Source organism: Streptomyces sp. NPDC085931, assembly GCF_044540565.1.
Classification (GTDB): Bacteria; Actinomycetota; Actinomycetes; order Streptomycetales; family Streptomycetaceae; genus Streptomyces.
This window is the reverse complement of record NZ_JBITSK010000007.1, coordinates 164638-220392: the sequence shown is the minus strand read 5'-3', so window position 1 is coordinate 220392 and position 55755 is coordinate 164638. Positions and strand designations below refer to the sequence as shown.

Below are 55755 nucleotides of genomic sequence, written 5' to 3'. Positions count from 1 at the left end.
CGCGCAGCCGTGATCAATCCGAAACCAATTCCGGTCTTGACCGAGACCCATCAAGCAGGTCCGGGATTACGCTCCCGCTCATGGCCGACTCCACACCCCCCGCACCCCTTAGCGCGCCTCCCCCGCCCGACCGCCCCGTCTACGTCATCGGCGGCGGTCCCGGCGGACTCGCCGCCGCGTACGCGCTGCGGGCCCGGGGCATACGGGCCGTCGTCCTGGAGAAGTCCGACCGGGTCGGAGCGTCCTGGCGCCGCCACTACGACCGGCTGCACCTGCACACCACCCGCCGGCTCTCCGCGCTGCCCGGGCTGCCGATGCCGCGCCGGTTCGGGCGGTGGGTGTCCCGGGACAACGTGGTGCGCTACCTGGAGAAGTACGCCGAGCACCACCGCCTGGAGATCGTCACGGGCGTCGAGGTGTCCCGCGTGGAGCGCCTTCCCGACGGCACGGGCTGGCTGCTGCGCGCCACCGGCGGCCGGGAGCTGACCGGCGCCGCTGTGGTCGTCGCGACCGGCTTCAACCACACCCCGCGCGTGCCGGACTGGCCGGGCCGCGCCGCCTACCCCGGCGAGTTCCTGCACGCCTCGCGCTACCGCAACGGCGAGCCGTACGCCGGCCGGGACGTGCTCGTCGTCGGGGTCGGCAACACCGGTGCCGAGATAGCCGTTGACCTCGTCGAGAGCGGCGCCGCGCGGGTCCGGCTGGCCGTGCGCACCGTCCCGCACATCCTGCGCCGGTCGACGGCCGGCTGGGCGGCCCAGTACAGCGGCATCCTGGTGCGCCGGCTGCCGGTCGGCCTGGTCGACCGGATGAGCCGGGTCCAGGCGAGGGTGGCGATGCCCGACCTGTCGGCGCACGGGCTGCCGCGCCCGGACACCGGGCTGTACAGCAGGGTGCGGCAGGGGGCGATCCCGGTGCAGGACGTCGGGCTGATCGACGCCGTGCGCAAGGGCAGGGTGGAGATCGTCGCCGCCGTGGACGGCTTCGAGGCCGACGGCAGCATCGCCCTCGCGGACGGCACCCGGATCTCCCCGGACGTCGTGATCGCCGCCACGGGCTACGTCCGCGCCCTGGAGGACCTGGTCGGCCACCTCGGCGTGCTCGACGCCCGCGGCAGACCCGTCGTCCACAGCGCCCGCACCCCGCAGGACGCCCCCGGCCTGTACTTCACCGGTTTCACCAACCCGATCAGCGGCAACCTGCGCGAGATGGCGATCGACGCGGTGCGGATCGCGAAGGCCGTCGCCCGGGACGGCTCGGGGAGGGTGTCCCGGCTGCCGGGGTGACCGGCCGTGAAGTCCCCCGCTACCGCCAATTCCTGACGTTGCGTCAGTTGCGCTGACCCGTCGGGGCGTCGGTCGACGGCCGGCTCGGGGCACGGCGTGCTGCGGCTCCGCCGCGCCCCGACGGACCGGCCGCGGACCGGGCCCCTCAGCCCGCCACCGCCACCGCCGCACCCCCGGTCCGCCGCCGGATCACCAGCGCCATCAGCGCCGCCGCCGCGCACAGCGCACCCGACGCGTACCAGACCACGTCGTACGACCCGAAGGTGTCGCGGGCCACGCCGCCGAGGAAGGCGACGAGGGCCGCGCCCACCTGGTGGGAGGCGAGGACCCAGCCGAAGACGATCGCGCTGTCCTCGCCGTACTGTTCGCGGCACAGGGCCAGGGTCGGCGGGACGGTGGCGACCCAGTCGAGGCCGTAGAAGACGATGAAGAAGATCATCGGCGGGTGGACGCTCGGCGCCAGCAGCATCGGCAGGAACAGCAGCGACACGCCCCGCAGCGCGTAGTACACGGCCAGCAGGCGGCGCGGCTCGAAGCGGTCGGTGAACCAGCCGGAGGCGATCGTGCCGACGACGTCGAAGACGCCGATGACCGCCAGCAGCGAGGCCGCGGCCGTGATGGGCATGCCGTGGTCGTGCGCGGCGGGCACGAAGTGGGTCTGGACCAGGCCGTTCGTGGAGGCACCGCAGATCGCGAAGGTGCCGGCGAGCAGCCAGAACGGCCCGGTGCGCGCGGCCGAGAACAGGACCTTCAGGGTGCGCCGGGCGGCCCCGGGGACGGGCGCCGGCTTCGGCACGAACTCGGCCGCCCCGTAGGGCTTCTGGCCCAGATCGGCGGGATGGTCGTGCAGCAGCAGCCACACGAACGGCACCACCGCGAGGGCGGCGAGCGCGACGGTGACGGCGGCCGGGCGCCAGTCGTGCGTCTCCACGATCCAGGACAACAGCGGCAGGAAGATCAGCTGCCCGGAGGCCGAGGCGGCGGTGAGGATGCCGCTGACCAGGCCGCGCCGCTCGGTGAACCAGCGGTTGGTGACGGTCGCGGCGAAGGCCAGCGCCATGGAGCCCGAGCCGAGGCCGACCAGCAGCCCCCAGCACAGCATCAGCTGCCAGGCGGCCGTCATCCACACCGTGAGCCCGGAGCCGACCGCGATCACGGTCAGGGCGACGGCGACGACCCGGCGGATGCCGAAGCGGTCCATGAGCGCCGCGGCGAACGGGGCGGTCAGGCCGTACAGCGCGAGGTTGACGGAGACGGCCGCGCCGATCGTGCCCCGCGACCAACCGAAGTCCTGGTGCAGCGGATCGATGAGCAGACCCGGCACGGAACGGAAGGCGGCGGCGCCGATGATCGTCACGAAGGTGACGGCGGCGACGAACCACGCGCGGTGCACACGACGACGGCGGCTGGGCTCGGGCGGCTGCTCGACGGCCGCGGCTTCGGTTGTCTGGGTCACGCCATAGAGCTTCGGGCCGGGGCCGATCTCCAGCGAGTGGCCCGAAGGACAGCCTTCGTTAGGATCGGGCCATGACCTCGGCCACCGCTTCCGGGCCCGCGGGCGCCGGCCACCGCCCGCACCGCGTCGCCGTCCTCGCCCTCGACGGACTGCTCCCGTTCGAGCTGGGCATCCCGCACCGCATCTTCGGCCGCCCGAAGGACGACCGCGGACGGCCCCTGTACGAGGTCCTGACCTGCTCGGTCCGGCCGCCGGGCCCGGTGGAGACGGACGCCGACTTCGCCATCCACGTCCCGCACGGCCCGGAGCTCCTCGCCACCGCCGACACGGTGATCGTCCCGGCGTCCTACGAACTCGGCCCGGTCTACGAGGAGGGCGTGCTGACCGACGAGCTCGCCGCCGCCCTCGCCCACCTCAGGCCCGGCACCCGGCTGGCCTCCATCTGCACCGGTGTCTACGTCCTGGCCGCGGCCGGCCTGCTCGACGGCCGTCCGGCGACCACGCACTGGGCCCAGGCCGAGCATCTGCAGCGGCTCTTCCCGCGGGTCCGCGTCGACCCGGACGTGCTGTTCGTCGACGACGGCGACGTGCTCACCTCGGCGGGCGTCGCGGCCGGCATCGACCTGTGCCTGCACATGGTGCGCCGCGACCACGGCACCGCCGTCGCCACCGACGTGGCCCGCCGCACGGTCGTGCCGCCGCACCGCGCGGGCGGGCAGGCGCAGTACATCGCGCGGCCGGTGCCGGACCCGCAGCAGGCGTCCACCACCACGGCCCGCGCCTGGGCCCTGGGCCGCCTGCACGAGCCGATCCAGCTGCGCGACATGGCCGCCCAGGAGGCCATGTCGGTGCGTACGTTCACCCGCCGCTTCCGCGAGGAGACCGGCGTCAGTCCCGGCCAGTGGCTCACCCAGCAGCGGGTGGAGCGGGCCCGGCACCTGCTGGAGTCCACCGACCGCTCGGTCGACCAGGTGGCCCGGGAGGCGGGCTTCGGCACGGCCCAGTCGATGCGCCAGCACCTCCAGGCGGCACTCGGCGTCACGCCCTCCGCCTACCGGCGGACCTTCCGGTCCGGGGCCGAGCACCCGGAGGCCGGCCTCAGCAGGTGAGCCCCGCCCGGGCCACTCGCCCGGCCCGGGCGTCCGCCGCCTTGCCGAAGGGCGGGCTCGAAAAGTTGTCCACAGCCTGTGGAGAAGATCGGCCGGTGCGCCGTCCCGCCGCCGGCCGCCCCGGGCCGTTCACCGGGGCGACCGGATCCACGGTGAATCCGGTCGCCCCCCCCCGGGCCGGTGCCCCCCTCCCCCTGACGTGCGATGGCGGCGCCGCGCTGCTCGCCCCGAGCACGACAGCGCGCGCCGCCATCCGACTCCGGCGCTCCCGCCCCGGCTTCCATGGCCCTGACGGAAGCCGACGCCGAGTCACGACTCACACTCGCCGAGGGCCGCCGTCGCGCGGCCCTCGCCGTCCCCTCACGGCGAATCGCTGCCCACAAGCGTGAACATCCGGTCACGGCGCGTCAACACCGATTCGGCGATCTGCACCTTGTGCGGCTTTTGCCGCGGGCGCGCACGGAAGCACGTCCCGGCGCACCGCCGCATCTCCGCACGGAGGCGGCCGGCTCGGCATGCCCCCGTGCCCCGGGCCCGCCGCACGACCACGCGGCATGTGCCGCCGTGCACCGCGCGCGGGGGCGCGGGCCCTACACCGCCTCGTAGGCCGCGAGCCCTTCGAGGGCCGCGCCGCCGGCGCCGCCGTACGCCACCGCGCCGCCCCCGCACGACGCCGGGATCTCACGGGAGGCGGCGCACCGGTCCAGTTCGCACCAGATGCGCTTGCCGGTGGCGTCGATGCTCCAGCCCCAGCGGTCGGCGAGGCCGTCCACGAGGGCGAGGCCCCGGCCACCGGTCGCCTCGTCGCCCGCGCACCGGGGCACGGGGGCCCGGCCGCTGCGGTCGGCGACCTCCAGGCGGACCGTCGCCTCCTCCGTCACCACGGGCGGCAGACACAGCCGCAGCACGGCGGGGCGGCCGGTGTGCACCACGGCGTTGGTGACGAGCTCGGAGACGAGCAGGATCAGCGTCTCGGCGAGCGGTTCATCGGCCTGTATACCCGACCCGGCCAGGCGCGAGCGGGCCCACCGCCGGGCCCGCCCCACCTCTGCGGGGTCGGGCCGGATCTCCAGCTGCACTTGAAGCACCTGCACCGCTCACACCATCCGAACCGGCGGACACTTAGGCTCGCGCCTCACGAGGGCCACGATCGTAGCCATTTTCTGCATGGCCAGAACAACGGCCGGGTCAGGGATCACGGACCGTGAGTCCCTTGTGGGACAGCATGGTTGACGTACAGTCACCCCAACAAGCGCTTCGGGCATATTCCAGCGCGAAGGAGTACCCGTGCGGCATACTGTGCGACGCTCACCCGGGGCAGTCGAACAGGCCGCGCCACGGGGTCGCACTGCGCTCACAGCCACTCGCATCTCACACAAGGTACCGGAGCGTGCCGTCGACTCCGGGCCGTGACGAGACACTCCGAGGACACAAGCCGGTATCAACGCTCCGTGATCATGACGTGCCACGATCCGCGACATCCGCTCGGGCCCGTACGGCGATACCGCAGCCAGCAGGCCTGTCAGACCTCTCCGGCCGAGCGCCCGGCCGCCTCCATCCCCTCACTCTGCGTGACATCGCCGCCACGTCCGGTTCGAACCCGTGCCCGCCTCGGCCGCAGGCGGACCTCGGACTCCCAGGTGAAGCCCGTGCCGCCGTGCACCCGGAGTCCGGCCCCGGGCGCCGCGCACGCCGTCCTCGTCGGCGCGCAGCCGGGCGGCCGCGACGTCGGCCGGGCCGCCGGTGACCGCCGCCGCGCACACCTGAGCGCGGGCCGTTCCCGTGCGCGCCGGTCTCCCGGCGCACAGGTGTGCCCCGGCCTGCGGGGCGTCGGCGGGCCGTCCGAACTGCTCGTGCGCCCGGGCGTGTTGCCCCGCCGGCTCGCGGACGCGGCCGGCCCCGCCGAGTGGCCCGGCGGGCACGCGGTGCAGCGGGGTGAGCGGGGCGGGGGAAGCGCACAGGGCCGTCGACGCCGACGAGGCCGTGCTGACGGCTCGTCAGCTAACGCCGTCCGGCGCCGCATGCCCCTCGGGGACGCGGCCGTGATCGGGCTGTCCCGGCCCGGCGGCGGCGAATCGCGGTGCGTGGAGGGGCGCAACGGCCACTCCGGGCCGGGCCGTTGACGTTCGGCGCCGTGAGGGTGGTCCCGCGCGCCGAGGGCGTGCCGGTGCGCGAACTGCCGGAGCGCCTGGAGCTGGTGGACGCCCTTCCGCGGGGCGGGACCCTGCGGAAGGGGCTGACGTACAAGCTGGGCGAGCGCTACTCGGGCACGGTGAAGTAGCGGGCGAAGGCGGGCACGACGTCGGCCTCGCGGACCTTGCCGTCACCGTCCGCGTCGAGCGTGGCGGCGGCCGTGGCGACCATCTCCTCGGGGACGCCCAGGCACTTCAGGACGCGCCCGGCCTCCTCGACCGCCACGGCGCCGTCGCCGTCGGTGTCGGCGACGTCCAGGGCCGCGTGCAGGAAAGGGCGGGCGATCTCGGCGAACCGGTCGGGGTTGTCGCGCAGGCGCTTGACCGCGCCGTTGACGAACTCCTCGCGCGTGATGCGCTGGTCGCCGTCGCGGTCCGCCATCCCGGCCATGCCCTGCCAGAACGCCTCGGCGCCGCCGAACAGTGCCTGCCCCTTGTCGGAGCGGGCCGCGACGGCGAACTCCGTGAGCAGCGCCTTGGCCGCCCCGAAGAAGTCCTCGCGGTCGATGTAGCCGTTGCCGTCCTGGTCGAAGGTGGCGAACCGGGCGGCGATCCTGCGCTCGTACTCGCTGCTGACCATGTCTGTTTCGGGCCGCCTTACGTCAGGTGGGGTGCGTCTGGGTCGGAGCGTACGACGGAGGGAGGGGTTCGGGCGCGGGAAAACGTCACTTGTGCCAAGACCGGGGGAATTCCGGGACACCACCGTGCCGAACGGCGACACCCGTCCTGTCGTGCGGGTCGGGGACGTGTCGCGGGGGTGGCGAGGGTCAGGCGGAGAGGGGCTCGCCCTCGTCGCCCAGGGCCGCGTCCAGGTCGCCGTACACGTCGAACAGGCGGCGCACGCCCAGTGCGCCGAGGACCCGGTTGACGTGGGAGCCGTCGGCGGCGCCCCGGGCGGGCAGCACCAGGCGCAGCCGGCCCTGGCAGGAGCGGATCAGCCGGCGGGCGGCGATGAGCACGCCCACGCCGCTGGAGTCGCAGAAGAACACCTCGGACAGGTCCAGGACGAGACAGTGGTGCCCCTCGGCCACCACGTCGTGCACCCGCTGACGCAGCACCGGCGACGTCACCAGGTCCAGCTCGCCCGACACCCGGAGCACGGCCCACTCGCCCTGCTCGCCGCCGGTCACTTTGAAGGCCACCACCACGCCCCTCGCTCGCCAAAACGGAAGCAGTCCCTACGCTTCCTTGCAGCGCGGCTGCCCAGCGGCCGTTCCCTGAAACACGGCCCGAAAAACGGTTCCCTCGCAAAAGAGGCTTGTTTTAGTCGACTTCGATCCGCTTCGATCCTAATCAGTCACGTCTGATCGGAGAACGGATGGGTAGGTGCGACCCCAAAGGCATCCCGCGCGAGCGCCCGGCGCCCTCTACCACCTGCGGGCCTTCGGGGGGCGCACATTGCCACAAAGGGGCGTGCGCCACCGGACGTGCCGACTACATTCGAGGAGACGTGAGGCACAGGCTGGACAGGGCACGGGCGCGGAGCACGAGCAGGGGGTGAGGGGGCCGCATGGCGCACAGGGACGTACCGCCGCGCTGGGACCGCAAGATGCAGCAGCGGCTCGCCCGCGGGGAAGCCGCCGCCCTCGGTGAGCTCTACGACCGGTTCGCCTCGCTCGTGCACGGCCTCGCCCACCGCGTCCTCGGCGACGAGAGCGCGGCCGACCGCGTCACCCGCGAGGTCTTCGTCCACGTCTGGGAGCACCCCGACTCCTACGACCCCAGGGAAGGCCCGCTGCGGACCTGGGTCGCCGCGCTGACCCACCGGCTCGCGGTGCAGCGGCTGCGCGCCGCCGAGACGGCCGCCCTCGTCCGGGACGGCTCCGGCTCCCAGGAGGAGCTGGAGCACCGGGTGCGCAGCGCCGCCGTCGCCGCCCGCGCCGACTACATCGTCCAGTCCATGCCGGTCCCGCTGCGCTCGGCCCTGGAGCGTGCCTACTTCCAGCGCCGCGACTACCGCCAGGCCGCCGCCGACCTCGGCATCACCGAGGACGAGGCCCGCCGACGCCTGCGCCTGGGCCTGCAGTTGCTGTCCACCGCGCACGACACCGAGGCCCCCGGCGCCCCGCCCGGATTCGGGGGTGCGGTGTGAACGGGCCGGACCCTGACGAGGCGTACGACGACCACGAGGACGCCGGCGGCGGCCGCGCGGAGCCGGACGGCTCCCGGCAGGAGAACGACACCCGCGGAGAGAACGGCAGTCGGGATGAACAGGGTGCAGGCGGACCGGGCGGACCCGGGCAGGGCGACGCGCCGCACGCCGGCGGCGGGCGGCCGCCGCGGATACCCCTGCCCCGGACCTCCGTCGAGGACGGCGGGCCGCCCCTGCCCGCGCCACCACCACCGGAACGGCCCGTGTTCACGCATCCCCTGCTGAAGTCCCTGCTCGGCGCCTGGGCGCTGGCCGCCTGCTCGGCCGAGGAGGCCACGGCCGTCGAGGAGCACCTCGGATCGTGCGGCGGGTGCGCCGACGAGGCCCGGCGGCTGCGCGAGGCGGTCGGGCTGCTGCAGCGCCCCGAGAGCCTCGACCTCGACCCGGGTCTGCGCACGCGCGTCCTGCAGACGTGCCTGGAGCGGCGCCCGCCGCGCATCCCGGTGCCCGAGTGGGCCGCCGCGTACGACGCCGAGACCGCCCGACTGGACGCCCTGCTGCAGGACTTCGGCGACGCCGAGTGGCACGCGCCGGTACGGCTGCGCTGGTTCCGCGCCGACGAGGCGACCACGCGCCGGACCACCGTCGCCGGGGTGATCGCGCATCTGCTCAGCGTCGACGGGCTGGTGGCGGTCGCGCTCGGCCTGGACGACCCGCTGGGCGACGTCCCCTCCGCACGGCCGACCCCGGCGGAGCGCACCGAGGCCTACTGGCGCGCTTCCCACTTCCCGCCCACCCGCTCCGTACGCGCCCCCTGGCGGGAACAGAGCCACAGCCTGGTCCGCACGGTGTCCTTCACGGGCGGCGGCGCGGGCAAATTGCCGATTCCCTACGGCGACTTCGACCTGCCCCTGCACGACGCGATGCTCGACCGGGCCTTCGAGTGCTGGGTGCACGCCGAGGACATCGCGGACGCCGTCGACTACCCCTACGACCCGCCCGCACCGCGCCATCTGCACCGCATGATCGACCTGGCGGCCCGTATGCTCCCGGCGGTCCTGGCCCACCGCCGGCAGGCCGGTCTGGCCGCTCCCGCCCCGCACCGCCACCTGGTCGCGGCCGGCGAACCGGGCCGCAGCCTGCGCCTGGAGATCGAGGGCTCGGGCGGCGGTGAGTGGCTGATCCCGCTGGACTCCCCCGCGGCGAAGGGCTCCGCCGAGCACGAGGTGGCCCACGTGGCCCTGGACGGCGTCGAGTTCTGCCGTCTCGCGGCAGGCCACGTCCCGCCGCAGGAGGCGGCGGCCGGACAGGTCGGGGACCGGGAGGCGATCAGGGACGTCCTCTTCGCGGCGGCGTCCCTGAGCAGGATGTGAACCGCCCCTTTGTGCCTAGGCGAACACCACGGTCCGCCGCCCGTTCAGCAGGATCCGGCGCTCGGCGTGCCACTTCACGGCCCGCGCCAGCGCCTGGCACTCCACGTCCCGCCCGATCGCCACCAGCTGGTCCGGCGTCACGTCGTGCCCGACCCGCTCGACCTCCTGCTCGATGATCGGCCCCTCGTCCAGGTCGGCCGTCACATAGTGGGCGGTGGCCCCGATCAGCTTCACGCCCCGGGCGTGCGCCTGGTGGTACGGCTTCGCGCCCTTGAAGCTCGGCAGGAACGAATGGTGGATGTTGATGATCCGCCCGCTGAGCTGCTTGCACAGGTCGTCGGAGAGGACCTGCATGTAGCGGGCGAGCACGACCAGCTCCACGCCCTCCTCGCGCACGATCTCCAGCAGCCGCGCCTCGGCCTCGGGCTTGGTGTCCTTGGTCACCGGGATGTGGTGGAAGGGCACGTTGTACGAGCCCACCAGCTCGGCGAAGTCCGTGTGGTTGGACACCACGGCCGCGATCTCCACCGGCAGCGCCCCGATCCGCGCCCGGAACAGCAGGTCGTTCAGGCAGTGCCCGAACTTGCTGACCATCAGCAGGATGCGCATCTTCTCGTCGCCCCGGTTGATCTGCCAGTCCATCTGGAAGGAGTCACCGATCGCCGCGAAGCTGGCCCGCAGCTTCTCCACCGTCACCGGGGCGTCCGCCGAGAAGTGGACCCGCATGAAGAACAGTCCCGTGTCGTGGTCGCCGAACTGCTGGCTGTCCTCGATGTTGCAGCCGGTCATGAACAGATAGCTCGACACGGCGTGCACGATGCCCTTCCTGTCCGGGCAGGAGAGCGTGAGGACGTACTGGTCGGGCGGGACCGCGGCGCTGGTGGACTGCTCGTTCATGCAGGACAGGTTCCCACAAGGGGCGACGGCGCCGGCAATCGTCCCGCTAGGCGGACCTCGTCATGATCCGCAGCACCTCCAGGCTGCGCGGCGGGGTGTCCGGCTCCTCGCCGTCACTCGTGGCGAGGAGGACGTGCGCCTCCCGGGCGGCCCGGACCGCCTCCGGCCACGCCTCGTGCTCCAGGTACGCGGCGACCGGCGCGTCCGGCCCCACCTGGTGCATGATCCGCAGCACCCGCAGCACGGCGGTGTCGACGAGGGCCGCCTCCTGTGCGTCGCGGAAGATCGTGCCGACGTACTTCTCGGCGGACCAGTGGTCCAGCCAGGTGTCCTCGACCAGCCGGTACACCGCGTCGGTCACGTCGCCGTAGCCGTCCACGCCGGCCAGCCAGACCTCCCGCTGGAAGACGGGATCGGAGAGCATGTGCAGCGCCGAGCGCACGTTGCTGCGCCAGCGCCACCACGGCATGTCGTTGACAGGCATGCCGCCCATGGTGGATGAGCGACGGCCACGTCGGGAAGAGTTCTCCGAAGCTTGCACGGTCATCGATCGTACGTTCCCCTCCACATCGGTCACACGGACCCCCGTAATTCACCTGTACGTCACCGGTCGTCGACCGCGGGTCACTCATGGGTTAGCCGTGTGACGGAATCGTGCGGACCCATGACCGGCAGGCGACGCACCCGCAGCACATCCCTTTCCGGCCTCCTCACCCGTCACGCCAGAAGAGGCGTCCTCTCCGCGGGCGCGGCGGTCGCGTGCGCCTCGCTCCTGGCCGGCTGCGGGGTCGTGCCCGGTACCACGGGGGGTGCCGGGGACGAGCCCATCACCGTCATGACGTGGGCGCCCGAGAAGACCAGGGCCACCAACAAGCCCGGCATGCCGGCCTTCGCCCGCGCCTACGCCCGCTGGGTGAACGCCAACGGCGGGATCAACGGCCGCGAGCTGAAGGTGCTGACCTGCAACGACCACAACGACAGCGTGGCCGCCGCCAGGTGCGCGCGGACGGCCGCCAAGGAGAACGTGGTCGCGGTCGTCGGATCCTACAGCCAGCACGCCGACTCCTTCTTCCCGTCCCTGGAGGGCGCGGGCATCCCCTACATCGGCGGCTACGGCATCACCAACGCCGAGTTCACCAGCCCCCTGTCCTACCCGGTCAACGGCGGCCAGCCCGCGCTGCTCGCCGGGCTGGGCCGCGCGCTCGCCGACTGCGGGCCGGTGGCCCTGATCCGGCCCGACACCATCGCGGGCGACCAGCTGCCGCCGCTGCTGGATTCGGGTCTGAAGTCGGGCGGGCACGCGCCCGCGCGGGACCAGCGCGCACCGGAGGACGCCACCGAGTACGACGGCCAGGCCGAGCGGGCACTGCGCTCGACGACCACCGACCCGCGGGACGAGGGCTGTGTGGTGCCCGCGCTCGGGGACCGCAACGGCACGTTCATGGACTCCTTCCGCCGGGCCCGGGAGGACTATCCCGACGTGCGGACGGCCGCCGTGCTCGGCAGCGTCGACCAGACGGTGATCGACGCGACCGGTGGGGCGTCGGGGCCGTACGAGGGGTCGTACATCACCGGCTGGTACCCCGTGGCGAGCGATCCGCGCTGGGACGGGATGAAGCGGGTGATCAAGGAGGAGGCCTTCGGCGACAACCGCATCGACCCCGCGGACGCCGGTGTGCAGACCACGTGGATCGCCTACACCGTGTTCCACCGGGTCGTCGAGTCGCTCGGCGACGGCGAGGTGAGCGCCGACACCGTCGCGGAGGCCCTCGACGACGGCCTGGAGATCGACACGGGCGGGCTCACGCCGACCCTGCAGTGGCGGTTCCAGGACGAGCTGGCCTCCGTCGGCTTCCCGCGGCTGGTCAACGCGAACGTGACCCTGCAGGTGGTGCGCGAGGGACGGCTGGTGTCGGCGCGCAAGGGCTTCGTCGACACGACCCGGACCCTGCAGGACGCGGACGTGACGTACTAGGCCGTGTCCGTAAAGTCCCGCCTGCCCCGCGACGCCTGGCACGCACTCTCGCCGCACCGAGCGAAGCCCCAAGTACATCCGGTACGCGGGCCTCCGCCCGGCGCGCCGAGAGCACGCACCAGACGCCGCAGGGCCCGCCCTCCGGGCGGACGACGGGACTTTACGGACACGACCTAGGCGCGGGCCCGGCGGTGCCCGCCGGGCCGGCTCGGCCCGGCGGCCGTCACAGCTGCGTCGGCTGCCGTTCGGTCAGGCCGTAGGTCTTGGCGATGCTGTTCCACAGCGTGGCCGCCTTGGCCTTCTCGGCGCTCGCGACGCCGCTGGCCCGGTTGCCCGCCTGCGTCTGGCCGGTGACGCGGGCCTGGCCCTTCCTGCACCCCTTCTTGCCCGCGGTCTGGTCGGCCCAGGCCGCGTAGTGGTTGTCGGCGGAGGCGGAGGCCTGCCACGCCTTGGTGAGGGCGGTGGTGAGCTCGGCGTGCCCGGGCAGCCGGTCGACCTGGATGCCGTCGAGCCGGGTGACCAGCTGGGTGCGCTGCCTGGCCGCGTCGCGCAGGTCCTTGGCGGCCTGGGCGAGGTTGTCGCAGCCCTTGACGTCGGCCACCGCGTTGATGACCGCGCTGCGGCTGTCGCCGCTGTCGGCGAGCAGCTTGTCCAGCTCGACCGCCTGGGCGCGGGCCGGGTCGGCGGAGGGGGAGGCGGAGCCGTCCGTGGCCGGCGCGGAGGCGGCCACGGTCGTGTTGTCGTCGCCGCCGTCGTCACCGCCGCCCCCGGCGAGCAGCGCGCCCGCGCCGACGCCGAGGACGGCTATGCCGATGCCGACGGCGGCGATGACGGGCACGCGTGAACCGGTCCGGCCGCCGCGCGAGCGGCCCGCGGCGGGAGCGGCGTGGGAGGTCTGGGGGGCGCGGTGGGAGGGCTGGGAGCGGTGCTCCTCGACACGGGGCAGCTGCTGGGTGGCCCCGGCGGGGGCCTCGGCGGCCGGGTCGGTGCGGAAGAGGTGGCCGAACTCGGCGGGCGGCTGCTGGTCCGCGCCCCCGGGCACCGGCGCGATGTACTGCGTGGCCTCGGCGTCCGGGTTCGAGGCGGGCGGCAGCGGCCCGGCTCCCGACCCGGCGCGCGGTCCGGTCCCCAGGAACCGGGTCGCCTCGGGGTCCTCCCCGGCGGACGACTCGGGCGGCAGGGCCCCCGGTCCGACCGGGGGTATGTACTGCGTGGCCCCTTCGTCGGCGGCGGGGGGAACGGGCGGCAGGTACTGCGTGGCGGCGGCGGACCCGTCCGCGGCGACCGGCGGCAGGTACTGGGTCGCCCCCTCGTCCGGGGCCGCATGCCGCGGGCCGCTCGCGGGGCCGTGCCCGTGCCCACCGGCGGGAGAGCCGTAGGCGTCCGTGGCGGGGTGCAGCGGGGCCGACCCGGCGCCGTACGGGCCCTCCGGGGGCAGCGGGGCTCCGCCGCCCGGCGCGCCGTAGGCACCCGCCGGCGGCTGGTGCGCGTCGTAGGAGGCGTGCTGCGCCTGCTCGCCGTACGGGTGCGGCGGGCGGGTGCCCTCCTGCGGGAGCGCTCCCGGGTCCTGCGGACCGGGCGCGGACCGCCCCCCGTCCCAGGACTGCTGCGGGGGCGTGGGCCACTGCTGCTGCGGCGGCGCGGACTGCCAGGTTCGGCCCGGCTGCGGGGGCGTCTGCTGCTCGGGGCCCCAGGGCCGGTCCCAGGTCCGGCCCTCGGCCGGGGCCTGTCCCGTCGGGGCGGGGGCGGGCCGGCGCGTGGCGGCGTCGCCGGGTCCGCCGGTCATGCCCGGCAGCAGGGGTTCGCCACCGTCCGAGGGCAGCACGATGCCTTCGCGCGCGGGGCGCGCCGAGGGCTCCTCGCCCTGTCCACTCTGCGTCACCGGGACTCCTACTAATGGGGGACCTTGTGAATCGTCGGGTCACGCTACCGGGTCCCCTGAGCCCCGTGCCACGCAGCACAGGGCGCGACCGCCCGCCCTGTGAGCGCGGCGACAGCACCGGGTCGCGGCACGCCTCTCGCGTCACCTCCCGCCTGTCAAGCGGCCGTTCCCCGGATGTTCACGCCTGTGCCGAGCGGGTGTTCACGCCGCCGCCTGCAGGTCGAGCCGCGCGCCGAACTCCCGTACCACCGCCTCGTCCCGGTACGGCTCCAGCCGCTGCTGGAAGTCCTCCAGGTACTCGGCGCCCCGGTTGGACCGCAGGCCCTCCAGCAGTTCGACGGCCTTCATGCCGGTGCTGCACGCCTCCTCGATCTCGCGCTGCTGCACCTGCGCTGTGGCGAGCAACACATAGCCGATGGCCCGGCGGCGGGCCCGGCTGCGCGGATGCCCGGCCAGCGACTCCTGCGCGCACCGCGCCGCCGCCTCGGCCTGCCCGAGATCGCGGTGGCAGTGGGCCAACTCGTCGGCCAGGTACGCCTCGTCGAAGTGGGCGATCCACACCGGGTCGTCCCCGGTGGCCGGGTCGGCCGCCTCCAGGGCGCTCACCGCGCGCCCGGCCGCGAGCTGCGCGGCGCGCGCGTCGCCCAGCAGGGCGTGCCCGCGCGCCTCCGCGGCGTGGAACATGGACTCCGCGCGCGGCGTGACGCGCCCCCGCGCCCCCTCCTGCGCCGCCCGCGCCAACTGCGCGATCTCGCGCGGGTTCCCGAGCTGCGCGGCCAGGTGGCTCATGGAGGCCGCGAGGACGTAGCCGCCGTACCCGCGGTCCCCGGCCGCCTGGGCCAGCCGCAGGGCCTGGATGTAGTAGCGCTGGGCCAGCCCCGGCTGTCCCGTGTCGACGGCCATGTACCCGGCGAGTTCCGTCAGCCGCGCCACCGCGGCGAACAGGTCCCGCCCCACCGCCTCCCGGTACGACCCCGCCAGCAGCCCCGAGACCACGCTGTTGAGGTAGTGCACGACCACCGGGCGCACATGCCCGCTGCCGTACTGGTGGTCGAGGTCCACCAGCGCCTGTGTCATGGCCCGCACGGCCTCCACGTCGGACTGGCCGACCCGCGGCCCCGCCGAGCGCGACACCTGCGAGTCCGGCGCGGAGATCAGCCAGTCACGGCTGGGCTCGACCAGCGCCGACGCGGCGACGGAGGAGCCGGACAGGAAGTCCCGCCGCCCCACGTCGCTGCGCCACAGCTCGCAGACCTGCTCGATGGCCCCCAGCACCGTCGGCGAGAACTGGAGCCCCACCCCCGAGGCGAGGTTCTTGCCGTTGGCCATGCCGATCTCGTCGATCGTGACCGTACGGCCGAGTTTGCGGCCCAGCGCCTCGGCGATGATCGCCGGTGCCCTGCCCCGCGGTTGCTGCCCGCGCAGCCAGCGCGCCACGGACGTCTTGTCGTAGCGCAGGTCGAGTCCGTGCTCGGCTCCGCACATGTTGACCCGGCGGGCGAGGCCGGCGTTGGAGCAACCGGCTTCCTGGATGAGCGCCTGGAGCCGTTCGTTCGGCTGCCGGGCGACGAGCGGCCTTGCGGCCATGGCGTACCCCCTGTGGCTGCGGTGCCTGCCCACGCACCGAGTTGACGTGTCTTCCGCGGCCGGGGCCCCTCGCGTCCCGGCGAGGAGATCCGGCCGTGAAGATCAATGCCCCGCCGACCAGGCGAAAATGCGAGGCATGTGAGGATTGCCGGGGTTACGGCTGGCGCCGGCCCCACTCGTGGCTACCCACCTGCGGCCACCGATCCTCCTGCGCGCCCCCGGACATGCACCCATGCGCCCCGGCCGCGGACGGGATGCTCCTCCCCGCGCACGCGGGCGGGCGTAACCCCTGGTGACGACCGGAGTTGTGTTCATCGTGGAAGAGACGATCGCCGGCACCGAAGCCGCTCAGATCCCGAAGCAGCGCGGGGAATCGCTGCTGGAGACCGCCGTCCGCTACGCCGAGGAGCGGCACTGGGACGTGTTCCCGGGCACCTGGCTGGAAGCCGTCGACGGCAGTCAGCGCTGCTCGTGCGGTGACGCCGCGTGTCCGGCACCCGGCTCCCACCCGGCGCGTCCCGACTGGGCGACGCAGGCGACGGGCAGCGCGACGGTCGCGCGGCGGATGTGGCAGAAGCAGCCGACGGCGTCGATCCTGCTGCCGACGGGCCGGACGTTCGACGCGATCTCCGTGCCGGAGACGGCCGGGTTCCTGGCGCTGGCGCGGATGGAGCGGATGGAGCTGACGCTGGGACCGGTGACGCTCACGCCGGACCGGCGGATGGAGTTCTTCGTGCTGCCGGGGGCCAGCGCGAAGGTGCCCGATCTGGTGCGCAAGCTGGGCTGGTCGATGTCGTCGCTGGATCTGACGGTGCTGGGCGAGGGGGCGTACGTGGCCGCGCCGCCCACGCGGTTCGGGTCCCGGGGGGCCGTGCAGTGGGCCTGCCGGCCGACTCCCGCCAACCGGTGGCTGCCGGACGCGGAGGAGCTGATCTCGCCGTTGGCCTATGCGTGCGGGCGGGACCGGTAGCGCCTGCTCGTCTGCCTGGTTGCCGTCGCGTGGCGGCCGCGGGTGGTCGTCGGCCGCTCGCGCAGTTCCCCGCGCCCCTCGGGTGCCGCCGAAACCGTAGGGTGCACGGTGACGGAGGGAGACGCGGTGACATCCAGCGCTGTGCGTGTGCAGGGGCTCTGGAAGCGGTTCGGGCAGCAGGTCGCTGTCGCCGGGATCGATCTGGAGCTGCCCGCGGGCAAGTTCATCGGGCTCGTCGGACCGAACGGGGCCGGGAAGACCACCACGCTGTCCATGGTGACCGGGCTGCTCCGGCCCGACGGCGGGACCGTCGAGATCGCCGGGCACGATGTGTGGCGCGATCCCGTCGAGGTGAAGGCCCGCATCGGGGTGCTGCCGGAAGGGCTGCGGCTGTTCGAGAGGCTCTCGGGGCGGGAACTGCTGGCGTACTCCGGCCGGTTGCGCGGGCTGCCCGGCGCCGAGGTCGACAAGCGGGCCACCCAGCTCCTGGACGTCCTCGACCTGGCCGGCGCCCAGCACAAGCTCGTCGTCGACTACTCGACCGGCATGCGCAAGAAGATCGGCCTCGCCGCCGCCCTCCTCCACAATCCCGAAGTGCTCTTCCTGGACGAGCCGTTCGAGGGCGTCGACCCCGTCTCCGCCCAGACCATCCGGGGCGTCCTGGAGCGGTACACCGCCTCGGGCGCCACCGTGGTGTTCTCCTCCCACGTCATGGAGCTCGTCGAGTCGCTGTGCGACTGGGTCGCGGTGATGGCCGCCGGGCGGATCCGGGCCACCGGCACCCTCGCCGAGGTGCGCGGTGACGCGCCGTCGCTGCAGCGGGCCTTCCTCGAACTCGTCGGCGCCCAGGGCCGGGACGCCGGGTCCGACCTCGACTGGCTGGGCGGCGGGTCCCGGTGAGCGCCGACGCGATCACCCCCGTCTTCGTCCGGCTGAAGCTGTCGCTGCTGCGCAACGGGCTGCGGCAGTCCGGTGGGCGCAAGGCCGCCTACATCGCCTCGGCCGTCGTCGCCGTGCTGTTCGCCGCGCTGCAGCTGATCGGCCTGATCGCGCTGCGCGGGCACGCGCACGCCGAGTCGGTGGTCGTGCTGGCGGTGGCGGTGCTGGGGCTCGGCTGGGCCGTGATGCCGCTGTTCTTCCCGAGCGGGGACGAGACCCTCGACCCGACCCGGCTGGTGATGCTGCCGCTGCGGCCCCGGCCGCTGGTGCGGGCGCTGCTGGCGGCGTCGCTGGTGGGGATCGGGCCGCTGTTCACGCTCTGCCTGCTGGCCGGCGGCGTGATCGCCGTGGCCCGGGGCGGGGCCGCGTTCGCGGTGGGCGTGGTCGCCGTCGTGCTGGCGCTGCTGGTGTGCGTGGCCCTCGCCCGGGCCGTGGCCGCCGCCAACGTGCGGCTGCTGACCAGCCGCAAGGGTCGCGACCTGGCGGTACTGAGCGGGCTCGTCATCGCCGTCGGGGCACAGGTCGTCAACTTCGGCGCGCAGCGGATCGGCGCGTCCGGGCTCGGTGAGCTGGAACCGGCGGGCGACGTGCTGCAGTGGGTGCCGCCCGCGTCGGCGCTCGCGGCCGTGCACGCGGTCGGCGAGGGGGCGTACGGGCGCGCGCTCGCGCAACTGGCGCTCAGCGCGGGTGCGCTGGCCGTGCTGCTCGCGGTGTGGTCGCGGCATCTGACCCGGCTGATGACCTCGCCCGACGGTTCGACCCTGCCGGCGGCGGAGCCGGCCGTCCGCGAGCGGTCGTCGACCGGGCTCGCGCGGCTGCTGCCGGCCGGCCGTACGGGCACGGTGATGGAGCGCAGCCTGCGCTACGTGTGGCGCGACCCGAAGACCAAGGCGGCCTGGGTGACCTCGCTGGCGATCGGGCTGATCGTGCCGGTCTTCAACGCCTGGCAGGGCACCGGCTCGGTGTACTTCGCGTGCTTCGCGGCCGGGATGCTCGGCATCCAGATGTACAACCAGTTCGGTCAGGACTCCTCGGCGTTCTGGATGGTCGCGATGACGATCTCCTCCACCCGTGACGCCTACGCCGAACTGCGCGCCCGGGCCTACGCGCTGCTGCTGATCACCCTGCCGTACGCCGCGCTCGTCACCGTCGTCACGACCGCCATGCTCGGCGACTGGCCGCGGCTGCCCGAGGCGCTGGGGCTGTCCTTCGCGCTGCTCGGCGCGATGCTGGCGACCGGGGCGTGGACCTCCGCCCGCTTCCCGTACTCCATCCCGCAGGAGGGCTACAAGAACGTCGCCCCGGGGCAGACCGGGCTCGCCTGGATCTCCATCTTCGGCGGGATGATCGGGGCCGCCCTGCTGTGCGCGCCCGTCATCGCGCTCACGATCTGGCTGAACGTGAGCGCGGACGGCGAGGACTTCGCCTGGCTGCTGCTGCCCGTGGGCACGCTGTACGGGGCGGTGCTCACGGCGGTGGGGCTGCGGCTGGCGGCCCCCCGGACGGCCCGGCGGCTGCCGGAGATCCTCCAGGCGGTCAGCAAGGGGTGACCGGGGCGGGCGGTCGCGTGTGCGACCTGGTGGTCCCGGGCGGGCCGCGTGCGGCGGGCCCGGTGGTCCCGGGCGGGCGTGTCGGCGGGCCCGGTGGTTTCGGGCAGGCCGTGTGCGGACGCGGTGGCCAAGGGGGGGGGCCGCGTGCGGCGGGCCCGGTGGTCCCGGTGGGCCCGGGCGGGCCGTGTGCAGGCCCGGTGGCCAAGGGGGGCCGCGTGCAGGCCTGGTGGTCCCGAGCGGGCGTGTCGGCGGGCCCGGTGGGCCCGGGCGGGCCGTGTGCGGCGGGCCCGGTGGTCCCGGACGGGCCGCGTGCGGGCTCGGTGGTCCGGACGGGCCGTGTGCGGCGGGCCTGGTGGTTTCGGGCGGCCGTGTGTGGACCCGGTGGTCTCGGGTGGGCCGTGTGCGGGCCTGGTGATCCCGGGGCGGGTTGTGTGCGGCGCGCCTGGTGGTTTCGGGCGGGCCGTGTGCGGCGGGCCCGGTGGTCCCGGGCGCGCCATGTGCGGCAGGCCCGGTGGGCCCGGGCGTGGCTCAGGCGTCGCCGAGCGAGTCCAGGAACGGCTCGATGGCCGCGCGCCAGGCCTCCGGCTGGTCGTAGTGGACGAGGTGGCCGGCGTCGGCGACCTCCGCGTACTGGCCGCGCGGCAGGACCCGGACCATCTCCTGGGCCTCGGCGCGGCCCAGTTCGCCGTCGAGGCCGCGCACCACCAGGGCGGGGCAGCGGACCTGGGCCAGTTCCTCCCAGTGCGCGTCGTACACCCAGGTCTCGCGGGAGCGCAGCATCTGCTCCGGCTCGAAGACGGGGCGCCAGCCGTCCGGGGACTCGGCCATCACCTCGGCGTAGAACTCGCCGCGCGCCGGGTTGGGCCGCTCCACCCAGGGGTCGTCCTCGCCGAACCACTTGCGGACGTCGGCGAGCGTGGCGAACGGCAGCGGCCAGGACGCGAACCACTGGGCCCACTCGCGCTGCGACGCGGCGCCGAGCGCGGAGGCCCGCATGTCGCAGATGATCAGCCCGCGGACCAGCTCCGGGCGCCGGGCGGCGAGCTGCCAGGCGGTGAGCGCGCCCATGGCGTGGCCGATCAGGACGACCGGGGCGAGGCCGAGCTGCTCCAGGGCGGCCTCGGCGTCGTCCACGTAGGCGTCCCGGGTGAAGGCGCCCCCCGGGGGCTTGTCGCTGCGGCCGTGGCCGCGCTGGTCCAGGGCGACCGCGCGGTACCGGCCGGAGAGCCACCGGGCGGTGGGCGCCCAGTGCGAGGCACGGCCCATGAGGCCGTGCAGTAACAGCACGCCCGGGGAGCCGCCGGCCCCGGCGCGCCCGGCGTGCCCGTCCGCCGCGTCCGGCCCGTCCTGCGCCGGATCGGTCTTGGGCGGGTCGCCGAACTCCCAGGCCGCGAGGCGTACGCCGTCCGTCCCGGTCACGTCGATGCGTCGCGCCATGTCGTGGCACCCCCCAAGCTTCGCGCGGACCGCGGCCCTGTCCGGCCGGACGGTCCTGTGAACCGTGTTCTGCCTGCCGTGCCTGTCGTGCGGGGTCCGTGGCGGACCCTGGCCTGCGCCGCCCGCAGACTATCGAATGCGCTTTCGAAAATGCGCTTCCCGTGGGCAACACCCCTCGTTCGAGTGACCGCCCTCAGGGATTGATCGCCGCCACCGAGGGGAGATCTTCAGCGGGAGGCGGACCGCTCGGGGAAACCGGTCCGTGGGGGATGACCCTGAGAGCTCGGGGCTCCGGGTCAGCACAGGGGAGGACAGGCCCCGGCGCCGCACGGCGCCGGGGCCCTCTCCGTCCGAACGGCACATCCTCCCCGCCCCCTCCCCGGCCGGGCGACATCGCTGTCAGGCCACGGCCAAGAGCCCCTCCGGTCATATGCCCCTCGCGACAGCGTCGCACGGGAAGCGGGCGAGCGCTGCCATTCGGCGGACCGGATCCGGGATGCGGCACGGATCACGCCATCACCACAAGCGCCCCCGCCGCACCGGCCGTCGCCCCCGGCCGTCCGCCCCCTGCCCGGCCGGACCGGACGCCCCCGGGTGGACCGCCCGCCCCCGGGTGGACCGCCCGCCGGCTCAGGGCTTGGCGACGAACACGTGGGAGGCCACGTCCGACTCCAGCTCGGCCGCCTCGCCGCCGCTGCCCACCAGCACGCCGCCCGCCGACTCGGTCACGCTCACCACCGAGCCGGGCTGCACGCCCGCCCGCCGCAGCGTGTACATCAGCTGCGCGTCCGTCTGGATCGGCTCGCCGATCCGGCGCACCACGACCGTCTTGCCCTCCGTGCCCGGATCGAGGCTGGCCAGCGACACCATGCCCTCGTCCAGGAACGGGTCGGCACCGTCCTTCTCGCCCAGCTCCTCCAGGCCCGGGATCGGATTGCCGTAGGGCGATTCCGTCGGGTGCCGCAGCAGCTCCAGGACGCGGCGCTCCACGGCCTCGCTCATCACGTGCTCCCAGCGGCACGCCTCGGCGTGGACCTGCTCCCACTCCAGACCGATCACGTCGACCAGCAGGCACTCGGCGAGGCGGTGCTTGCGCATCACGCGCGTGGCGAGGCGGCGGCCCTCGTCCGTGAGCTCCAGGTGCCGGTCGGTGGCGACGGACACCAGGCCGTCGCGCTCCATCCGCGCCACGGTCTGGCTCACCGTCGGGCCGCTCTGGTCGAGCCGCTCGGCGATACGGGCGCGCATGGGGACCACACCCTCTTCCTCCAGCTCGAGGATGGTGCGGAGATACATCTCCGTGGTGTCGATCAGTCCGGACATACGTGCCCCTCGAATGAGATCTGCCGGAGGCTGGACGGCTCACCGGCGTGTGCGCTGGCCCTGCACCCAATTCTGCCGGATACCACCGACAACCGTGCCGCGGGCGGGAAAGCGGGGGATTACCGGGCTCCGGAGCGGGGTACGAACCTCCGCTTCGGGCCCGCCGTGGCGCCCGGTGCCGCCCCGCGGCGCCGCGCCCCCGGCCGTATTGACACCGCACTGGTCCAGACCGCACCGTGATGCGCGGCACAAGCCCGTGAGGCCCGTTGGAAGGGGATCCCGTATGAGCGACCGCGCGCCGGCCGTCCAGTTCCTCGATGCCGCGATCGACCTGCTGCGCCAGGTCCGCGACGAGGAGGCCGACAGCATCGCGGCCGCCGGGACGCTCCTGGCCGACACCGTCGAGAACGGCGGCCGGCTCTTCGCGTTCGGCGCCGGGCACTCCTCCCTCGCGGCGCAGGACCTCGTCTACCGCGCCGGCGGACTCGCCCTGATGAACCTGCTCGCCGTGCCCGGTGTGGTCGGCGTCGACGTCATGCCCGCACCGCTCGGCTCCGCCCTGGAGCGCGTCGACGGCCTCGCGAGCGCCGTCCTCGACAACTCCCCGCTGCGCGCGGGCGACGCCCTGCTGATCATCTCCCTGTCCGGGCGCAACGCGCTGCCCGTGGAGATGGCCCTGCACGCGCGCGCCCTGGGGGTGAAGGTCATCGGCGTGACCTCGGTGGCGTACGCCTCGCAGACCGAGTCCCGGCACTCCTCGGGCACGTATCTGAAGGACCACTGCGACCTCGTCCTCGACTCCAGGATCGCGGTCGGCGACGCGGAACTCACCCACGACAAGGTGCCCGCGCCCTTCGCCCCCGCCTCCACGGTCGTCACCTCGGCCCTCCTCCAGGCGGTCATGGCCACGACCGCGACGACCCTCGCCGACCGCGGCATCGAGCCGCCGCTGCTGCGCTCCGGGAACGTCGACGGCGGACACGACTGGAACGCCCAGGTGATGGAGCGGTACGCGGACCGCATCTTCTACCGCCACTGACCGCCCCCGGACCACCAGGCCGGACCGACGGGAGTCGCGGCAGGCCCGGGCCCGGTCCGGCCGGTCCACGCGGGCCGCGGGTCCGGCAGGGGTGGGGAACGGCCCGGCCCCGCGGTAGGTCAGAGGTGGTCCGGGGGGCCCGTCAGGTCGACCAGGTCCAGGGCCGCCGCGATGCGCACCGCCACGTCCTCCGCGTACATCGCGTCGGAGCGCTCGAAGGCGCTGCGGCCCGCTCCCCGCAGAAACGTCACGACACCGAGCGTGCGCCCCCTGCTGCGCAGCACCGCGCACAGGGCGTGCACCGCGTCCGGCGGCCACTGCCGTGCCAGCGCCCACGCGCGGGCCCGCTCGGGCGGTGCCGCACCCGCGCTCGCCCGCAGCGCCCCCATCCGCTCCACGCACTGCAGGGCCGGATGGCCCTCCGGGTAGCGCACGGGCAGCCCCGAGCGGCCCGCGAGCCGGCTCGGTCCCGGGGCGCCGGACGGCGTGGCCGCGACCCGCACCAGCCGGACGGGGCCCTCGGCCTCCGGGTCGCTCAGCGCGCCCCCGGCCACCCGGTCGATCAGCCCGTGGTCGGCGAACCCGGCCAGGGCGAAGTCCAGGTGGACCGTCGCCGCCTCCGCCGGGTCCTCGCACTCGGCGGCCGCCCGCGACGCGCGGTGCAGCTGCTGCGCGCGGAACCGCAGCAGCGACGCCTCCTGCTCGTTCTGCTTGGCCTCCGTCACGTCCTGGAACAGCCAGCCCACACCCAGCGGAACCGGCTCCTCCGCAAGCGGCGAGGCCAGCCGCAGGAAACCGCTGCGCCAGCACCGCCGCCGCTCCCCCTCGGGCGTGCGCACACTCACCCACACCTCGGCCGGCGCCGGCGGCGCGCCCTGCGCCAGCACGTGCTGCAGCGCGCTCTCCAGCTCCTCCACCCCCTGGGAGAGCAGCTCCCCGAGCGGCCGCCCGAGCACCGACGTACGGCCCGTGCCCAGCGCCCGGGCCGCGTGCGCGTTCACCACGGCGGGCCGCAGGTCGACGTCGACCAGGACGACGCCCCAGCCGGCGTCCTCGAACAGCGCCTCGCTCAGCGCGATCGACCGCTCCAGATCGATCTGCGCGTGCACCTCGCTGAACGCGCAGTACACCCCGGCCGGCTTCCCGTCGGGCCCGCGCACGGCCGCCGACTGCGTCCGGACGAGCACCCGGCCGCCGTCCTTGGTCAGCAGCGCGAACTCGTGCACCTGCCGGCCCGGGGCGTGCATGGCCGACAGCAGCCGCTCCTGGACCTCCTCGGCGTCCGCGCTGCGCACCGCCCAGCCGGCCAGGCCCCGCTTGCCGACGGCCTCCTCGGCGCTCCAGCCGAGGATCCGCTCCGCCTCGCGGTTCCAGTGCGTGACGACACCGTCGGCGTCGAAGGCGCACAGCGCCGCGTCCATCCCGTCCAGCAGCGCGGCGAGCAGATCGGAACCGTCCGCACCGTCCCGGCCGGGCTCGCCCGGCCCCAGCTCGTCGGTGGTCCCACTACGCCGGGAAGCACTCACCTGGACCCCCTGCAGGCTGCGTCCGCACGTACGGCACGCCGGTTCGCTCCTTGCCCTCATTCAACTGGAACGCGACCCGGCGCACACCGAGTTCCCACAACATTGAAGGAATCGTTGTACGCGGGCAATGCCCACGTCAACGGCCCGTGACACCACCGCTGCCGCGGCGCGCTTCCACCTCGATCTCGATCTTCATCCGGGGGTCGGCGAGGCCGCACACCATCATCGTCGCGGCCGGCCGCACCTCGCCGAAGCACGCGCGCAGCACCGGCCAGCACGGCTCGAAGTCCTCGCGGTCGGGCAGCAGGTACCGCACGCGCACGACGTCCGAGAACGAGCAGCCGGCCCTGCCGAGCGCGTCCCCGATGTTCCGCAGGCACTGCTCGGCCTGTTCCACGACGTCGTCGGAGATCGTCATCGTCGCGTAGTCGAAACCGGTCGTGCCGGACACGTGGACCCGGTCCCCGTCCACCACGGCCCGGGCGTAGCCGATCCGCTCCTCGAACACCGAACCGCTGAGAATCGCCTGCCGTCGCGTCATGGGGTCAAGGTCTCAGAAAAACGGTTGATGCGAGCCGGAACGGTTTCCTAGGGTGCAGGTACACGAGAGAGGAGGTGGTTCGGCAGATGTATGGAAACCGGACGCGTGAGGTGGCTGCGGGCTAGCGGCCCGACACCACACTCAGTGCGGTGCCGAGCCAGCGCGTGAGACACGTGCAGCCGGCCCAATCTCAGGCAGTCACCCGACCCGCGAGTCGCCGGTACGTCCGGCCGGCTCCTCCGCTGGAGGACCCAGACTCGCGGGTCGTCTGCGTTCTCGGAAAGGACGATCGTGCCGGGTACATGGCACCGGGACCGGGTGGGCAGCGCCCTGCGGGGCGAGAATCCGACCGTCCTGCGGCGGCTGGAGGCCGGCTTCGCGGTCATCGGCGACGTGCAGTTCCTGCCCGGGTACGCCGTGCTGCTCACCGACGACCCGGCGGTGCGGCGGCTGTCCGAGCTCCCGCGCGGCCGGCGGCTGGCGTTCCTGGACGGCATGGACCGGCTCGGGGAAGCCGTCGAGCGGGCCTGCCGGCGGCTGGATCCGGGGTTCCGGCGGGTCAACCTGGAGATCCTCGGCAACACCGACGCGTTCCTGCACGCGCACGTGTGGCCGCGGTACGACTGGGAGCCGGCCGAGCGGGTGCGGCTGCCCGTGTGGCTCTATCCGCGGGGGATGTGGACCGAGGAGCGGTACGCCCTCGGGGCGCGGCACGAGCCGCTGCGGCGGGCCATCGGGGAGGAGCTGGACCGGCTCCCGGGGCCGGACGGGGCGGCGGCCCCACCCGGGGACGGGTGAGGCCGCGGGTGGGACCCGGTCAGTGGGCGATGTCCTCGTAGCCCTCGATCTCACGGGGGTTGCGCGTGCCCGGGCCGACGTAGCGGGCCGAGGGGCGGACCAGGCGGCCCGTGCGCTTCTGTTCCAGGATGTGGGCGGACCAGCCGGCCGTGCGGGCGCAGGTGAACATGGAGGTGAACATGTGCGCCGGGACCTCGGCGAAGTCCAGGACGATGGCCGCCCAGAACTCCACGTTGGTGGCGAGGACCCGGTCGGGGCGGCGGGCGTGGAGCTCCGCCAGGGCCGCCTTCTCCAGGGCCTCGGCGACCTCGAAGCGGGGGGCGCCCAGCTCGCGGGCCGTGCGGCGCAGGACCCTCGCCCTCGGGTCCTCGGCGCGGTAGACGCGGTGCCCGAAGCCCATGAGGCGCTCGCCCTTGTCGAGGGTCTGCTTGACGTAGGCCTCCGCGTCGCCCGTGCGTTCGATCTCCTCGATCATGTGCAGGACCCGGGACGGGGCACCGCCGTGCAGCGGGCCGGACATGGCCCCCACCGCGCCGGACAGCGCGGCGGCGACGTCCGCGCCGGTCGAGGCGATGACCCGGGCCGTGAACGTGGAGGCGTTCATGCCGTGCTCGGCGGCGCTCGTCCAGTAGGCGTCCACCGCCGCGACGTGCTTGGGGTCGGGCTCGCCCCGCCAGCGGATCATGAAGCGCTCGACGACGGAGTTCGCCTTGTCGATCTCCCGCTGCGGCACCATGGGCAGGCCCTGCCCGCGGGCCGACTGGGCCACGTAGGACAGCGCCATGACGGCCGCCCGGGCCAGGTCCTCGCGGGCCTGCTCCGCATCGATGTCGAGCAGCGGTTTCAGGCCCCAGACCGGTGCCAGCATCGCCAGCGCGGACTGGACGTCGACGCGGATGTCACCGGAGTGGACGGGGATGGGGAACGGCTCGGCGGCGGGCAGGCCCGGATTGAAGGCACCGTCGACGAGCAGGCCCCAGACGTTGCCGAAGGAGACATGGCCGACCAGGTCCTCGATGTCGACGCCCCGGTACCGGAGTGCGCCGCCCTCCTTGTCCGGTTCGGCGATCTCCGTCTCGAACGCGACGACTCCTTCGAGCCCGGGTACGAAGTCGGACATCAGGCGGCTCCTCGTGAGGTAAGCGACAGACGGTGTGCTGTGGGGTGGGGCGTACGAACCATGTGTCGGTCAGCTGGCGCAGCGGGCGGCCGTCCAGAGGATCCGCGGTCGTCTGCGGCGACTCGCGGTCCCGGCCGGTTGCCCCTGTGATGCCCCGTACGGTCGGCGGTCACCCAACCGCAACGGCACCGAAACGATATCTCCGGGTGTCAAGGTTGGGGAGGGTTCGCGGCACTCAGTGCCATGCAGTGACGAAGGACACCGTCCGTACGGCAAGATGACCGGGTGACCGACCGCGACGACGTCCCCCTCGATCCGGCCTCGATGCGCAAGCAGTACCGGGCGGAAGGGCTCTCCGAGAACGAGCTGGCCGCCACGCCCGTCGAGCAGTTCGCGCGCTGGTTCAAGCAGGCCGCGACCGACGGCGGGCTGTTCGAACCGAACGCCATGATCGTCTCGACCGCCGACGCCGAGGGCCGGCCCAGCTCCCGTACGGTCCTGCTGAAGCACTTCGACGAGCAGGGCTTCGTCTTCTACACCAACTACGACTCCCGCAAGGCCCGCGACCTGGCCGAGAACCCGTACGTCTCCCTGCTGTTCCCCTGGCACCCCATGGCCCGCCAGGTCATCGTCACGGGCGTCGCGCGGCGCACCGGCCGGGACGAGACGGCCGCCTACTTCCGCACCCGCCCGCACGGCTCGCAGCTCGGCGCGTGGGCCAGCGCCCAGTCCTCGGTGGTCCCCACCCGGGCCGACATCGACGGCGCCTACGCCGAACTGGCCGCCCGCTACCCGGACGGCGAGCAGGTGCCGGTGCCACCGCACTGGGGCGGTTTCCGGGTGGCCCCGCAGACGGTGGAGTTCTGGCAGGGCCGCGAGAACCGGCTGCACGACCGCCTGCGGTACGTGGAACAGCCGGACGGCAGCTGGCGGGTGGAGCGGCTCAGCCCGTGAGGCGCCGCGCCCGGCGCTGCAGAGGTCTCCCCACCCGAACGCCGTCCGGTGACCGTTTGGCCACGCCCTGCGCCGAGAGCCACTCCTCGGCCCGCCGGGCCGAGGGCTCGGCGTCCGCCGCGGGCGCGTCGAGGTCCACGATCGTCTGAGAGGAGTCGCCCACGGTCAGCCCAGCGTCTCCTCCAGCAGCCCCGCCCACTGGGCGACCACCCGTTCGCGGCGGGCCGCGTCGTCGGTGAGGAGGTTGGCCAGGCCCAGGCCGCGGGCCATGTCGAGCAGGCCCTGGACCGTCTCGCGGACGCCGGGGACGGACTCGTCGGCGGCGAGGAGGTCGACGGCGATGCGGTGGGTCTCCCGGCCGACGCGGGATTCGAGTTCGGTGACGCGGGGGCGGAGCTGTTCCTCGTTGGAGGCGGCGACCCACAGGTGGAGGGCGGCGCGGAACAGCGGGCCGGTGTAGAGGTCGACCAGGGCGGCGACGACGGCGTGCCGGTCCCCGGCCGCGCCCTCGGGGAAGAGGGCGCGCAGGGCGGTGGAGCGTTCCTCGGCGACGTACTCCACGGCCGCCGTGAAGAGGTCCTCGCGGGTCGGGAAGTGGTGCTGGGCGGCGCCGCGGGAGACACCGGCCCGCTCGGCGACGACGGAGACGGTGGAACCGGCCCAGCCGTGCTCCGCGAGGCAGGCCACGGCGGCTTCCAGGAGCCGCTGCCGGGTGGCCCGGCTGCGGTCCTGCTTGGGGACTCTCTCCGCACGGTCAGCCGTGCTCACACCACCCATGCCGGATCCCGTCGTTCGAGGAAGGCCGTCATCCCCTCGCGTGCCTGCGGGGAGGCGAACAGCCGGGCCGAGAGCGCGGTCAGGTCGGCCGCGTCCCGGTCGAAGGCTTCCAGCACCCTAGCCGTGAGCAGCCGTTTCGTCTCGGCCAGGGCGTCCGGGGCGGCTCTGCGCAGGCCGTCGAGGATCGGGGCCAGGGCCGTGTCGACGTCGTCGGCGTGGGCGGTGAGCAGGCCCGTCGCGGTGGCCTCGGCCGCGTCGAAGCGCTCGCCGGTGAGGTAGTGGCGGGCGAGGGCGCGGGGGTGGGTGCGGGACAGCAGCGGCAGAGAGATGACGGCGGGTGCCACGCCGATGCGGACCTCGGTGAAGGCGAAGGTGGCTGCCGTGGACGCGACCGCGATGTCGCAGGCGGCCAGCAGGCCGAGGCCGCCCGCGCGGACGTGGCCGGTGACCCGGGCGAGGACCGGTTTGGGCAGTTCGATGATCTGCCGCAGCAGGGCGACCAGGGCCTCGGGCTCGGGCGGGTCCCTGAGGTCGGCGCCGGCGCTGAACGTGGTGCCGGTGTGGGTGAGGACGACGGCGCGCACGCCGGGGTCCTCGGCGGCGCCGGTGAGCGCGTCGGCCAGTTCGCCGACCAGGGCCGCCGACAGGGCGTTGCGGTTGTGCGGCGAGTCCAGGGACAGGGTGTCCACGGCCCGGTCGCGGGCCCGGGTGATCAGCGTCATGCGTTCTCCCTGAGCTGTCGGCGGAGGATCTTGCCGGAGGCGGCGCGGGGGACGCCGACGATGAAGGTGACGTGACGGATCCGCTTGTAGGGGGCCACGCGCTCGGCGACGTACATCATGATCTCCGCCTCGGTGAGGTCCGCGGCGGTCGGCTGGCGGACCACGTAGGCGTGCGGGACCTCGTTGCCGTCGGCGTCGTACCTGCCGATGACGGCGGCGTCGGCGATGCCCGGGTGGGTGAGCAGGAGGGCCTCCAGTTCGGCGGGGGCCACCTGGAAGCCCTTGTACTTGATGAGTTCCTTCACCCGGTCCACGACGAACAGCCAGCCGTCCGCGTCGGCATACCCGACGTCCCCCGTGTGCAGCCAGCCGTCGGCGTCGATCAGGGCGGCGGTGGCGTCGGGGCGGCCGAGGTAGCCCTTCATGATCTGGGGGCCGCGGATGAGGATCTCGCCCGGCTCCCCCACGGGCAGGTCCTCGGCCGGGTCGTCGAGGGAGACGATGCGCATCTCGGTGCCGGCGACGAGCTTGCCGACGGTGCCGGGCGGGGCGTCGCGCATGGCGTCCAGGGGGACCACGTGAGTGCCGGGCGACAGTTCGGTCATGCCGTAGGCCTGGCCGACGGGCGGCAGGCCGAGGCGTGCGGAGCAGGCGGCGGCGAGCCGGGCGTCCAGGGGCGCGGCGGCGCTGACGATGTACCGCAGGGACGACAGGTCGTACCGGGCGACGGCCGGATGCTTGGCGAGGGCCAGGACGATGGGCGGGGCCACGTAGAGGGCGGTGATGCGGTGGTTCTGGATCGCCGCGAGGAACTGCTCCAGGTCGAAGCGGGGCAGCACGACGACGGTGGCGCCCTGCCGCAGGGGCGCGTTCATCAGGGCGGTGAGGCCGTAGATGTGGAAGAAGGGCAGCACCGCCAGGACGCGGTCGCCCGGACCGGCCGGGATCGCCGGGTTCAGCTGGGCGAGGTTGGTGGCGATCTGCCGGTGGGTGAGCATCACGCCCTTGGGCGTGCCGGTGGTGCCGGAGGAGTACGGCAGGGCGGCCACGTCCTCGGCGGGGTCGATGACGACGTCCGGCTCGGGCGCGGTGGTGGCCAGCATGTCGATCAGGGAGCGGTGGCCGGCCGCGCTGTCGCACACGAAGATCTCCCGTACGCCGCCCGCGAGTTCGGCGGCCCGGCGGGCGGCGTCCAGCAGCGGTGAGACGGTGACGATCCAGCGGGCCGCGCAGTCGGTGAGCTGCTTGGCGAACTCCTCGGCGGTGGCGAGCGGGTGGACGGTGGTGACGGTGGCACCCGCGCGCGTGGCGGCGTAGAACGCGATCGGGAAGGCCACGGTGTTGGGGCTGTGCAGGGCGAGGACGTCGCCCTTGCGGACCCCGGCCTCGGCCAGGGCGGCGGCGACGCGCCGGTGGAACCGGTCCACCTGCTCGTACGAGAGGGTGGTGCCGTCGGTGCCGTCGATCAGGGCCGGGATGTCGCCGAACTCGGCGGCCCGCGCCAGGACGGCGTCGTGGATGGGGAGGTCGACGGGCGGGACGTCTGCGTACTCGCTGCGGAACATGGCTGGTTCCTCCTCGCGGCGCGGGTCGTCTCAGTACGACTTGGGCAGGCCCAGGGTCTGGTGCGAGACGTAGTTGAGAATCATCTCCCGGCTCACCGGCGCGATACGGGCCACGCGCGCGGCCGTGATCAGCCGCGCCAGGCCGTACTCGCGGGTGAGCCCGTTGCCGCCCAGGGTGTGCACGGCCTGGTCGACGGCCTTCACACAGGCCTCCCCGGCCGCGTACTTGGCCATGTTGGCGGCCTCCCCGGCGCCCGTGTCGTCGCCGGCGTCGTAGAGGGCGGCGGCCTTCTGCATCATCAGGCGGGCGAGTTCGAGGTCGATGTGCGCCTGGGCGAGCGGGTGGGCGATGGCCTGGTGGGCGCCGATGGGGGCGTTCCAGACGGTGCGGTCGCGGGCGTATTCGACGGCCTTGGCGAGGGCGTGGCGGCCCATGCCGATCGCGAAGGCGGCCGTCATGATCCGCTCGGGGTTGAGTCCGGCGAACAACTGGAGCAGTCCCGCGTCCTCGTCGCCGACGAGCGCGTCGGCGGGCAGCCGTACGTCGTCCAGGACCAGCTCGAACTGCTTCTCCGCGGCGTGGACTTCCATGTCGATGGGGCGGCGCGTGAAGCCGGGGGTGTCGCGCGGGACGATGAACAGGCAGGGCTTGAGGCGGCCGGTGCGGGCGTCCTCGGTGCGGCCCACGATCAGGGTGGCGTCGGCGATGTCGACGCCGGAGATGAAGACCTTGCGGCCGGTGAGGATCCAGCCTCCGGTGTCCTGGTCGCGGCGGGCGGTGGTGGTGATGCGGTGGGAGTTGGAGCCGGCGTCGGGTTCGGTGATGCCGAAGGCCATCCGGCGGGTGCCGTCGGACAGGCCGGGCAGCCACTGCCGTTTCTGGGCGTCGGTGCCGAAGCGGGCGATGACCGTGCCGCAGATGGCCGGTGAGACCACCAGCATGAGCAGGGGGCAGCCGGCGGCGCCGAGTTCCTCCAGGACGATGGAGAGTTCGGCGATGCCGCCGCCTCCGCCGCCGTGCGCCTCCGGCAGGTTGACGCCCAGGTAGCCGAGTTCGCCCGCCTCGGACCAGAGCCGGTCGGGGTCGGCGTTCCGGCCGTGGCGTCTGCCCAGTGCGGCGACCGCTTCTCGGAGCGCCTTGTGGTCTTCGGTGTCCATGGGACGTCCTTTCGGGTGCGGGTCGTGTGTGGCTGGGCGCGCAGTTCCCCGCGCCCCTTCAGGCCTCCTGCACAACCGCCAGCAACGTCCCCGGCTCGACCTGCTGACCGGGTGCGACCGGCAACGACGTCAGGGTTCCGGTCACCGGGGCGGAGATCTTGTGCTGCATCTTCATCGCCTCCAGCCAGAGCAGGGGCTCGCCGGCCTGCACCGGGGTCCCCGCCGTGAGGCCGTCGGCGACGCGGACGACCGTGCCCGGCATGGGGGCCAGGAGGGAGCCGGGGGCGTGTTGCGCGGTGGGGTCGGGGAAGCGGGGCAGGGCGGTCAGGACGGTGGTGTTGACGTAGACCCGGTCGCCGTGGCGGGCGACCTCGAACCGGCGCCGCACGCCGTCCACTTCGAGGATCACCAGGTGCTCCCCGGTGTGCACCACGCGCACGCCGTCCGCCTCCAGGCCCTGCCGGGTGTGCCGGTAGTGGGCCTCGTGCTCCTCGCCCGCCATCAGGTAGCGCTTGGTCTGCGGCTGGGAGGGGACGTTGCGCCAGCCGCCGAATCCGGGGCGGGAGCGGGCGCGGGCGTCGGCGAGGGCGGCGGCCAGGGGGGCGTGCGGGTCGGGGGCCGGCTCGGTCAGGTCCGCGAGGTGGCGGTCGTAGAAGCCGGTGTCCATGCGGGCGGCGGTGAACTCGGGGTGGCGCAGGGAGCGGACCAGCAGGTCGCGGTTGGTGACGGGGCCGTGGATCGCGGCCCGTTCCAGGGCGGAGGCCAGGGCGCGCACGGCCTCCGCGCGGGTGGGCGCGTGGGCGACGGCCTTGGCGAGCAGGGGGTCGTAGTGGACGCCGATCGGGTCGCCGTCCGTGTAACCGGTGTCCAGGCGGACGGCGTCGGGGACCGCCAGGCGGTGCAGGGTGCCCGTCTGCGGGGACCAGTCGCGGGCCGGGTCCTCGGCGTACAGGCGGGCCTCCACGGCGTGCCCCCGCGCGCGCGGCGGGTCGGGGGCCAGGGGACGGCCCTCGGCGACACGGATCTGCTCGGCGACCAGGTCGATGCCGAACACGGCCTCGGTGACCGGGTGTTCCACCTGCAGGCGGGTGTTCATCTCCAGGAAGTGCGCCGTGCCGTCGGCGACGAGGAACTCGACCGTGCCGGCGCCCACGTAGTCGACGGCCCGGGCGGCCCGGACGGCCAGGGCGTGCAGTTCCTCCTCCAGTCCGGCGGGCAGACCGGGGGCCGGTGCCTCCTCGATCACCTTCTGGTGGCGGCGCTGCAGGGAGCAGTCGCGGGTGCCGAGCGCCCAGACGGTGCCGTGGGTGTCGGCGAGGATCTGCACCTCGACGTGGCGGCCGCGCTCGACGTACGGCTCGACGAAGACCTCGCCGTCGCCGAAGGCGCTCGCCGCCTCCGCGCCGGCGGCGGCCCGTTCGGCGTCCAGGTCCGCCAGGTGCCGTACGACGCGCATGCCCCGGCCGCCGCCGCCCGCGGCGGCCTTCACCAGCACCGGCAGGTCGGCCTCGGTGACCTCGGTGAGCGGCGCGATGCCCAGGAGCCGCTTGGCGCGGGTCTTGGACGCCATCGCCTCGATCGCGTCCGGGGGCGGGCCGATCCAGGTCAGGCCGGCGTCCAGGACGGCCCGGGCGAAGTCCGCGTTCTCGGAGAGAAAGCCGTAGCCGGGGTGCACGGCGTCCGCGCCGGCCGCGACGGCGGCCTTCACGATCAGGTCGCCGCGCAGGTAGGTGTCCGCGGGCGTCTCCCCCGGGAGGCGGACGCTCGCGTCGGCCACGCGCGCGTGGAGGGCGTGCGCGTCGGCGTCCGAGACCACGGCGACCGTGCGGATGCCCAGCTCGCGGCAGGTGCGGAAGACCCGGCAGGCGATCTCGCCCCGGTTGGCGACCAGCACAGAAGTGATCACTGAAGGTTCCTCACATCCGGAAGACGCCGAAGCCGCCGCGCGCGCCCTCGTAGGGGGCGGTGTGGATCGCGGACAGGCACAGGCCGAGAACGGTCCGGGTGTCGCGCGGGTCGATCACGCCGTCGTCGTAGAGCCGCCCGGACAGGAACATCGGCAGCGACTCGGACTCGATCTGCTGCTCGACCATGGCGCGCAGCGCGGCGTCGGCCTCGTCGTCGTAGGGCTGTCCCTTGGCCGCGGCGGACTGGCGGGCGACGATCGACAGCACGCCGGCGAGCTGCTGCGGGCCCATGACGGCCGACTTGGCGCTGGGCCAGGCGAAGAGGAAGCGGGGGTCGTAGGCGCGGCCGCACATGCCGTAGTGGCCGGCCCCGTAGGAGGCGCCCATGAGGACCGACAGGTGCGGGACGCGGCTGTTGCTGACGGCGTTGATCATCATCGCGCCGTGCTTGATGATGCCGCCCTGCTCGTACTCCCGGCCGACCATGTAGCCGGTGGTGTTGTGCAGGAAGAGCAGCGGGATGTCGCGCTGATTGGCGAGCTGGATGAACTGGGCGGCCTTCTGGGACTCCTCGCTGAACAGGACCCCCTGGGCGTTGGCGAGGATGCCGACCGGATAGCCGTGCAGGGCGGCCCAGCCGGTGACCAGGCTCGTGCCGTACAGCGGTTTGAACTCGTCGAAGTCGGAGGCGTCGACGACGCGGGCGATGACCTCGCGCGGGTCGAAGGGGCTCTTCAAGTCGCCCGGGACGATGCCGAGGAGTTCCTCGGCGTCGTACTTGGGCGGCTCGGCCGGGCCGGGATCGCCGTACGCCTTGCGGTGGTTGAGGCGGGCGAGCACGCGCCGGGCCTGCCGCAGGGCGTCGTGCTCGTCGACGGCGAAGTAGTCGGCGAGGCCCGAGGTGCGCGCGTGCATCTCCGCGCCGCCCAGGGACTCGTCGTCGCTCTCCTCGCCGGTCGCCATCTTCACCAGCGGCGGGCCGCCGAGGAACACCTTGGCCCGCTCCTTGACCATGATGACGTGGTCGGACATGCCGGGGATGTAGGCGCCGCCCGCGGTGGAGTTGCCGAAGACGACCGCGACGGTCGGGATGCCGGCGGCCGACAGCCGGGTCAGGTCCCGGAAGATGGCGCCCCCGGGGATGAAGATCTCCTTCTGGGAGGGCAGGTCGGCGCCGCCGGACTCCACCAGGCTGATGCACGGCAGCCGGTTGGCGAGGGCGATGTCGTTGGCGCGCAGGGCCTTCTTCAGGGACCAGGGGTTGCTCGCCCCGCCGCGTACGGTCGGGTCGTTGGCGGTGATCAGGCACTCGACGCCCTCGACGACGCCGATGCCGGTGACCAGGGACGCGCCGACGGTGCAGTCGCTGCCCCAGGCGGCCAGCGGGGACAGCTCCAGGAAGGGCGTGTCGGGGTCGAGGAGCAGCTCGATGCGCTCGCGGGCGAGGAGTTTGCCGCGCGCCCGGTGCCGTGCGACGTACTTCTCGCCGCCGCCCGCGAGGGCCTTGGCGTGCTCGGCGTCGAGGGCGGCGAGCTTGGCGAGCATCGCCTCGCGGGCGGCCCGGAAGTCGGGGCCGGCGGTGTCGAGCGCGGAGGTCAGGACGGTCACAGCAGGGCCTCCGGTATCTCCAGGTGGCGGGAGCGCAGCCATTCGCCGAGCGCCTTGGCCTGCGGGTCGAAGCGGTGCTGGGCGGCGACCCCCTGGCCGAGGATCCCCTCGACCACGAAGTTCAGGGCGCGCAGGCGGGGCAGCACGTGCCGGGTCACCGTCAGCGGGCGGCTCTCGGGGATCAGCTCACGGAACCGCTCGACGGTCAGTTCGTGCGCGAGCCACCGCCAGGCGTCGTCCGCGCGGGTCCAGACGCCGACGTTGGCGTTGCCGCCCTTGTCGCCGCTGCGCGCCCCCGCGACCAGCCCGAGCGGGGCCCGGCGGCTCGGCCCGGGCGGCAGCGGCTGCGGCAGGGGCGGCTCCGGGACGTCGCCGAGTACCCGGGTGTCCTGGGGCGGGGACACCGTGACCCGGCGTCCGTCGTGGAGGACGGCCACATGGTCGACCGCGCCATGGGGGACGTACACCTCCTCGAACACCCCATAGGGCGCGCCCTTTCCGGGGGGCGCCAGCACATGGAAGCCGGGGTAGCTGGCCAGCGCCAGTTCCACCGCGGCCCCGCTCAGCGCCCGCCCCACGGCCTGCTGCTCCGGGTCCCGCACGACCAGCCGCAGCAGCGCGCTCGCGCATTCCTCGGTGCCGGCGTCGGGGCGGTCGGTGCGCGACAACTCCCAGCGCACGTCGGCGATCCCGCTCAGGGCGGGCTCCATCTGGTCCCGGACGAGGGCGGCCTTGGCCTCGATGTCGAGACCGGTGAGCACGAAGACGACCTCGTTGCGGTAGCCGCCGAGCCGGTTGAGCCCGACCTTGAGGGCCGGCGGGGGCGCCTCCCCGCGCACGCCCTCGATCCGCACCCGGTCGGGCCCGTCCTGGGCGAGCCGCACGGTGTCCAGCCGGGCGGTGACGTCCGGCCCGGCGTACCGGGCACCGGCCGTCTCGTAGAGCAGCTGGGCGGTGACCGTGCCGGTGTCGACGAAGCCGCCGGTGCCGGGGTGCTTGGTGATCACGCAGCTGCCGTCGTCGTGCAGCTCGGCGAGCGGGAAGCCGGGGCGGCGCACGTCACCGTCGCGGAAGAAGGCGTAGTTGCCGCCGGTGGCCTGCGCCCCGCACTCCAGGACGTGCCCGGCGACGACGGCCCCCGCGAGCCGGTCGTGATCCGCCGGTGTCCAGCCGAAGTGGGCGGCGGCGGGGCCGGTGACCAGGGCCGCGTCCGTCACGCGACCGGTCACCACGAGGTCGGCGCCCGCGCGCAGGCAGGCCGCGATGCCGAAGCCGCCGAGGTAGGCGTGGGCGGTGAGGCTGCCGGGGTGGGCGGCGGTGCGGTCGTCGCCCTCCACGTGGGCCACGCGCACCGGGATGCCGAGCCGGCCGGCCAACTCCCGTACGGTGTCGGCGAGTCCGGCCGGGTTGAGCCCGCCCGCGTTGGTCACGATCCGCACGCCCCGCTCGTGTGCCAGGCCGAGGCACTCCTCCAGCTGCCGCAGGAAGGTGCGGGCGTATCCGGCGCCCGGGTCCTTGAGCCGGTCCCGGCCGAGGATGAGCATGGTCAGCTCGGCGAGGTAGTCGCCGGTGAGGACGTCGAGTTCGCCGCCGGTGAGCATCTCGCGCAGGGCGTCGAAGCGGTCGCCGTAGAAGCCGGAGGCGTTGCCGATGCGCAGGGGTGCCGCCGGCTCGCCCGTGCTGCCGGTGCGCGGGGTCGTCACGAGGCGGCGCCCTTCCGCGGGCGTCCGCCGCCCGGCGGTCCCGCGAAGGCCTGGGCGATGTCCAGCCAGCGGTCGGCGTCGGGGCCGTCGGCGCGCAGGGCCAGGTCGTCGCGGTGGGCGCGCTGGGTGACCAGGAGGCAGAAGTCGAGGGCGGGGCCGGTGACGCGCTGTCCGGCGTCGTCGGGTCCGTAGGTCCACAGGTCGCCGGAGGGTGCCCGCAGTTCGATGCGGAAGGGGTCGCCGGGCGGAGTGAGCCCCTGCACGCCGAAGGCGAAGTCACGGGTCCGCACCCCGAGCCAGGCCACATGCCGAAGCCGGTCGGTGGGTGGGCGCACCACACCCAGGGCGTCGGCGACGTCCTGTCCGTGGGCCCACGTCTCCATGAGTCGGGCCGTCGCCATGGATGCGGCCGACATGGGCGGCCCGTACCAGGGGAAGCGCGCCTTGGGCGGTGCGGCGCGCAGGGCCTCCTCCAGCGCCGCGCGGCCCTCACGCCAGCGGGCGAGCAGAACGCCGGGCGGGAGCGCGGCGCCCTCCCCGGCCCCCTCGTCGACGAAGGAGCCCGGCGCCGCGAGGGCCTTGTCGACCAGGGCGCGGAAGCCGTCGGCGTCCGTGACCGCGAGCAGGGCCGAGCGGTCGGTCCAGGCCAGGTGGGCGATCTGGTGGGCCACGGTCCAGCCGGGCGCGGGGGTCGCGAGCGCCCAGCGCCGCGCGTCCGCGCCGGCCACGAGGCGGTCGAGTTCCTCGCTCTCCTCGCGCAGGTCGTCGAGCACGGACGTCGGATCGGACACGGGGCGCTCCCCTCGGACCACGGGCCACGGCGGCGTGCGGGACGGTGCGACGTGCTGAGGAGCATGGCAGCACACCCGGAAACAATCAAGCATGCTTGCATGAAAACGCGCCCAGGCCGGGCGAAGGGCGGTGCCGGGGGGACGCCGAGGGGGGCTCAGTCTCCGCGGTACGAGGCGATCAGGCGGGACAGGTGGCGGCCCGCGAGGTCCAGTGGTGTGGTGCTGCGGGCGACCTGGGCGGCCAGTTCCGCGCCCTCCAGGGTCGCGATCACCGTGTGGGCCAGCTCCTCGGCGTCGGTCTCGGCGAAACCGGCCGCGACCAGCCCCTCGGCGACCACCTTCCGCCAGCGCGCGAACGCCTCCGCCGCCGCCCGCTGGATGCCGGGCGCGCCGGCCGCCGTGCCGACCGCGGCGGCGGTGACCGGGCAGCCGTCGAGCCAGTCGGAGTCGCGCAGCCCCTCGGCCAGGGACGCGGCGAGGGCGAGGAGGGCCCGCTCCGGGTCCGGTTCCGCGTCGAGCGTCTCGCGCAGCAGTTCGGTGAACTCCTCGTCGCCGAGGCGCACGGCCGCCGCGCCGAGCTCCTGCTTGCCGCCGGGGAAGAAGTGGTAGACCGATCCGAGCGTCGCACCGGCCTCTCGGGAGATCTGCTTGATGCCCGTGCCCTCGTAGCCCTGGCGCTGCATCAGGCGGGACGCCGTGCGGACGATCCGCTCGCGGGTGCCGGCGGTTTCGAGGTCGTGCGGGGCCCTGGTCTTCACGCACCCACTCTATCGAGCTAGAGCGATCGCTCTAGTGGCTGTGCTACGTTCCTCTCTGGATAGAGCGTTCGTTCTAGCCGTGATCAGAGTGGTCACGGTGATCAGAGGGGGATCTCCATGAGCACGTCCGTCACCGTCATCGGCCTCGGCCCCATGGGCCGCGCCATGGCCGGCGCCTATCTGGACGCCGGTTACCGCGTCACCGTGTGGAACCGCACCGCGAGCCGCGCCGACGAGCTGGTCGCGCGGGGCGCCGTGCGGGCCGCCACCGTCGAGGAGGCGCTGGCGGCCAACGAGGTGGTGGTACTGAGCCTCACCGACTACGCCGCCATGTACGCCCTCCTGGAGCCCGCGGCCCCGGCCCTGCGCGGCCGGGTCCTGGTCAACCTCAGCTCCGACACCCCCGAGCGCGCCCGTGAGGGAGCTGCCTGGGCCGCGCAGCACGGGGCGCGCCATCTCACCGGCGGGGTGCAGACACCGCCCTCCGGGATCGGTTCGCCGGAGTCCGACACCTTCTACAGCGGTCCCCGGGAGGTCTTCGACGCCCACGAGGACGTGTTGAAGGTCCTCACCGGCACCGACTACCGGGGCGAGGACCCGGGCCTGGCCGCGCTGTACTACCAGCTCCAGATGGATCTCTTCTGGACCACCCTGACCGCCTGGCTGCACACCCTGGCCGTGGCGGACGCCCACGGCATCAGCGCCTCGCAGTTCGCCCCGTACGCGGCGCGGACCCTGGGCGGGATGGACCGGTTCCTCGACTTCTACACGCCCCGGATCGAGGCGGGGCGGCACACGGGCGACGTCGAGCGGATCTCGATGGCCGTGGCGAGCATGGACCACGTCGTGCACACCACGCGGGACTCGGGCGTGGACCCGGCGCTGCCCGCGGCGGTGCGGGAGGCGTTCCGCCGGGGGGCGGCCGAAGGATACGAGGAGGACAGCCTGACCCGGCTGTTCGAGGTGTTCGGGCGGGGCGCGGCGGCCTGAGCACGGCGGAGGGCGCCCCGCCTGTGCGGGGCGCCCTCGGTCACATACGCGGGAAGGCCGGAGCTCCTCGGCCGTTCAGAGCTGCTCGATCACGTAGTCGACGCACTTGGTGAGCGCCTCGACGTCCGCCGGGTCGATCGCCGGGAACATCGCGACGCGCAGCTGGTTGCGGCCGAGCTTGCGGTACGGCTCGGTGTCGACGATGCCGTTGGCGCGCAGCACCTTCGCGACGGCGGCGGCGTCGACCTCGTCCGTGAAGTCGATCGTGCCGATGACCTGCGAGCGCTTGGCCGGGTCGGTGACGAACGGGTTCGCGAACTTCACGTCCTCGGCCCAGCCGTACAGCGTCCGCGCGGAGGTGGCCGTGCGGCGGACCGACCAGTCCAGGCCGCCCTGGCCGTTGATCCACTCCAGCTGCTGGTTCAGCAGGAAGAGGGTGGCGAGGGCCGGGGTGTTGTACGTCTGGTTCTTGCGGGAGTTGTCGATCGCCGTGGGCAGCGAGAAGAACTCCGGGACGTGGCGGCCGGAGGCGTGGATCCGCTCGGCGCGCTCGATGGCGGCCGGGGAGAACACGCCGATCCACAGGCCGCCGTCGGAGGCGAAGGACTTCTGCGGGGCGAAGTAGTAGACGTCCGTCTCGCTGATGTCGACGGGCAGGCCGCCGGCGCCGGAGGTGGCGTCCACGAGCACCAGGGCGCCCTCGTCGGCGCCGGCCACACGCTTGATCGGCATGGCGACACCGGTGGAGGTCTCGTTGTGGGTGAACGCGTAGACGTCCACGCCCTCGGCGGCGACCGGCTCGGGGTGGGTGCCCGGGTCGGCGGAGACGACGTCCGGCTCGGCCAGCCAGGGGGCGAGCTTGGCGGCCTTGGCGAACTTGGAGGAGAACTCGCCGAAGCTCAGGTGCTGCGACTTGTTCTCGATCAGGCCGTGCGTCGCGATGTCCCAGAACGCGGTGGAGCCGCCGTTGCCGAGGACCACCTCGTAGCCCTCCGGGAGCTGGAACAGCTCGCTGATGCCCTCGCGGACCTGGCCGACCAGGTTCTTGACGGGAGCCTGACGGTGGGAGGTGCCCAGGAGGGAGGTGCCGGTGGCGGCGAGGGCGTCCAGCGCCTCCGTCCGCACCTTGGAGGGACCCGCGCCGAAACGTCCGTCCGCGGGCTTGATGTCAGAGGGAATCCGGATCTCAGCCACGGAGGGGAGCGTAGCCGTTCACAGAAACGTGGGCGAAACGTCGTCCGTCGGGTGAGACGGTCACGGGGGCGCCGGTGTTCCGGCCCGCCGGACGCGGGGTCGTCACTGTCAGTGCTCGCGTGCATGCTGGAGGGATGACGGATCTTCCGCACGGCACGGAGCTGACGGCCAGGGAGCTCGCGGCCCTGGAGGGCGAGTTGCGCGCGGCCGTCCGGGGTGACGTCGGCTTCGCCGCCCTGGACCGGGCGCTGGTCACCATGGACGCGTCCAACTACCGGCGGGTGCCGTACGGGGTGGTGGCGCCGGCGGACGCCGACGACGTGGCGGCCGTGCTGGAGGTGTGCCGGGGGCGGGGCGTGCCCGTGGTGCCGCGGGGCGGGGGCACGTCCATCGCCGGGCAGGCGACGGGCACGGGCGTGGTGCTGGACTTCACGCGGTACATGAACCGGCTGGTCGCCCTGGATCCCCGGGCGCGCACGGCCGTGGTGCAGCCCGGTCTGGTGCTCGACCGGCTCCAGGAGGCCGCCGCCCCGCACGGGCTGCGCTTCGGCCCGGATCCGTCCACGCACAGCAGGTGCACGCTCGGCGGCATGATCGGCAACAACGCGTGCGGCTCGCACTCGGTGGCGTGGGGGACGACCGCGGACAGCGTGCGGGAGCTGGACGTGGTGACCGCGCGCGGCGGGCGGCTGCGGCTCGGGCGGGACTGGGCCGGGGCGCCCGAGGGCCTGCGGGCGCTGGCGGAGGGCGAACTGGCCCGGCTGCGCACGGGGTTCCCCGATCTGCCCCGCCGCATCTCCGGTTACGCGCTGGACGCCCTGCTGCCCGAGCGGGGCGCCGACGTGGCCCGCTCCTTCTGCGGCTCCGAGGGCACGCTGGGCGTGCTGACGGAGGCGGTCGTCCGGCTGGTCGAGGTGCCACGCGCGCGTGCGCTGGCCGTGCTCGCGTACGCCGACGAGAGCGCCGCGGCCGAGGCCGCGGCGGGCCTGCTGCCGTTCGGGCCGCTGACCGTGGAGGGCATGGCGGCGGACCTGGTGCCGTCGGCCGCGGACCTGCCCCGGGGCGGGGCCTGGCTGTTCGTGGAGACGGGCGGGGAGTCGGCGGCGGAGGCACGCGCGCGTGCGGAGGCGATCGTGCGGGCCGCCGACGTCCTGGACGCCCTCGTGGTCACGGACGCGGCGGGGCAGCGCGCGCTGTGGCGGATCCGGGAGGACGCGAGCGGGACGGCGACGCGGATGCCGGACGGGACCGAGGCCTGGCCGGGCTGGGAGGACTGCGCGGTGCCGCCCGCCCGGCTCGGCGCGTATCTGCGCGGCTTCCGGGCGCTGATGGCCGCCCACGGCCTGCGCGGCACGCCGTACGGGCACTTCGGGGACGGCTGCGTCCACGTCCGCATCGACTTCGACCTCCTCACCGGCACCGGGGTCGCCCGCTTCCGCCGTTTCTCGCAGGAGCTGGCGGAGCTGGTGGTGGCGCACGGGGGTTCGCTGTCCGGGGAGCACGGGGACGGGCAGGCGCGCGCGGAGCTGCTGCCGCTGATGTACGGCGCCGAGATGGTGGGCCTCTTCGAGCGGGTGAAGGCCGTGTGGGACCCGGACGACCTCCTCAACCCCGGGATGCTCGTCCGCCCCGCGCCCCTGGACTCCGGCCTGCGCTTCTCCGTCCTGCCCCGCGAACCGGTCGACGTCGCCTTCGGCTATCCCTCGGACGGCGGCGACTTCGCGGCGGCGGTGCGGCGCTGCGTGGGGGTCGCCAAGTGCCGTACGGCGTCGGTGTCCGGGTCCTCCGTGATGTGCCCGTCCTTCCGGGCGACCGGCGCCGAGGAGCACTCCACGCGCGGGCGGGCCCGGCTGCTGCACGAGATGCTCGCCGGTGAGGTGGTCACGGACGGCTGGCGCTCGGCCGAGGTCCGGGAGGCGCTCGACCTGTGCCTGTCCTGCAAGGGCTGCCGGTCGGACTGCCCGGTCGGGGTCGACATGGCCACGTACAAGGCGGAGTTCCTGCACCACCACTACGCCGGGCGGCGCCGCCCCGCCGCGCACTACGCGATGGGGTGGCTGCCGGTGTGGCTGCGCGCGGTGGCGCGGACGCGGACGGCCCTCCTGGTGAACGCGCTCACCGGGACCCGGCTCCTGGCCGGCCCGGCGAAGCGACTGGCCGGAATCGCGCCGGAGCGGCAGCTGCCGCGGGTGACCCGGCAGACCTTCAGCCGGTGGTGGGAGCGGCGGCGGCCCGGGGAGGGGGCGGGAGCGCGGGGTGAGGACGTGGGCGGGGCGCGGGGCGGGGAGGCAGCGGGAGCGCGGGCCGGGGGCACGGCCGGAGCGCGGGGCGGAGACGCGGCCGGACCACGGGCCAGGGACGCAGCCGCAGCACAGGCCGCAGACGCGCCCGGAGCACGGGCCGGAGACCCGCCCGGCGCGCGGGCCGGGGACGCGCCCGGACCACGGGCCGGGAAGGCAACCGCAGCGCAGGCCGGAGACGCGCCCGGAGTGCGGGCCAGGGACGCACTCGCAGCACGGGCCGGAGACGCAGCCGCAGCGCAGGCCGCAGACGCGCCCGGAGCACGGGCCGGAGACCCGCCCGGCACGCGGGCCGGGGACGCGCCCGGACCACGGGCCGGGAAGGCAACCGCAGCGCCGGCCGGAGACGCGGCCGGACCACGGGCCGGAGACACAAGCGCAGCGCAGGCCGGAGACGCGGCCGGACCACGGGCCGGAGACACAAGCGCAGCGCCGGCCGGAGACGCAAGCGGCGCGCAGGCCGGAGACGCCCCCGCAGCGCGGGCCCGGGACGCAGCCGGCGCGCCGGGTGGGGGCGTGGCCGGGGGGCTGGTCGTGCTGTGGCCCGATACCTTCACCGAGCATTTCTCGCCCGCCGTCGGCCGGGCCGCCGTGCGGGTGCTGGAGGCGGCCGGGCTGCGGGTGGCGCTGCCGCCCACCGTGCACCTGCGCAGACCGCCGGTGGGCGACGGCAGGACGGTCGCCCTGGACCCGCTGTCGCTGCTGCGCGGGCGGGGCCGGGTCTGCTGCGGGCTGACGTACGTCTCCACCGGGCAGCTCGACCGCGCCCGGGCGGTACTGCGCCGCACGCTCGACCTGATGGAACCGGTGCTGGAGACGGACGCGCCGGTCGTGGTGCTGGAGCCGAGCTGCGCGGCGGCCCTGCGCACGGACGCCCCCGAGCTGCTGCACGACGACCCGCGCGCGGCCCGCCTCGCCGCCCGGGTCCACACGTTCGCGGAGGTGCTGGAGCGGTACGCCCCCGGCTGGACGCCGCCGCGCGTGGACCGCCCGGTGACCGGCCAGACCCACTGCCACCAGCACGCGGTGCTCGGCGACGCGGCCGACCGCCGGCTGCGCGCGGCCGCCGCGCTCTCCGGCGAGCTGAGCGGCGGCTGCTGCGGCCTGGCGGGCAACTTCGGCTTCGAGAAGGGCCATGCCGAGGTGTCCGCCGCGTGCGCCGAGGAGCAGCTGCTGCCCTCGGTGCGGAACGCCCCACAGGGCGCGGTGGTCCTGGCGGACGGCTTCTCCTGCCGCACCCAGCTGGAGCAGCTGGCCGGGGTGCGCGGCAGGCATCTGGCGCAGGTGCTGGCGGAGGCGTTGGACGACGCCCCTGCCGCCCAGGGGCCCGGGTGAGGCGTTCGGGCCACACGGCGGGCGGACCCGAGTGTCCGGGGCCGGGGATCGCCGGGCCGCTCCTAGGCTCGCGGCACCAGTCCCCGCCCGCCGAGGGCCGCTGCTCGAAGGAGCCCGCGTATGAGCGTCCGCGTCCAGCCGATCACCCGCGACGAGCACCTGGCGTTCGTCACGGCCCGCCGCTCCGCCAGCCACACCCAGGTCCCGTCCTGGGGCGCGGTGAAGCCGGACTGGGAGGCGGAGAGCCTCGGCTGGTTCGGCCCGGCCGGGCAGCTCGTCGGCGCCGGGCTGGTGCTGCTGCGCCCGCTGCCCGGGCCGCGGCTGCCCGGCCTGCGGCGGTACCTGGCGTATCTGCCCGAGGGCCCGCTGCTCGACTGGCACGAGCCCGGCCTGGAACGGCTGCTGGAGCCGATGGTCGCCCACCTGCGGCGCCGCGGCGCCTTCGCCGTGCGGATGGGCCCGCCGGTCGTGGTGCGCCGCTGGAGCGCCGAGACGGTCAAGGCGGCGATCGCGGACCCGGCCGCGCGGCGGCTGCGCGACGTCCGGGCGACGTCGTACGAACCGCGGGCCGGGCAGGTCGCGGACGGCCTGCGCCGCATGGGCTGGCGGCAGAGCGAGGCCGGCGGGGAGGCCGGGTTCGCCGCGGGACAGCCCCGGTACGTGTTCCAGGTGCCGTTCGCCGGCCGTTCGCTGGAGGAGATCCACAACGGCCTCAACCAGCAGTGGCGGCGCAACATCAAGAAGGCGGAGAAGGCCGGGGTGAAGGTCGTGCGCGGTGCCGCGGAGGACCTTCCGGTCTTCCACGAGCTGTACACCGAGACCGCCGGGCGCGACGGGTTCCTGCCGCGCCCGCTCTCCTACTTCCAGGGCATGTGGAGCGCGCTCACCGCCGAGCACCCCGACCGGATGCGGCTCTACCTCGCCCACCACGACGGCGAGGTGCTCGCCGCCGCGACGATGCTCACCGTCGGCGAGCACGTCTGGTACTCCTACGGCGCCTCCACCGGCCGCCGGCGCGAGGTCCAGCCGAGCAGCGCCCTGCAGTGGCGGATGATGACCGACGCCCATGAGCTCGGCGCCGCCGTCTACGACCTGCGCGGCATCACCGACACCCTGGAGGAGTCCAGCCCGCTGCTGGGCCTGCTGCGCTTCAAGGTGGGCACCGGCGGCGAGGCCGTCGAGTACCTCGGCGAATGGGACTATCCGCTCAACCGGCCGCTGTACAAGGCGTTCGAGCTCTATCTCTCCCGCCGCTGAGCCACGGGAGCGCGCCGGGCGGGCGTCTCATCGCGCGAGACAGAGGCAAAAGGGCTTCACGCACCTGACTTAGTCCATTACCCTGGACTGCGAAGTACACCGGGATGTACGCGCAGTGCAGGCCGGTGTACGGACCGCCCGCATCCGCGCCGACGCACAGGACCGCCCGTGACCACCCCCGACAGCGTCACCACGCCCCAGCACGCGACCACCGCGACGCCCGCCTCCGGCCCCGCCGCCGGCCCGGGCCGGTGGGGCTCCCTCGGACCCGTGGGCCTCGTCCTGGCCGGCGGCGTCTCGGTGCAGTTCGGCGGCGCCCTGGCGGTGACGCTGATGCCGAGGGCGGGTGCCCTCGGCGTGGTGGCGCTGCGCCTGCTCGTCGCGGCCGTCGTCCTGCTGCTGGTCTGCCGCCCCCGGCTGCGCGGCCACTCCCGCGCCGACTGGGGCACGGTCGTCGTCTTCGGCGTCACCATGGCCGCGATGAACGGGCTGTTCTACCAGGCCGTCGCCCGCATCCCGCTGGGTCCCGCGGTCACCCTGGAGGTCCTGGGACCGCTCGCCCTGTCGGTCCTGGCGTCCCGCCGCGCGATCAACGTCGTCTGGGCCGCCCTCGCCCTGGCGGGCGTGTTCCTGCTCGGCGGCGGGGGCTTCAGCGGTCTCGACCCCGCGGGAGCGGCCTTCGCCCTGGGCGCGGGCGCCATGTGGGCGGCCTACATCGTCTTCAGCGCCCGTACGGGCCGCCGCTTCCCGCAGGCGGACGGGCTGGCCCTGGCGATGGCGGTGGGCGCGGTGCTGTTCCTGCCGCTGGGCATCGCCGAGTCGGGCACGAAGCTGCTCGATCCGGTGACGCTGGGACTGGGCGCGGCGGTGGCCCTGCTCTCCTCGGTCCTGCCCTACACGCTCGAACTCCTCGCCCTGCGCCGGCTGCCGGCCTCCACCTTCGCGATCCTGATGAGCCTGGAACCGGCCCTCGCGGCCACGGCCGGCTTCCTGATCCTCGACCAGTCCCTCACGGCGCCGGAGGCCGCGGCGATCGCGCTGGTGATCGCCGCGAGCATGGGGGCGGTGCGCACCCAGGTGGGCCGGGGCCGCGCCAAGAGGGCGGCCCTGGAGGGCACGGGCCTGGAGGGCTAGGGCCTGTCGTTTGGATCAGGTCGCAGGAAAGTGACGGTGCTGTTCAGCGCCGGGGAGCGTGGTCCGGTGCGTGCAGCTGCAAGGCGGAGGAGGGAGTCGACGCGGAGCGTCGGCGACCGACGACAACGCCGCAGATGTGCGTGCCGGACCACGCGTCTGCGGCGTGATCCAAACGACAGGCCCCAGGCCGGTACGGCCGGGCAGGTGGCACCGTGCGAGGGCGGCCTACGGCGCCGTCCGGGCCAGCCGGAAGCCCACGTCGTCGATCCGGAACGTCGGATGGCTCCGGCGGCGTACCGAGGCGCGGCAGCTCCAGTGCTCGTCGGACCAGCCGCCACCGCGCAGCACCCGGTAGGTGCCGTAGACCTCGGGGTCGTAGAGATCCCAGCACCAGTCCCAGACGTTGCCGAGCATGTCGTACAGGCCCCAGGCGTTGGGCCGCTTGCCGCCGACGGGATGGATCGCGTCGTCCGCGTTCCCGCGGTACCAGGCGATGTCGTCGAGGCGGCCGTAGCGCGGGCCGGTGCTGCCGGCGCGGCAGGCGTGCTCCCACTCGGCCTCGGTCGGCAGCCGGTATCCGTCGGCGGTGGCGTCCCAGTGGGCCGTCTCGCCGTCCTCCCGGACGTGATACGCGGGGGTCAGCCCCTCGCGCAGGGACAGGGCGTTGCAGAAGCGGACCGCGTCCCACCAGGACACGCCCTCCACGGGCAGCCGCGCACCCCCGGCCGCGCTCGGCCTGCGGCCGGTGACCTCGGCGTACCCCTCCTGCGTGACCGGGCACGCCGCGAGCCGGAACGACCCGACGTCCACCGCCCACCTGCGCCCGGTCCGCCGGTCCGCCAGCGTCACCCGCCCGGCGGGGACGGTGACCATCTCGTTCTCGAAGTCCCCCATGCCCGGCCACCCTACGGGGAGTGGGCGCCCGGCCCCCGCCGGACGCCCCCGCCCCCCCTACCGGCTGAGCCTGCGGAACCGGCGTACCGCCAGCGGCAGGAAGAGTGCCGTCAGGATCACCGGCCACACCCCCGCCATCAGCAGCGCGTGCTGCTCCACCCAGGAGTCGCCGCCCCCGACGGGCGTGCCGAACAGTTCGCGGGTCGCCGCCGCCGTGGAGGAGATCGGGTTCCAGGCCGCGACCCAGCCCAGCCAGTCGGGCATCAGCTGCGGCGCGACGAAGATGCTGGAGATCATCGTCAGCGGGAAGGCGACCGCGAACAGGCCGCCCGCGGCCTCCGGGTTGGGCACCAGCAGGCCGAGCCACACGCCGATCCAGATCAGCGCGAAGCGCAGCCACAGCAGCAGTCCGAACGCGGCGAGGAAGCCGAGGCCGCCGTCCGGGCGCCAGCCCATGGCGAGGGCGGTGAGCATCATGATGGCCAGCTCGGCGCAGGCCACGATGAGGTCGGTGACGCCGCGTCCGGCCACCACGGCGGAGGACGCCATCGGCATGGAGCGGAAGCGGTCGATGACGCCCTTGGTGGAGTCGTAGACCACCACCGTGGCGGTGTTGATGAAGCCGAACGCCATGGTCATCACGAACATGCCCGGCATCAGGAAGTCCTTGTAGTCCCCGCCGCCCGGCACGGTCATCGCGCTGCCGAAGACATAGCCGTAGAGCAGCACGGACAGGATCGGGAAGCCCAGCTGCCAGGCGATGTTGACCGGCTGGCGCTGGTAGTGGGTCAGGCCGCGGCGGACGATGTTCCAGCAGTCGGCGAGCAGCCAGTACGCGCCGCTCCGCGCGCTCGTGGTGTTCAGGTCGACGGCGCTCATGCCGCGGCCTCCTTCTCGGTCCGGTGTCCGGTCAGGCGCAGGAAGACGTCGTCGAGGCTCGGCCTGCGCAGTCCGATGTCCTCCACGCGCACGCCCTCGTCCTGCAAGGTCCGCGCCACCTCCGTGAGGGCCGCGACCCGGTCGGCCACCGGGGCGTGCACCCGCAACTCGGCCTCGTCCGCCTCCGGTTCGCCGTCGGTGACCCGGGCGAGGACCTTCACCACCCGCGGGATCTCGGACCGTTCGGCGACCACCACCTCGACGCGGTCGCCGCCGACCAGGCCCTTCAGCCCGTCCGGGGTGTCGTCGGCGATGGCCCGGCCCTGGTCGATGACGGTGATGCGCGAGGCGAGCTTGTCGGCCTCGTCCAGGTACTGCGTGGTCAGCAGCACGGTCGTGCCGCTCGCCACCAGCGCCCGGACCGAGTCCCAGACCTCGCCCCGGCTGCGCGGGTCAAGGCCGGTCGTCGGCTCGTCGAGGAACAGCACGGCCGGGGCCAGGATCATCGACGCGGCGAGGTCGAGGCGGCGCCGCATGCCGCCGCTGTACTTGCCGACGCCCCGGTCGGCGGCGTCGGTCAGGTCGAACTGCTCCAGCAGCTCGGCCGCGCGGAGCGCGGCGCGCCTGCCGCCCAGGTGGAACAGGCGGCCGAACATCTCCAGGTTCTGCCGGCCGGTCAGCACCTCGTCGACCGCCGCGTACTGGCCGGTGAGCCCGATCCTGGCCCGCACCTCGCGCGGCTGCCGGGCCACGTCGAGCCCGGCCACCGTCGCCCGGCCCCCGTCCAGCCGGATCAGCGTGGACAGGATGCGCACGGCGGTGGTCTTGCCCGCCCCGTTCGGGCCGAGCAGGCCGTGCACCGTGCCCTCGCGCACCGCCAGGTCGAAACCGTCGAGGGCGCGCTTCTCGCCGTACCGCTTCTCCAGCGCCTCGGCCCGCACCGCGTATCCGTCCATGTCGCCCTCCCGTCGCCCGTGCCGCCTCGACACCGAACTGAGTACAGCGTACCCGATTACGCGTACGCCGTACTCAGTTTTTTGCAACGGGGTCCTAAGCTGGGCTCATGACGAGCGGCACGAGTGGCAGTGGCGGTACGGAGACCAGCGGCAGCGGTGACATCGCCCGCACCCTGGAGCTGCTGTGGGACACCGGCGGGCGCCCCAGCCGCGGGCCGAAGCCCACGCTGACCCTGGACCGGATCGTGGAAGCGGCCGTCCAGGTGGCGGACGCCGAGGGCCTGGAAGGCCTCTCCATGCGCCGCGTCGCGGCCGAGCTGGGCACCGGCACCATGTCGCTGTACCGGTACGTCCCCGGCAAGGGCGAGCTGCTCGACCTCATGCTGGACCGGGTGCAGCGCGCCCCGGAGAACCCGGCCGACCTGGGCGACGGCGGCTGGCGCGCGGCCCTGGAGGCACTGGGCCGCGAGACTCTCGCCCTCTACCGCCGCCACCCCTGGCTGCTGCACGTCAACCAGTCCCGCCCGATCCTCGGCCCGAGCGCCCTCGACGGCATGGAGAAGGTCCTCACGCTGATCCGCCCGATGGGACTGAGCGATCCCGAGCTGGTCTCGGCGATCATCATGATCGACGGTTACGTCGTCGGGGCGGCGCGCACGCAGCTGTACCAGCTGGAGGCGGAACGCCGCACGGGCCTGACGGACGCCGAGTTCTGGCAGGCGCAGGTGCCGGTCCTGGAGAAGGCCATGGCGTCGGGCCGCTATCCGGTCATGGCGTCCCTGTCCGAGGACACCTTCGGGCCGGACTTCGACCACTTCGAGTTCGGGCTCCAGCGCATCCTGGACGGCCTGGAGGTCCTGGTGGAGCAGCGCCGGGCCGGGGGCCCGGACACGTCACAGGCGTCGCGCCGCGACCACTGCGGCTGACCCACCCCGCGCCGCCCCCGGCCCCGCAGGCGACCCGCAGCAGTCCCGCCCCGGCCCGTGAGCCGGGCAGACGGACCGGCCTCAGCCCCGCCGCCGCAGCCTGCGCAGGCCGAGCACCACGACCAGGGCGACACCGGCGGCGATGGCCCCGGATCTGAGGTCGCCGCTCAGCCCGCCGCCCCCGGCGCCCCCCTCCGGCGAGGCCGAAGTCCCCTTCCCGGAGGACGACTCGGAGCCTGCGGGGGCGTCCTGCGGCTCCACCGGGCTGTCGGCCCCCTCCGCGCCGAACATGAGCTTCGACCCGTCGGCGGTGTAGGTGACCGACTCCCCCTGCCCCAGGAACGGCACGCCGAGCCGCTCCTTCTTCTTGATCCGCCCGCCGTTCCAGTCGTAGGCGACCGCACCGAAGTAGCTGCGCACGACGAGGTGTTCGCCGTCGGGGGAGAGCGTCGCGTCGGTGGCCTCCAGGTCCGGGACGGCCGCGACCGGCCGGAACACGTTGGTGCCGCCCGGCGAGAGGTCGGCGGGGCCCTCGTACAGGTGCCCGCCCTGCTCGTTCTTGTCGACGATGTAGACCCGGCCGGTCTTCGGGTGCACCACGAGGGACTCGGCGTCCCGCGCGCCGTCGGAGTACTTCACCACGTACTGCGTGGCGCGGATCGACTGGTCGCGCAGGGTCTTCGGCTCGGGCAGCCGGTAGAGCCAGACGTGCGGCCAGGTGCCGCCGAGGTTGTCGCCGATGTCACCGACCCAGATCCGGTCGTCCGGCCCGATGGCGATGGCCTCGACGTCGCGCGGGCTGCCCACCCCGGTCATGGTGATCGTCGCGACCGTCTCGCCCGTCCTGCTGTCGACGGCGTAGAGGTAGGCCCCGTCGTCGCTGTCGTTGTGCGTCCAGTAGATCCCGGGGTGCCGGTGCGAGGCGGCCAGGCCGCTGGACTCGGTGATGCGCGGATCCCTGATCGTGAACTTCCCGTCCCCGTCCGCCGCGGTGGCGGGCACGGCGAGGGCGCCCGTGAGAAGGGCCGCGGCGAGGAGGGCGAGGGGTCTGCGCATGCCCCAAGCGTGCCATCCCGCCGGGCCGTTCAGCAGGCGGTTCCCCGGGGAAGGCCGGCCCGCCGTCCCCGTACCGGGAGCGGCGCGTGGCCCGGCTCACATCCCGCCCGGCGCGCTGATCGTCCATGATGAGCGGATGCTCAGGTTCATGCCCGTCGGTGACTCCATGACGATCGGAAGCGCGGGCGAGCACACGTGGCGCTACCGGCTGTGGCAGCACCTGTGCCGTTCCCACCGCGGCCCCTTCACCCTCGTCGGCCCCCGCGAGACGCTCTACGACCAGCGCGCCGGCGCCCCCACGTCCCATGCCTACGCCGACCCGGACTTCCCCCGGGCGCATCTGGCCGGCTGGGGCGAGGGCTGGCAGCACATGGCGCCGCTGATCGGCGACGCGGTGCGCTCCTGCCGGGCGGACGTCCTGCTGGTCTCGCTGGGCCTCATCGACCTGGGCTTCTACACGAACGCCGAGCAGACCGCCGACAACGTGCGCGCGTTCACCGCACGGGCGCGGGCGGCGAACCGGCGGGTGCGGATGGTGTGGCTGCCGGTGACACCGAACGTCCGGGCCCGCACCGACGCGCCCTTCGCCGCCGAGGTCGCCCGCTTCAACGAGCTCCTCGCCAAGACGGCCGCGGACCTCGACGAACCGGCCTCCCCGATCCTCCTGGCCTCGGCCCCGCCCTCCTACGACGTCGCCGCCGACACCTACGACGGGACCCACCCCAACGCGAGCGGCGAGCACAAGATCGCGGCGGCCTTCGCGACGGCCCTGCACCAGAGCTGGGGCCTGGGCGGGCCCTACGCGGGCTGACACTCCCCGATCCTCCGGACCGGGTGCTCCGCGCAGCCCCCGGCGTCCAGGCCGTCCCACCGCTCGTCCTCGCGCCCGAGGCGGACGGCCCGGGCGACGTCGGACGCGGACCTCCCGTCCGCGCGGGGGCAGGTTCACCCCCACGTGGGGTTTGCCCGCCGCCCGCTCCCGTCCCCTTCCCTCCCCGCCCTACGGTCCCCCCATGGCGACCCACCCGACCGCAGGGGAACCGGCCCGGCGCGCGGCCCGGTGGCCGGACGCCGCCGCGTGGGCCGACCGCGTCGCCCGCCTGGCCGCCTGGACCCCGGCGCGGCTGCGGGCCGAGGGCCTGCTGGTGGCCCCACCGCCCCGGGGCGGGCCCCTCATCGGCCCCGCCCACCGCTCCCCCGCGGGCGACGACGTCCTGCGCGAGGCCAAGGAGCTGCTGCGCGCGCTGCTCCTCGACGAGCAGTGGGACGGAGCCGGCTCCGGCCCGCGCGCCGCGCTCACGCTCACCCTCCCGCGCGACAAGGCCCACACCCTCGCCTTCCTGCTGCGCGCCGCCAGCGAGATCGGCACCGTCGGCACGGCCGGGCACCTGCTCTTCCGGATCGCGTACGCCCCGACGCCCGAGACGGCCCGCGCCCTCGCCGTCTGCCTGCGGCTGGTGAACGACCTGGAGGTCAACGAACCGCTGCTGTACGACCGCGACCACGCCCGGGACCCGGCGGACGACCCGCCCGGCTAGGGCCCGTACTTGCCTGGAGCGCACTTCAAGACGTTGGCTTGGGCGGCATGGAGTACACGCAGCTCGGACGCACGGGACTCAAGGTCAGCCGGCTCGTCCTCGGCACCATGAACTTCGGTCCGCAGACCGACGAGGCCGACAGCCACGCCATCATGGACGCGGCGCTGGACGCGGGCATCAACTTCTTCGACACCGCCAACGTGTACGGCTGGGGTGAGAACAAGGGCCGTACCGAAAGCATCATCGGCACGTGGTTCGCCAAGGGCGAGGGCCGGCGCGACAAGGTCGTCCTCGCCACGAAGGTCTACGGCAACATGGGCGCCGACGGCCCCGCCTGGCCGAACCACGACAAGCTCTCCGCCGTCAACATCCGCCGGGCCGTCGACGCGAGCCTGAAGCGGCTGCAGACCGACCACATCGACGTCTACCAGTTCCACCACATCGACCGGGACACCCCGTTCGAGGAGATCTGGCAGGCGATCGACGTCCTGATCCAGCAGGGCAAGATCCTCTACGTCGGGTCGTCGAACTTCCCCGGCTACAAGATCGCCCAGGCCAACGAGATCGCCGCCCGGCGCGGCGGGACCATCGGCCTGGTCAGCGAGCAGTGCCTGTACAACCTCGCCGAGCGCCGCGCCGAGATGGAGGTCATCCCCGCCGCGCAGGACTACGGCCTCGGGGTCATCCCGTGGTCGCCGCTGCACGGCGGTCTGCTGGGCGGCGTGCTGAAGAAGGAGGTCCAGGGCGGGCGCCGCGCCTCGGGCCGCGCGGCCGACGCGCTCGCCGACCCGGCCACCCGCGCGCAGATCCAGTCCTACGAGGACCTGCTCGACAAGCACGGCGTCGAGCCCGGCGAGGCCGCCCTGGCCTGGCTGCTCACCCGTCCCGGCGTGACCGGACCGATCGTCGGCCCGCGCACGGCCGAGCAGCTCGCCTCAGCGGTCCGCGCGACGGAGCTGAAACTGTCGGATGAGCTCCTGACGGGCCTGGACGAGATCTTCCCGGGCCCGGGCCCGAGCCCGGAGGCGTTCGCCTGGTGAGTGCCCCCGCCGGGGGCGCGGGGAACCGCGCGACGAGCCGACGCCGGCCCGCGGCCGAACGGCGGCCGCCCGCGGTTCCCCGCCGCACCGTTCCCGCCGCCCTACCTGCCCAGCACGGAAGCCAGGGCCACGACGAGGAACATCAGCACGAGCACACCGGCCATGATCCGGTTGCGGGTTTTCGGGTCCACGGCACCGAGCCTAACCGGCGCCCCCGAGCGCCCAGCGCCCGACCGCCTCGTACCGGGGCTGCTCCCCGGGGACACCGGACGCCGGCAGGTTGCTGCGCACCAGCACCAGCTCGTCGACCGTCCAGGTCCGGCCGGTGAATCCGGCGAGCGCGTCCAGCCAGGGCCGCACGTCCCGCGCCTCCCGGCTGCGCGCCACGGTCAGGTGGGCCTTGTACCGCCGGTGCTCCCCCATCGGCACCCCGGCCTTGCGCGCCGCGGCCTCCGCGCGCTCGGCGAGCAGCCGCAGCGTGGCCAGGTCGCCCTCGGCCCCGGCCCACAGCGCCCTGCCGTGCCCGAACTGCCCGCCGCCCCGCACGGCCAGCGGGAAGGGGGCGGTCCGGTGCGCGGCCCGCTCCAGCCGGGCCGACAGCTCCGGCACGAGCGCGTCGTCGACCTCGCCGTAGAAGGCGAGCGTGAAGTGCCACCCGGGCCGCCCGGTCCACCGCAGGCCGTCGGCCCCGGACAGCCCGCGCAGTTCGTCGACCACGGACCCCAGCTCACGGCACACCTCGTCGGGGGGCAGCACGGCGGCGAAGAGTCTCATGCGGCCAGTCTGCCCCGCGCCTCGACGGTCCGGACGCACCCTGGTCGCCGGGCGAGCTGAGCCTGTACCTCGGAGACGAGGTCGACCTGACCGGCACCGTGGTCGGTCTCGTCCTCTCCACCGACGAGTTCCCCCGGGACTGACCCCTCCTCACGCCGCCGGTGCCAGTTCCTCCGTCCGTTCCCGGGGCACGAACCGCACCCGGGGATGGCCGCCGTGCCAGCCGACCGACAGGCGGAGGTTGCCCACGCGGGCCAGGACCAGGCCGATCGCGGCCGCGGCCGCCACCGCCACCGCGCCGCCCGCCGCGAGGCCGACGCGCGCGCCGTAGGTGTCGGTGACCCAGCCGACGATCGGGGCGCCGACCGGGGAGCCGCCGAGGAAGACCATCATGTAGAGGGCCATGACACGGCCGCGCATGGCCGGGTCGGTGGACATCTGGATGCT

50 protein-coding genes (1 of these 50 only partly in view) are annotated in these 55755 nt (G+C 74.2%); 20 read left to right on the top strand and 30 right to left on the bottom strand.

Annotation, left to right across the window (positions count from 1 at the left end):
• Positions 1-80 precede the first annotated feature (80 nt).
• On the top strand, positions 81-1286 hold the full coding sequence (locus ACIGAN_RS16820) for a flavin-containing monooxygenase (protein ID WP_399858226.1): 1206 nt from the start codon (positions 81-83) through the stop codon (positions 1284-1286).
• Between the two features lie 145 nt (positions 1287-1431).
• On the opposite strand, the gene ACIGAN_RS16815 is transcribed toward ACIGAN_RS16820, so the two are convergent.
• Positions 1432-2742, bottom strand: coding sequence for an MFS transporter (locus ACIGAN_RS16815; RefSeq protein ID WP_399858223.1), 1311 nt, complete (start codon positions 2740-2742; stop codon positions 1432-1434).
• Between the two features lie 71 nt (positions 2743-2813).
• Between ACIGAN_RS16815 and ACIGAN_RS16810 the strand changes: the two genes are divergently transcribed.
• Complete coding sequence (locus ACIGAN_RS16810) at positions 2814-3851, top strand: GlxA family transcriptional regulator (RefSeq protein ID WP_399858220.1); 1038 nt, start codon at positions 2814-2816, stop codon at positions 3849-3851.
• Between the two features lie 590 nt (positions 3852-4441).
• Here ACIGAN_RS16810 and ACIGAN_RS16805 read toward each other — a convergent pair.
• Positions 4442-4930: an ATP-binding protein gene (locus tag ACIGAN_RS16805; protein ID WP_365091265.1), complete on the bottom strand. Its 489-nt coding sequence runs from the start codon at positions 4928-4930 to the stop codon at positions 4442-4444.
• 1055 nt (positions 4931-5985) lie between these two features.
• On the opposite strand from ACIGAN_RS16805, the gene ACIGAN_RS16800 reads away from it, so the two are divergent.
• Entirely contained in the window at positions 5986-6132 is a 147-nt protein-coding gene (locus ACIGAN_RS16800) for a hypothetical protein (RefSeq protein WP_365738314.1), read from the top strand.
• Here the strand turns inward: ACIGAN_RS16800 and ACIGAN_RS16795 are convergent.
• Positions 6111-6623 carry an EF-hand domain-containing protein gene (locus ACIGAN_RS16795; protein WP_365738267.1) on the bottom strand — a complete coding sequence of 171 codons (513 nt, stop codon included), beginning with the start codon at positions 6621-6623 and terminating at the stop codon, positions 6111-6113. The genes ACIGAN_RS16800 and ACIGAN_RS16795 overlap by 22 nt on opposite strands.
• A gap of 187 nt (positions 6624-6810) precedes the next feature.
• Positions 6811-7191: an STAS domain-containing protein gene (locus ACIGAN_RS16790; RefSeq protein ID WP_365091115.1), complete on the bottom strand. Its 381-nt coding sequence runs from the start codon at positions 7189-7191 to the stop codon at positions 6811-6813.
• 362 nt (positions 7192-7553) lie between these two features.
• Between ACIGAN_RS16790 and ACIGAN_RS16785 the strand changes: the two genes are divergently transcribed.
• Positions 7554-8135, top strand: coding sequence for a sigma-70 family RNA polymerase sigma factor (locus tag ACIGAN_RS16785; RefSeq protein WP_365091118.1), 582 nt, complete (start codon positions 7554-7556; stop codon positions 8133-8135).
• Complete coding sequence (locus ACIGAN_RS16780) at positions 8132-9508, top strand: maleylpyruvate isomerase N-terminal domain-containing protein (RefSeq protein WP_399858216.1); 1377 nt, start codon at positions 8132-8134, stop codon at positions 9506-9508. The genes ACIGAN_RS16785 and ACIGAN_RS16780 overlap by 4 nt, the downstream gene beginning before the upstream one ends.
• A gap of 15 nt (positions 9509-9523) precedes the next feature.
• Here ACIGAN_RS16780 and purU read toward each other — a convergent pair whose 3' ends face one another.
• A complete protein-coding gene (gene purU, locus ACIGAN_RS16775; RefSeq protein ID WP_365091122.1) occupies positions 9524-10405 on the bottom strand; it encodes a formyltetrahydrofolate deformylase in 882 nt (293 codons plus the stop codon).
• A gap of 46 nt (positions 10406-10451) precedes the next feature.
• Positions 10452-10952 carry an SCO4402 family protein gene (locus ACIGAN_RS16770; RefSeq protein ID WP_365738260.1) on the bottom strand — a complete coding sequence of 167 codons (501 nt, stop codon included), beginning with the start codon at positions 10950-10952 and terminating at the stop codon, positions 10452-10454.
• Between the two features lie 117 nt (positions 10953-11069).
• On the opposite strand from ACIGAN_RS16770, the gene ACIGAN_RS16765 reads away from it, so the two are divergent.
• Entirely contained in the window at positions 11070-12380 is a 1311-nt protein-coding gene (locus tag ACIGAN_RS16765) for an ABC transporter substrate-binding protein (protein WP_399858213.1), read from the top strand.
• A 223-nt stretch (positions 12381-12603) separates the two neighbouring features.
• Here the strand turns inward: ACIGAN_RS16765 and ACIGAN_RS16760 are convergent, their stop codons facing one another.
• Positions 12604-14262, bottom strand: coding sequence for a hypothetical protein (locus ACIGAN_RS16760; protein ID WP_399858210.1), 1659 nt, complete (start codon positions 14260-14262; stop codon positions 12604-12606).
• A 201-nt stretch (positions 14263-14463) separates the two neighbouring features.
• A complete protein-coding gene (locus tag ACIGAN_RS16755) occupies positions 14464-15849 on the bottom strand; it encodes a transcriptional regulator (protein ID WP_399858207.1) in 1386 nt (461 codons plus the stop codon).
• A 307-nt stretch (positions 15850-16156) separates the two neighbouring features.
• Here ACIGAN_RS16755 and ACIGAN_RS16750 point away from each other — a divergent pair, with 307 nt between their 5' ends.
• The 3 genes from ACIGAN_RS16750 to ACIGAN_RS16740 all read left to right on the top strand — a co-directional run bounded on the left by ACIGAN_RS16750 (position 16157) and on the right by ACIGAN_RS16740 (position 19308).
• Positions 16157-16819 carry a bifunctional DNA primase/polymerase gene (locus tag ACIGAN_RS16750; RefSeq protein ID WP_365738254.1) on the top strand — a complete coding sequence of 221 codons (663 nt, stop codon included), beginning with the start codon at positions 16157-16159 and terminating at the stop codon, positions 16817-16819.
• 108 nt (positions 16820-16927) lie between these two features.
• Entirely contained in the window at positions 16928-17719 is a 792-nt protein-coding gene (locus ACIGAN_RS16745; protein WP_365091136.1) for an ABC transporter ATP-binding protein, read from the top strand.
• Entirely contained in the window at positions 17716-19308 is a 1593-nt protein-coding gene (locus ACIGAN_RS16740; RefSeq protein ID WP_399858204.1) for a transporter, read from the top strand. Before ACIGAN_RS16745 ends, ACIGAN_RS16740 begins: the two co-directional genes overlap by 4 nt.
• A 528-nt stretch (positions 19309-19836) precedes the next feature.
• On the opposite strand, the gene ACIGAN_RS16735 is transcribed toward ACIGAN_RS16740, so the two are convergent.
• Positions 19837-20745 carry an alpha/beta fold hydrolase gene (locus ACIGAN_RS16735; RefSeq protein WP_399858202.1) on the bottom strand — a complete coding sequence of 303 codons (909 nt, stop codon included), beginning with the start codon at positions 20743-20745 and terminating at the stop codon, positions 19837-19839.
• A 630-nt stretch (positions 20746-21375) separates the two neighbouring features.
• Positions 21376-22068: a metal-dependent transcriptional regulator gene (locus ACIGAN_RS16730; protein ID WP_094056948.1), complete on the bottom strand. Its 693-nt coding sequence runs from the start codon at positions 22066-22068 to the stop codon at positions 21376-21378.
• Positions 22069-22351: 283 nt separating this feature from the next.
• Here ACIGAN_RS16730 and ACIGAN_RS16725 point away from each other — a divergent pair, with 283 nt between their 5' ends.
• Positions 22352-23107, top strand: a complete 756-nt coding sequence (locus tag ACIGAN_RS16725; protein WP_399858200.1) for an SIS domain-containing protein — start codon at positions 22352-22354, stop codon at positions 23105-23107.
• A gap of 119 nt (positions 23108-23226) precedes the next feature.
• On the opposite strand, the gene ACIGAN_RS16720 is transcribed toward ACIGAN_RS16725, so the two are convergent.
• Together ACIGAN_RS16720 and ACIGAN_RS16715 are read right to left on the bottom strand one after the other, a co-directional pair.
• Complete coding sequence (locus tag ACIGAN_RS16720) at positions 23227-24693, bottom strand: PAS domain-containing protein (protein ID WP_365738246.1); 1467 nt, start codon at positions 24691-24693, stop codon at positions 23227-23229.
• Between the two features lie 76 nt (positions 24694-24769).
• Positions 24770-25174, bottom strand: a complete 405-nt coding sequence (locus ACIGAN_RS16715) for a RidA family protein (RefSeq protein ID WP_399858198.1) — start codon at positions 25172-25174, stop codon at positions 24770-24772.
• A gap of 291 nt (positions 25175-25465) precedes the next feature.
• On the opposite strand from ACIGAN_RS16715, the gene ACIGAN_RS16710 reads away from it, so the two are divergent.
• On the top strand, positions 25466-25972 hold the full coding sequence (locus ACIGAN_RS16710) for a diadenosine tetraphosphate hydrolase (RefSeq protein ID WP_365738243.1): 507 nt from the start codon (positions 25466-25468) through the stop codon (positions 25970-25972).
• Positions 25973-25991: 19 nt separating this feature from the next.
• On the opposite strand, the gene ACIGAN_RS16705 is transcribed toward ACIGAN_RS16710, so the two are convergent.
• The gene (locus ACIGAN_RS16705; RefSeq protein WP_365091154.1) at positions 25992-27092 is read right to left on the bottom strand and encodes a citrate synthase 2; all 1101 of its coding nucleotides are present in this window, start codon (positions 27090-27092) and stop codon (positions 25992-25994) included.
• Between the two features lie 285 nt (positions 27093-27377).
• Here ACIGAN_RS16705 and pdxH point away from each other — a divergent pair, with 285 nt between their 5' ends.
• Positions 27378-28046, top strand: a complete 669-nt coding sequence (gene pdxH, locus ACIGAN_RS16700; protein ID WP_399858195.1) for a pyridoxamine 5'-phosphate oxidase — start codon at positions 27378-27380, stop codon at positions 28044-28046.
• Here pdxH and ACIGAN_RS16695 read toward each other — a convergent pair.
• From ACIGAN_RS16695 to ACIGAN_RS16650, 10 genes are all read right to left on the bottom strand, one after another.
• Positions 28036-28209, bottom strand: coding sequence for a hypothetical protein (locus ACIGAN_RS16695; protein WP_365738240.1), 174 nt, complete (start codon positions 28207-28209; stop codon positions 28036-28038). The two genes, pdxH and ACIGAN_RS16695, sit on opposite strands and share 11 nt — an antisense overlap.
• A 2-nt stretch (positions 28210-28211) precedes the next feature.
• Positions 28212-28823, bottom strand: a complete 612-nt coding sequence (locus ACIGAN_RS16690) for a TetR/AcrR family transcriptional regulator (protein WP_365091162.1) — start codon at positions 28821-28823, stop codon at positions 28212-28214.
• Positions 28811-29545, bottom strand: coding sequence for an enoyl-CoA hydratase family protein (locus ACIGAN_RS16685; protein WP_365738238.1), 735 nt, complete (start codon positions 29543-29545; stop codon positions 28811-28813). The genes ACIGAN_RS16690 and ACIGAN_RS16685 overlap by 13 nt, the downstream gene beginning before the upstream one ends.
• A complete protein-coding gene (locus ACIGAN_RS16680; protein ID WP_399858191.1) occupies positions 29542-31110 on the bottom strand; it encodes a 4-coumarate--CoA ligase family protein in 1569 nt (522 codons plus the stop codon). Before ACIGAN_RS16680 ends, ACIGAN_RS16685 begins: the two co-directional genes overlap by 4 nt.
• A 30-nt stretch (positions 31111-31140) precedes the next feature.
• Complete coding sequence (locus ACIGAN_RS16675; protein WP_399858189.1) at positions 31141-32268, bottom strand: acyl-CoA dehydrogenase family protein; 1128 nt, start codon at positions 32266-32268, stop codon at positions 31141-31143.
• Between the two features lie 58 nt (positions 32269-32326).
• Entirely contained in the window at positions 32327-34174 is a 1848-nt protein-coding gene (locus ACIGAN_RS16670; protein ID WP_399858187.1) for an acetyl/propionyl/methylcrotonyl-CoA carboxylase subunit alpha, read from the bottom strand.
• A gap of 10 nt (positions 34175-34184) precedes the next feature.
• Positions 34185-35783: an acyl-CoA carboxylase subunit beta gene (locus tag ACIGAN_RS16665; RefSeq protein ID WP_399858184.1), complete on the bottom strand. Its 1599-nt coding sequence runs from the start codon at positions 35781-35783 to the stop codon at positions 34185-34187.
• Complete coding sequence (locus ACIGAN_RS16660) at positions 35780-37486, bottom strand: acyclic terpene utilization AtuA family protein (protein WP_399858182.1); 1707 nt, start codon at positions 37484-37486, stop codon at positions 35780-35782. The genes ACIGAN_RS16665 and ACIGAN_RS16660 overlap by 4 nt, the downstream gene beginning before the upstream one ends.
• Complete coding sequence (locus tag ACIGAN_RS16655; RefSeq protein WP_399858180.1) at positions 37483-38277, bottom strand: TIGR03084 family metal-binding protein; 795 nt, start codon at positions 38275-38277, stop codon at positions 37483-37485. Before ACIGAN_RS16655 ends, ACIGAN_RS16660 begins: the two co-directional genes overlap by 4 nt.
• Positions 38278-38432: 155 nt before the next feature.
• Positions 38433-38960, bottom strand: coding sequence for a TetR/AcrR family transcriptional regulator (locus ACIGAN_RS16650; RefSeq protein WP_399858600.1), 528 nt, complete (start codon positions 38958-38960; stop codon positions 38433-38435).
• 192 nt (positions 38961-39152) lie between these two features.
• Here ACIGAN_RS16650 and ACIGAN_RS16645 point away from each other — a divergent pair, with 192 nt between their 5' ends.
• Positions 39153-40025, top strand: coding sequence for an NAD(P)-dependent oxidoreductase (locus ACIGAN_RS16645; RefSeq protein ID WP_365738222.1), 873 nt, complete (start codon positions 39153-39155; stop codon positions 40023-40025).
• A 75-nt stretch (positions 40026-40100) separates the two neighbouring features.
• Here the strand turns inward: ACIGAN_RS16645 and serC are convergent, their stop codons facing one another.
• Positions 40101-41219, bottom strand: coding sequence for a phosphoserine transaminase (gene serC, locus ACIGAN_RS16640; RefSeq protein ID WP_365091187.1), 1119 nt, complete (start codon positions 41217-41219; stop codon positions 40101-40103).
• Between the two features lie 134 nt (positions 41220-41353).
• Between serC and ACIGAN_RS16635 the strand changes: the two genes are divergently transcribed.
• From ACIGAN_RS16635 to ACIGAN_RS16625, 3 genes are all read left to right on the top strand, one after another.
• Positions 41354-44854 carry an FAD-binding and (Fe-S)-binding domain-containing protein gene (locus ACIGAN_RS16635; protein ID WP_399858177.1) on the top strand — a complete coding sequence of 1167 codons (3501 nt, stop codon included), beginning with the start codon at positions 41354-41356 and terminating at the stop codon, positions 44852-44854.
• 120 nt (positions 44855-44974) lie between these two features.
• Positions 44975-46111, top strand: a complete 1137-nt coding sequence (locus tag ACIGAN_RS16630) for a lipid II:glycine glycyltransferase FemX (protein WP_399858175.1) — start codon at positions 44975-44977, stop codon at positions 46109-46111.
• Between the two features lie 168 nt (positions 46112-46279).
• Positions 46280-47245 (top strand): EamA family transporter, encoded by a 966-nt coding sequence (locus ACIGAN_RS16625; RefSeq protein WP_399858172.1) that lies wholly within the window; start codon positions 46280-46282, stop codon positions 47243-47245.
• Positions 47246-47470: 225 nt separating this feature from the next.
• Here the strand turns inward: ACIGAN_RS16625 and ACIGAN_RS16620 are convergent, their stop codons facing one another.
• Genes ACIGAN_RS16620 through ACIGAN_RS16610 form a run of 3 tightly spaced genes read right to left on the bottom strand, consistent with a single transcriptional unit; the run spans position 47471 to position 49974 of the window.
• Positions 47471-48139, bottom strand: a complete 669-nt coding sequence (locus ACIGAN_RS16620; protein ID WP_399858169.1) for a formylglycine-generating enzyme family protein — start codon at positions 48137-48139, stop codon at positions 47471-47473.
• 57 nt (positions 48140-48196) lie between these two features.
• Positions 48197-49018 carry an ABC transporter permease gene (locus ACIGAN_RS16615; protein WP_365738211.1) on the bottom strand — a complete coding sequence of 274 codons (822 nt, stop codon included), beginning with the start codon at positions 49016-49018 and terminating at the stop codon, positions 48197-48199.
• Entirely contained in the window at positions 49015-49974 is a 960-nt protein-coding gene (locus tag ACIGAN_RS16610; RefSeq protein WP_365738209.1) for an ATP-binding cassette domain-containing protein, read from the bottom strand. Before ACIGAN_RS16610 ends, ACIGAN_RS16615 begins: the two co-directional genes overlap by 4 nt.
• 107 nt (positions 49975-50081) lie before the next feature.
• Between ACIGAN_RS16610 and ACIGAN_RS16605 the strand changes: the two genes are divergently transcribed.
• Positions 50082-50900 (top strand): TetR/AcrR family transcriptional regulator, encoded by an 819-nt coding sequence (locus tag ACIGAN_RS16605; RefSeq protein ID WP_399858164.1) that lies wholly within the window; start codon positions 50082-50084, stop codon positions 50898-50900.
• An 81-nt stretch (positions 50901-50981) separates the two neighbouring features.
• On the opposite strand, the gene ACIGAN_RS16600 is transcribed toward ACIGAN_RS16605, so the two are convergent.
• The gene (locus tag ACIGAN_RS16600) at positions 50982-51956 is read right to left on the bottom strand and encodes a WD40 repeat domain-containing protein (RefSeq protein WP_399858162.1); all 975 of its coding nucleotides are present in this window, start codon (positions 51954-51956) and stop codon (positions 50982-50984) included.
• 136 nt (positions 51957-52092) lie between these two features.
• On the opposite strand from ACIGAN_RS16600, the gene ACIGAN_RS16595 reads away from it, so the two are divergent.
• From ACIGAN_RS16595 to ACIGAN_RS16585, 3 genes are all read left to right on the top strand, one after another.
• The gene (locus tag ACIGAN_RS16595) at positions 52093-52767 is read left to right on the top strand and encodes a GDSL-type esterase/lipase family protein (RefSeq protein ID WP_399858159.1); all 675 of its coding nucleotides are present in this window, start codon (positions 52093-52095) and stop codon (positions 52765-52767) included.
• 202 nt (positions 52768-52969) lie between these two features.
• The gene (locus tag ACIGAN_RS16590) at positions 52970-53494 is read left to right on the top strand and encodes a hypothetical protein (protein WP_399858156.1); all 525 of its coding nucleotides are present in this window, start codon (positions 52970-52972) and stop codon (positions 53492-53494) included.
• Positions 53495-53541: 47 nt separating this feature from the next.
• Positions 53542-54534, top strand: a complete 993-nt coding sequence (locus ACIGAN_RS16585) for an aldo/keto reductase (RefSeq protein WP_365738199.1) — start codon at positions 53542-53544, stop codon at positions 54532-54534.
• Between the two features lie 201 nt (positions 54535-54735).
• Here the strand turns inward: ACIGAN_RS16585 and thpR are convergent, their stop codons facing one another.
• Positions 54736-55308, bottom strand: a complete 573-nt coding sequence (gene thpR, locus ACIGAN_RS16580; RefSeq protein WP_399858153.1) for an RNA 2',3'-cyclic phosphodiesterase — start codon at positions 55306-55308, stop codon at positions 54736-54738.
• A gap of 150 nt (positions 55309-55458) precedes the next feature.
• Positions 55459-55755, bottom strand: the final stretch of a protein-coding gene (locus ACIGAN_RS16575) for an MFS transporter (protein WP_365091223.1). Its footprint extends 1083 nt past the window's final position; the window shows 297 of its 1380 coding nt (coding positions 1084-1380); the start codon falls outside the window, past its right edge; it ends in the stop codon at positions 55459-55461.

Excerpts from the sequence above, each read along its gene's own strand:
- ACIGAN_RS16590 (WP_399858156.1), top strand. The coding sequence starts at position 52,970 with ATGGCGACCCACCCGACCGCAGGGGAACCGGCCCGGCGCGCGGCCCGG.
- ACIGAN_RS16620 (WP_399858169.1), bottom strand. The coding sequence starts at position 48,139 with ATGGGGGACTTCGAGAACGAGATGGTCACCGTCCCCGCCGGGCGGGTG.
- ACIGAN_RS16820 (WP_399858226.1), top strand. The coding sequence starts at position 81 with ATGGCCGACTCCACACCCCCCGCACCCCTTAGCGCGCCTCCCCCGCCC.
- ACIGAN_RS16770 (WP_365738260.1), bottom strand. The coding sequence starts at position 10,952 with ATGACCGTGCAAGCTTCGGAGAACTCTTCCCGACGTGGCCGTCGCTCA.
- ACIGAN_RS16730 (WP_094056948.1), bottom strand. The coding sequence starts at position 22,068 with ATGTCCGGACTGATCGACACCACGGAGATGTATCTCCGCACCATCCTC.
- ACIGAN_RS16585 (WP_365738199.1), top strand. The coding sequence starts at position 53,542 with ATGGAGTACACGCAGCTCGGACGCACGGGACTCAAGGTCAGCCGGCTC.
- ACIGAN_RS16755 (WP_399858207.1), bottom strand. The coding sequence starts at position 15,849 with ATGGCCGCAAGGCCGCTCGTCGCCCGGCAGCCGAACGAACGGCTCCAG.
- ACIGAN_RS16680 (WP_399858191.1), bottom strand. The coding sequence starts at position 31,110 with ATGTTCCGCAGCGAGTACGCAGACGTCCCGCCCGTCGACCTCCCCATC.
- ACIGAN_RS16630 (WP_399858175.1), top strand. The coding sequence starts at position 44,975 with ATGAGCGTCCGCGTCCAGCCGATCACCCGCGACGAGCACCTGGCGTTC.
- thpR (WP_399858153.1), bottom strand. The coding sequence starts at position 55,308 with ATGAGACTCTTCGCCGCCGTGCTGCCCCCCGACGAGGTGTGCCGTGAG.
- ACIGAN_RS16615 (WP_365738211.1), bottom strand. The coding sequence starts at position 49,018 with ATGAGCGCCGTCGACCTGAACACCACGAGCGCGCGGAGCGGCGCGTAC.
- ACIGAN_RS16720 (WP_365738246.1), bottom strand. The coding sequence starts at position 24,693 with ATGAGGGCAAGGAGCGAACCGGCGTGCCGTACGTGCGGACGCAGCCTG.
- purU (WP_365091122.1), bottom strand. The coding sequence starts at position 10,405 with ATGAACGAGCAGTCCACCAGCGCCGCGGTCCCGCCCGACCAGTACGTC.
- ACIGAN_RS16675 (WP_399858189.1), bottom strand. The coding sequence starts at position 32,268 with ATGGACACCGAAGACCACAAGGCGCTCCGAGAAGCGGTCGCCGCACTG.
- ACIGAN_RS16605 (WP_399858164.1), top strand. The coding sequence starts at position 50,082 with ATGACGAGCGGCACGAGTGGCAGTGGCGGTACGGAGACCAGCGGCAGC.
- ACIGAN_RS16795 (WP_365738267.1), bottom strand. The coding sequence starts at position 6,623 with ATGGTCAGCAGCGAGTACGAGCGCAGGATCGCCGCCCGGTTCGCCACC.
- ACIGAN_RS16635 (WP_399858177.1), top strand. The coding sequence starts at position 41,354 with ATGACGGATCTTCCGCACGGCACGGAGCTGACGGCCAGGGAGCTCGCG.
- ACIGAN_RS16810 (WP_399858220.1), top strand. The coding sequence starts at position 2,814 with ATGACCTCGGCCACCGCTTCCGGGCCCGCGGGCGCCGGCCACCGCCCG.
- ACIGAN_RS16610 (WP_365738209.1), bottom strand. The coding sequence starts at position 49,974 with ATGGACGGATACGCGGTGCGGGCCGAGGCGCTGGAGAAGCGGTACGGC.
- ACIGAN_RS16725 (WP_399858200.1), top strand. The coding sequence starts at position 22,352 with ATGAGCGACCGCGCGCCGGCCGTCCAGTTCCTCGATGCCGCGATCGAC.
- ACIGAN_RS16765 (WP_399858213.1), top strand. The coding sequence starts at position 11,070 with ATGACCGGCAGGCGACGCACCCGCAGCACATCCCTTTCCGGCCTCCTC.
- ACIGAN_RS16785 (WP_365091118.1), top strand. The coding sequence starts at position 7,554 with ATGGCGCACAGGGACGTACCGCCGCGCTGGGACCGCAAGATGCAGCAG.
- ACIGAN_RS16595 (WP_399858159.1), top strand. The coding sequence starts at position 52,093 with ATGCTCAGGTTCATGCCCGTCGGTGACTCCATGACGATCGGAAGCGCG.
- ACIGAN_RS16600 (WP_399858162.1), bottom strand. The coding sequence starts at position 51,956 with ATGCGCAGACCCCTCGCCCTCCTCGCCGCGGCCCTTCTCACGGGCGCC.
- ACIGAN_RS16650 (WP_399858600.1), bottom strand. The coding sequence starts at position 38,960 with ATGCAGCGCCAGGGCTACGAGGGCACGGGCATCAAGCAGATCTCCCGA.
- ACIGAN_RS16735 (WP_399858202.1), bottom strand. The coding sequence starts at position 20,745 with ATGGCGCGACGCATCGACGTGACCGGGACGGACGGCGTACGCCTCGCG.
- ACIGAN_RS16715 (WP_399858198.1), bottom strand. The coding sequence starts at position 25,174 with ATGACGCGACGGCAGGCGATTCTCAGCGGTTCGGTGTTCGAGGAGCGG.
- ACIGAN_RS16685 (WP_365738238.1), bottom strand. The coding sequence starts at position 29,545 with ATGACGCTGATCACCCGGGCCCGCGACCGGGCCGTGGACACCCTGTCC.
- ACIGAN_RS16645 (WP_365738222.1), top strand. The coding sequence starts at position 39,153 with ATGAGCACGTCCGTCACCGTCATCGGCCTCGGCCCCATGGGCCGCGCC.
- ACIGAN_RS16690 (WP_365091162.1), bottom strand. The coding sequence starts at position 28,823 with ATGGGTGGTGTGAGCACGGCTGACCGTGCGGAGAGAGTCCCCAAGCAG.
- ACIGAN_RS16705 (WP_365091154.1), bottom strand. The coding sequence starts at position 27,092 with ATGTCCGACTTCGTACCCGGGCTCGAAGGAGTCGTCGCGTTCGAGACG.